55 protein-coding genes and 5 tRNA genes (2 of these 60 cut by a window edge) are annotated in these 57,671 nt (G+C 53.5%); 16 read left to right on the top strand and 44 right to left on the bottom strand.

Annotated elements, in window-relative coordinates; translation table 11 throughout:
- On the top strand, positions 1-1,561 hold the 3' portion of the coding sequence (locus tag K5621_RS03280; RefSeq protein WP_221050409.1) for a hypothetical protein. Its footprint begins 1,154 nt before the window's first position; 1,561 of the gene's 2,715 nt are visible here — the last part of the coding sequence; the start codon falls outside the window, past its left edge; it ends in the stop codon at positions 1,559-1,561.
- A 249-nt stretch (positions 1,562-1,810) separates the two neighbouring features.
- On the opposite strand, the gene K5621_RS03275 is transcribed toward K5621_RS03280, so the two are convergent.
- The 21 genes from K5621_RS03275 to orn all read right to left on the bottom strand — a co-directional run bounded on the left by K5621_RS03275 (position 1,811) and on the right by orn (position 18,353).
- The gene (locus K5621_RS03275) at positions 1,811-2,263 is read right to left on the bottom strand and encodes a ClpXP protease specificity-enhancing factor (RefSeq protein WP_100143125.1); all 453 of its coding nucleotides are present in this window, start codon (positions 2,261-2,263) and stop codon (positions 1,811-1,813) included.
- Entirely contained in the window at positions 2,263-2,892 is a 630-nt protein-coding gene (gene sspA, locus K5621_RS03270) for a stringent starvation protein SspA (protein ID WP_100143124.1), read from the bottom strand. Before sspA ends, K5621_RS03275 begins: the two co-directional genes overlap by 1 nt.
- 95 nt (positions 2,893-2,987) lie before the next feature.
- Positions 2,988-3,689 carry a cytochrome c1 gene (locus tag K5621_RS03265; RefSeq protein ID WP_221050408.1) on the bottom strand — a complete coding sequence of 234 codons (702 nt, stop codon included), beginning with the start codon at positions 3,687-3,689 and terminating at the stop codon, positions 2,988-2,990.
- Positions 3,686-4,903, bottom strand: a complete 1,218-nt coding sequence (locus tag K5621_RS03260) for a cytochrome b (RefSeq protein WP_100143122.1) — start codon at positions 4,901-4,903, stop codon at positions 3,686-3,688. Before K5621_RS03260 ends, K5621_RS03265 begins: the two co-directional genes overlap by 4 nt.
- Complete coding sequence (gene petA / locus K5621_RS03255; protein ID WP_100143121.1) at positions 4,903-5,493, bottom strand: ubiquinol-cytochrome c reductase iron-sulfur subunit; 591 nt, start codon at positions 5,491-5,493, stop codon at positions 4,903-4,905. Before petA ends, K5621_RS03260 begins: the two co-directional genes overlap by 1 nt.
- Positions 5,494-5,871: 378 nt before the next feature.
- Positions 5,872-6,795 carry a protease modulator HflC gene (gene hflC / locus K5621_RS03250; RefSeq protein WP_100143120.1) on the bottom strand — a complete coding sequence of 308 codons (924 nt, stop codon included), beginning with the start codon at positions 6,793-6,795 and terminating at the stop codon, positions 5,872-5,874.
- A 3-nt stretch (positions 6,796-6,798) separates the two neighbouring features.
- Positions 6,799-7,938: an FtsH protease activity modulator HflK gene (hflK, locus tag K5621_RS03245; protein ID WP_100143119.1), complete on the bottom strand. Its 1,140-nt coding sequence runs from the start codon at positions 7,936-7,938 to the stop codon at positions 6,799-6,801.
- Positions 7,939-7,973: 35 nt separating this feature from the next.
- Positions 7,974-9,281, bottom strand: coding sequence for a ribosome rescue GTPase HflX (gene hflX, locus K5621_RS03240; protein ID WP_100143118.1), 1,308 nt, complete (start codon positions 9,279-9,281; stop codon positions 7,974-7,976).
- 21 nt (positions 9,282-9,302) lie between these two features.
- Complete coding sequence (hfq, locus tag K5621_RS03235; RefSeq protein ID WP_100143117.1) at positions 9,303-9,578, bottom strand: RNA chaperone Hfq; 276 nt, start codon at positions 9,576-9,578, stop codon at positions 9,303-9,305.
- Positions 9,579-9,665: 87 nt separating this feature from the next.
- Positions 9,666-10,592 (bottom strand): tRNA (adenosine(37)-N6)-dimethylallyltransferase MiaA, encoded by a 927-nt coding sequence (miaA, locus tag K5621_RS03230; protein ID WP_100143116.1) that lies wholly within the window; start codon positions 10,590-10,592, stop codon positions 9,666-9,668.
- Positions 10,585-12,447 (bottom strand): DNA mismatch repair endonuclease MutL, encoded by a 1,863-nt coding sequence (mutL, locus tag K5621_RS03225; RefSeq protein ID WP_221050407.1) that lies wholly within the window; start codon positions 12,445-12,447, stop codon positions 10,585-10,587. The genes miaA and mutL overlap by 8 nt, the downstream gene beginning before the upstream one ends.
- Positions 12,448-12,454: 7 nt before the next feature.
- Complete coding sequence (locus K5621_RS03220) at positions 12,455-13,780, bottom strand: N-acetylmuramoyl-L-alanine amidase (protein ID WP_100143114.1); 1,326 nt, start codon at positions 13,778-13,780, stop codon at positions 12,455-12,457.
- Entirely contained in the window at positions 13,764-14,249 is a 486-nt protein-coding gene (tsaE, locus tag K5621_RS03215; RefSeq protein ID WP_221050406.1) for a tRNA (adenosine(37)-N6)-threonylcarbamoyltransferase complex ATPase subunit type 1 TsaE, read from the bottom strand. The genes K5621_RS03220 and tsaE overlap by 17 nt, the downstream gene beginning before the upstream one ends.
- Positions 14,250-14,287: 38 nt before the next feature.
- Positions 14,288-15,769 (bottom strand): NAD(P)H-hydrate dehydratase, encoded by a 1,482-nt coding sequence (locus K5621_RS03210; protein WP_221050405.1) that lies wholly within the window; start codon positions 15,767-15,769, stop codon positions 14,288-14,290.
- Positions 15,770-16,083: 314 nt separating this feature from the next.
- Complete coding sequence (locus tag K5621_RS03205; RefSeq protein ID WP_100143111.1) at positions 16,084-16,539, bottom strand: ferritin family protein; 456 nt, start codon at positions 16,537-16,539, stop codon at positions 16,084-16,086.
- A 204-nt stretch (positions 16,540-16,743) separates the two neighbouring features.
- Positions 16,744-16,819 (bottom strand) — tRNA-Gly (locus K5621_RS03200).
- A 202-nt stretch (positions 16,820-17,021) separates the two neighbouring features.
- A tRNA-Gly gene (locus K5621_RS03195) sits at positions 17,022-17,097 on the bottom strand.
- Positions 17,098-17,219: 122 nt separating this feature from the next.
- Positions 17,220-17,295, bottom strand: a tRNA-Gly gene (locus K5621_RS03190).
- 122 nt (positions 17,296-17,417) lie between these two features.
- Positions 17,418-17,493: transfer RNA gene (locus K5621_RS03185), tRNA-Gly, on the bottom strand.
- Positions 17,494-17,616: 123 nt separating this feature from the next.
- Positions 17,617-17,692 (bottom strand) — tRNA-Gly (locus tag K5621_RS03180).
- Between the two features lie 115 nt (positions 17,693-17,807).
- On the bottom strand, positions 17,808-18,353 hold the full coding sequence (gene orn, locus K5621_RS03175) for an oligoribonuclease (RefSeq protein ID WP_221050404.1): 546 nt from the start codon (positions 18,351-18,353) through the stop codon (positions 17,808-17,810).
- Between the two features lie 112 nt (positions 18,354-18,465).
- On the opposite strand from orn, the gene rsgA reads away from it, so the two are divergent.
- From rsgA to K5621_RS03150, 5 genes are all read left to right on the top strand, one after another.
- The gene (gene rsgA, locus K5621_RS03170; protein WP_221050403.1) at positions 18,466-19,530 is read left to right on the top strand and encodes a small ribosomal subunit biogenesis GTPase RsgA; all 1,065 of its coding nucleotides are present in this window, start codon (positions 18,466-18,468) and stop codon (positions 19,528-19,530) included.
- Positions 19,531-19,561: 31 nt separating this feature from the next.
- Complete coding sequence (gene asd / locus K5621_RS03165; protein ID WP_221050402.1) at positions 19,562-20,425, top strand: archaetidylserine decarboxylase; 864 nt, start codon at positions 19,562-19,564, stop codon at positions 20,423-20,425.
- Positions 20,426-20,427: 2 nt separating this feature from the next.
- The gene (locus tag K5621_RS03160; protein ID WP_373289227.1) at positions 20,428-21,318 is read left to right on the top strand and encodes a DMT family transporter; all 891 of its coding nucleotides are present in this window, start codon (positions 20,428-20,430) and stop codon (positions 21,316-21,318) included.
- A 75-nt stretch (positions 21,319-21,393) separates the two neighbouring features.
- Entirely contained in the window at positions 21,394-24,600 is a 3,207-nt protein-coding gene (locus tag K5621_RS03155) for a mechanosensitive ion channel domain-containing protein (protein ID WP_221050401.1), read from the top strand.
- Between the two features lie 6 nt (positions 24,601-24,606).
- On the top strand, positions 24,607-25,326 hold the full coding sequence (locus K5621_RS03150) for a glycerophosphodiester phosphodiesterase (RefSeq protein WP_221050400.1): 720 nt from the start codon (positions 24,607-24,609) through the stop codon (positions 25,324-25,326).
- A gap of 36 nt (positions 25,327-25,362) precedes the next feature.
- Here K5621_RS03150 and K5621_RS03145 read toward each other — a convergent pair whose 3' ends face one another.
- Entirely contained in the window at positions 25,363-25,695 is a 333-nt protein-coding gene (locus tag K5621_RS03145; RefSeq protein WP_221050399.1) for a DUF3392 domain-containing protein, read from the bottom strand.
- Positions 25,696-25,742: 47 nt separating this feature from the next.
- Between K5621_RS03145 and K5621_RS03140 the strand changes: the two genes are divergently transcribed.
- Positions 25,743-26,669 (top strand): D-2-hydroxyacid dehydrogenase, encoded by a 927-nt coding sequence (locus K5621_RS03140; RefSeq protein WP_221050398.1) that lies wholly within the window; start codon positions 25,743-25,745, stop codon positions 26,667-26,669.
- Between the two features lie 290 nt (positions 26,670-26,959).
- Positions 26,960-27,151: a bacterioferritin-associated ferredoxin gene (locus tag K5621_RS03135; protein ID WP_025009364.1), complete on the top strand. Its 192-nt coding sequence runs from the start codon at positions 26,960-26,962 to the stop codon at positions 27,149-27,151.
- A 77-nt stretch (positions 27,152-27,228) separates the two neighbouring features.
- On the opposite strand, the gene parC is transcribed toward K5621_RS03135, so the two are convergent.
- From parC to nudF, 7 genes are read right to left on the bottom strand one after another with little or no spacing between them, the layout of a single operon-like run.
- Positions 27,229-29,496, bottom strand: coding sequence for a DNA topoisomerase IV subunit A (gene parC, locus K5621_RS03130; protein WP_100143101.1), 2,268 nt, complete (start codon positions 29,494-29,496; stop codon positions 27,229-27,231).
- Positions 29,496-30,674, bottom strand: a complete 1,179-nt coding sequence (locus K5621_RS03125) for a PQQ-dependent sugar dehydrogenase (RefSeq protein WP_425332453.1) — start codon at positions 30,672-30,674, stop codon at positions 29,496-29,498. The genes parC and K5621_RS03125 overlap by 1 nt, the downstream gene beginning before the upstream one ends.
- A gap of 44 nt (positions 30,675-30,718) precedes the next feature.
- The gene (parE, locus tag K5621_RS03120; RefSeq protein WP_221050397.1) at positions 30,719-32,605 is read right to left on the bottom strand and encodes a DNA topoisomerase IV subunit B; all 1,887 of its coding nucleotides are present in this window, start codon (positions 32,603-32,605) and stop codon (positions 30,719-30,721) included.
- 53 nt (positions 32,606-32,658) lie between these two features.
- Positions 32,659-33,234, bottom strand: coding sequence for a YqiA/YcfP family alpha/beta fold hydrolase (locus K5621_RS03115; RefSeq protein WP_221050396.1), 576 nt, complete (start codon positions 33,232-33,234; stop codon positions 32,659-32,661).
- 32 nt (positions 33,235-33,266) lie between these two features.
- Entirely contained in the window at positions 33,267-34,106 is an 840-nt protein-coding gene (gene cpdA / locus K5621_RS03110; RefSeq protein WP_100143098.1) for a 3',5'-cyclic-AMP phosphodiesterase, read from the bottom strand.
- Between the two features lie 15 nt (positions 34,107-34,121).
- Positions 34,122-34,556 carry a DUF1249 domain-containing protein gene (locus tag K5621_RS03105; protein WP_100143097.1) on the bottom strand — a complete coding sequence of 145 codons (435 nt, stop codon included), beginning with the start codon at positions 34,554-34,556 and terminating at the stop codon, positions 34,122-34,124.
- On the bottom strand, positions 34,549-35,163 hold the full coding sequence (gene nudF, locus K5621_RS03100; protein WP_100143096.1) for an ADP-ribose diphosphatase: 615 nt from the start codon (positions 35,161-35,163) through the stop codon (positions 34,549-34,551). Before nudF ends, K5621_RS03105 begins: the two co-directional genes overlap by 8 nt.
- A 236-nt stretch (positions 35,164-35,399) precedes the next feature.
- Between nudF and tolC the strand changes: the two genes are divergently transcribed.
- Positions 35,400-36,716: an outer membrane channel protein TolC gene (gene tolC / locus K5621_RS03095; RefSeq protein WP_221050395.1), complete on the top strand. Its 1,317-nt coding sequence runs from the start codon at positions 35,400-35,402 to the stop codon at positions 36,714-36,716.
- A gap of 66 nt (positions 36,717-36,782) precedes the next feature.
- On the opposite strand, the gene K5621_RS03090 is transcribed toward tolC, so the two are convergent.
- From K5621_RS03090 to K5621_RS03080, 3 genes are read right to left on the bottom strand one after another with little or no spacing between them, the layout of a single operon-like run.
- Entirely contained in the window at positions 36,783-37,520 is a 738-nt protein-coding gene (locus K5621_RS03090) for a TIGR04219 family outer membrane beta-barrel protein (RefSeq protein WP_100143094.1), read from the bottom strand.
- Between the two features lie 3 nt (positions 37,521-37,523).
- A complete protein-coding gene (locus K5621_RS03085) occupies positions 37,524-38,495 on the bottom strand; it encodes a DUF2333 family protein (protein ID WP_100143093.1) in 972 nt (323 codons plus the stop codon).
- A 12-nt stretch (positions 38,496-38,507) separates the two neighbouring features.
- On the bottom strand, positions 38,508-38,972 hold the full coding sequence (locus K5621_RS03080) for a copper chaperone PCu(A)C (protein ID WP_167387654.1): 465 nt from the start codon (positions 38,970-38,972) through the stop codon (positions 38,508-38,510).
- A 52-nt stretch (positions 38,973-39,024) separates the two neighbouring features.
- Here K5621_RS03080 and K5621_RS03075 point away from each other — a divergent pair, with 52 nt between their 5' ends.
- Positions 39,025-39,765, top strand: a complete 741-nt coding sequence (locus tag K5621_RS03075) for an enoyl-CoA hydratase (RefSeq protein WP_025886877.1) — start codon at positions 39,025-39,027, stop codon at positions 39,763-39,765.
- A gap of 65 nt (positions 39,766-39,830) precedes the next feature.
- On the opposite strand, the gene K5621_RS03070 is transcribed toward K5621_RS03075, so the two are convergent.
- The 6 genes from K5621_RS03070 to K5621_RS03045 all read right to left on the bottom strand — a co-directional run bounded on the left by K5621_RS03070 (position 39,831) and on the right by K5621_RS03045 (position 44,665).
- Positions 39,831-40,205 carry a hypothetical protein gene (locus K5621_RS03070; RefSeq protein WP_157929050.1) on the bottom strand — a complete coding sequence of 125 codons (375 nt, stop codon included), beginning with the start codon at positions 40,203-40,205 and terminating at the stop codon, positions 39,831-39,833.
- Positions 40,202-40,396, bottom strand: coding sequence for a PspC domain-containing protein (locus tag K5621_RS03065; RefSeq protein ID WP_100143091.1), 195 nt, complete (start codon positions 40,394-40,396; stop codon positions 40,202-40,204). The genes K5621_RS03070 and K5621_RS03065 overlap by 4 nt, the downstream gene beginning before the upstream one ends.
- A gap of 127 nt (positions 40,397-40,523) precedes the next feature.
- Complete coding sequence (locus K5621_RS03060; protein WP_100143090.1) at positions 40,524-40,823, bottom strand: hypothetical protein; 300 nt, start codon at positions 40,821-40,823, stop codon at positions 40,524-40,526.
- Between the two features lie 243 nt (positions 40,824-41,066).
- Positions 41,067-42,050, bottom strand: a complete 984-nt coding sequence (gene dusA / locus K5621_RS03055) for a tRNA dihydrouridine(20/20a) synthase DusA (RefSeq protein ID WP_221050394.1) — start codon at positions 42,048-42,050, stop codon at positions 41,067-41,069.
- 132 nt (positions 42,051-42,182) lie between these two features.
- Positions 42,183-42,827, bottom strand: a complete 645-nt coding sequence (locus K5621_RS03050; RefSeq protein WP_052248120.1) for a response regulator transcription factor — start codon at positions 42,825-42,827, stop codon at positions 42,183-42,185.
- A 26-nt stretch (positions 42,828-42,853) separates the two neighbouring features.
- Positions 42,854-44,665 (bottom strand): sensor histidine kinase, encoded by a 1,812-nt coding sequence (locus tag K5621_RS03045; RefSeq protein ID WP_221050393.1) that lies wholly within the window; start codon positions 44,663-44,665, stop codon positions 42,854-42,856.
- Between the two features lie 214 nt (positions 44,666-44,879).
- Here K5621_RS03045 and dsrO point away from each other — a divergent pair, with 214 nt between their 5' ends.
- From dsrO to K5621_RS03025, 4 genes are all read left to right on the top strand, one after another.
- Positions 44,880-45,623, top strand: a complete 744-nt coding sequence (gene dsrO / locus K5621_RS03040) for a sulfate reduction electron transfer complex DsrMKJOP subunit DsrO (RefSeq protein ID WP_221050392.1) — start codon at positions 44,880-44,882, stop codon at positions 45,621-45,623.
- Positions 45,613-46,686: an NrfD/PsrC family molybdoenzyme membrane anchor subunit gene (gene nrfD / locus K5621_RS03035; RefSeq protein ID WP_221050391.1), complete on the top strand. Its 1,074-nt coding sequence runs from the start codon at positions 45,613-45,615 to the stop codon at positions 46,684-46,686. The genes dsrO and nrfD overlap by 11 nt, the downstream gene beginning before the upstream one ends.
- Positions 46,686-49,796, top strand: coding sequence for a tetrathionate reductase subunit A (locus K5621_RS03030; RefSeq protein WP_221050390.1), 3,111 nt, complete (start codon positions 46,686-46,688; stop codon positions 49,794-49,796). Before nrfD ends, K5621_RS03030 begins: the two co-directional genes overlap by 1 nt.
- A gap of 181 nt (positions 49,797-49,977) precedes the next feature.
- Complete coding sequence (locus tag K5621_RS03025; RefSeq protein ID WP_062793554.1) at positions 49,978-50,445, top strand: chemotaxis protein CheX; 468 nt, start codon at positions 49,978-49,980, stop codon at positions 50,443-50,445.
- A 56-nt stretch (positions 50,446-50,501) separates the two neighbouring features.
- On the opposite strand, the gene alr is transcribed toward K5621_RS03025, so the two are convergent.
- Together alr and dnaB are read right to left on the bottom strand one after the other, a co-directional pair.
- Positions 50,502-51,578: an alanine racemase gene (gene alr, locus K5621_RS03020; RefSeq protein ID WP_025009347.1), complete on the bottom strand. Its 1,077-nt coding sequence runs from the start codon at positions 51,576-51,578 to the stop codon at positions 50,502-50,504.
- 68 nt (positions 51,579-51,646) lie between these two features.
- Positions 51,647-53,053, bottom strand: coding sequence for a replicative DNA helicase (gene dnaB, locus K5621_RS03015; protein ID WP_025009346.1), 1,407 nt, complete (start codon positions 53,051-53,053; stop codon positions 51,647-51,649).
- Positions 53,054-53,183: 130 nt separating this feature from the next.
- On the opposite strand from dnaB, the gene K5621_RS03010 reads away from it, so the two are divergent.
- Positions 53,184-55,385, top strand: coding sequence for a S46 family peptidase (locus K5621_RS03010; protein WP_221050389.1), 2,202 nt, complete (start codon positions 53,184-53,186; stop codon positions 55,383-55,385).
- 298 nt (positions 55,386-55,683) lie between these two features.
- Here the strand turns inward: K5621_RS03010 and rplI are convergent, their stop codons facing one another.
- From rplI to rpsF, 4 genes are read right to left on the bottom strand one after another with little or no spacing between them, the layout of a single operon-like run.
- On the bottom strand, positions 55,684-56,136 hold the full coding sequence (rplI, locus tag K5621_RS03005; RefSeq protein WP_025009345.1) for a 50S ribosomal protein L9: 453 nt from the start codon (positions 56,134-56,136) through the stop codon (positions 55,684-55,686).
- Positions 56,137-56,166: 30 nt separating this feature from the next.
- Positions 56,167-56,394, bottom strand: a complete 228-nt coding sequence (gene rpsR / locus K5621_RS03000; RefSeq protein ID WP_025009344.1) for a 30S ribosomal protein S18 — start codon at positions 56,392-56,394, stop codon at positions 56,167-56,169.
- 11 nt (positions 56,395-56,405) lie between these two features.
- Positions 56,406-56,711, bottom strand: coding sequence for a primosomal replication protein N (priB, locus tag K5621_RS02995; protein ID WP_028779665.1), 306 nt, complete (start codon positions 56,709-56,711; stop codon positions 56,406-56,408).
- A gap of 8 nt (positions 56,712-56,719) precedes the next feature.
- On the bottom strand, positions 56,720-57,121 hold the full coding sequence (gene rpsF / locus K5621_RS02990; RefSeq protein ID WP_025009342.1) for a 30S ribosomal protein S6: 402 nt from the start codon (positions 57,119-57,121) through the stop codon (positions 56,720-56,722).
- A 205-nt stretch (positions 57,122-57,326) separates the two neighbouring features.
- Between rpsF and K5621_RS02985 the strand changes: the two genes are divergently transcribed.
- Positions 57,327-57,671: the beginning of a DUF481 domain-containing protein gene (locus K5621_RS02985; RefSeq protein ID WP_100143083.1), read on the top strand. It continues 399 nt past the right edge of the window; the window shows 345 of its 744 coding nt (coding positions 1-345); its start codon is at positions 57,327-57,329; its stop codon lies off the right edge, out of view.

Genomic DNA, 57,671 nt, shown 5'->3' with positions numbered 1-57,671 from the left:
GGCACTGGACAAGTTGCCGACCCACTTGGGGGGCGTCGCCTATGCCGCCTATCGGCTCGGCCGCCCCGAGTGCACAGCGGCAGAAACCCAGGCGCTGCTTGGCTGGCTGGAGCAGCATTTCCTCACTGCCTATATGCGTGTCTTCAATCGGCATGGTGGCCGCTTCAATAGCGATAATCCGCAGCATTTGATACTCAAGGCCTGGCTCACTGAGGCCAAGGAGCAGCAGGATGCTGACACTATGGCCACCGTTGCCGAATCGCTACTTGGCAAGGATGGGGGAAAACGCGGAAGCCAGATAAGCCAGCATCAAGCGGCCTACTGGTTGTTTTTCCCGGACGATGGTTTCCAGCGCGGCTTGCTCAGCCTGTTTTTCCTGTTAAATAGCCAACTGCCACAGGCTCACACCGAACTGCAGATCCTGGCCCAGCGCCACTGGCAACTGCTTTTGAAACTGGCGCCTATGGTGCTTATCAGCCGCATCAGTCAGTTTTACGCAAACTATGAGGGATATGCCGCCATAGATGATCCGCAGACAGAGCTGAGCCTACATCAAAAGCTGCTGGCACTGGGAGTCAGCGAGGCGCAGCTGGATGCCCATACTTTGCTGCAAGACAGGCGCATCGCGCGCTATGCCCCGGCCAACGAGCGCTTCTGGCAACGTTACCTGGAGCGATTGGCAAGCTTTGCCGAAGGCGATCCCGAAGATAACAGCATGATAGGCCGCAGCCATTGGCTGGCTCAGCAAAAGCTGCTGGATGCCCTAAACTATTGCGATGAAACGGCCATGCTGGGATTTATTGCCGATCTCAAGGCCTGTTTCCCGGAGCGCCCCTTACCGCAGCAAGCCTTTGAGCTATTTAACCTCAGCCTGCAACGCGGCCTGGAGCAAAGACTCAAACCGGCAGCGGCGAAGACTGTCTATGACAAGTTACAGGCCTATTTGCAAAGCGGCGAAGGCCTGGAAAACCTGACACCACAAGCCTTGAAGCTGCCGGTTCTGCAAGGCTGGGATCCCTACAGCGATTATCGCGGCAAGGTTGGCGTGGCAGACTTTGTCTGGCTGTTGCCAACCGAGATGGGAGAGCGGCTGGCACTGTTTCTCAGCGGTCTTGGGAAGCGAGGGCTGCACTGGTTGGGCTGCCCCAGTGTCAGGGAAGCCTATGTCAACCATTTGGTTGCCGAAGGCCATCTGAATATGGCCGAGCGTTGGCAGGATGAAGCGCTTGGGCACTCAAGCATAGGCGATGTCGATGTGAGCCTGCAACTTGAAGCCGACAAGGAATTCTGGGCGCTACTCTGGTTGGATAGGATAGGTGTGACGCCACAGGCCACTGTGTATTTTGCCATGCACGAAGGGCGGCAACCTGAGTCTTTCATTATTCACTTGGCCAGCCAGCAGCGGCTGCCGGATATGTCCAGGCTGCTGACCGCAGATGAGCGCAAACGCCTGCTGGAAATCATCGCCAAGTTTGATTGTCTGACCGAAGAAAATACAGAGCCATTCAAGCAAGACGAGTCGAGCGTCATCAAACGCATGCTAGGCAAGTTGTTTAATTGAACAAGCCTCCAGTAGACAAAGAGGCGCTGTCAGCTAATGCGGCAACGCCTCTTTGAAGCTAAGGCTTAAACGGCCTTGATGACCATTGCGAATGGTGCTGAAATCAACTGATACATTCCGCCATAGCGTGCACAGCGTCGAGGCGATTCAATGCCATATCAGCGAAAGTGAACAATCCCTGGAATATTGAGCTAAACAAAAGCCAGTCATCAGGACTGGCTTTTGATAAAGGTAATAGGACCTTAAAACTTATTTGACCAGAGTCAGATGAGCTCGGCGTTTAGGTTTGTCCTCAGAGGCTTGAGAAACCACCTGTTCTTGAGGTTGCTCATCTTCTTCGACAACATTCAACAACGCCTCTTCACCCTCTTCGAGCAGATAGGCATCTTCCATCTCAAATACTGTACCAGCACCGTTTTCACGGGCGTAGATGGCAACGATAGACGCCATAGGCAACAGCACTTGCTGTGGTACACCACCGAAGCGGGCATTGAACTCGACAAACTCGTTGCCAAGCTGCAATCCACCGACAGCACTGCCGGCGACATTCAGTACTATTTGACCATCCTTAACATACTGCAGCGGTACCTTAATATCTGGCACAGTGGCATCCACTACCAGATGTGGAGTCAGCTGATTATCCATCAGCCATTCATAGTAAGCTCTAAGCAGATATGGACGACTTGGGGTCAAATCTTTCATCAGATACCCATGCGCATTTCGCGCTCGGCTTCAGTCAAAGATGCCTTAAAGGATTCACGCTCAAAAATGCGGTTCATATAGGCTTTGATGTCTTTACCCGCGCGGTTATCCAGTTCGATACCCAATACCGGCAAACGCCACAGTAAGGGGCCAAGATAACAATCGACCAAACCAAACTCTTCACTCATGAAGTAAGGCATTTCGGCAAACACAGGTGCAATAGAAAGCAGGCTTTCCAGTAACTCTTTGCGAGCCGCATCGGCACGATCACCCTTACGGATACGATCGACCAAAGCATACCAATCGGTATCGATACGGTGCATCATCAGACGACTTTGGCCACGGGAAACTGGATAAACAGGCATCAGCGGCGGATGCGGGAAGCGTTCGTCCAGATACTCCATAATGATACGGCTTTCGTACAGCACCAACTCACGGTCTACCAGAGTAGGGACTGAGTTGTAGGGGTTGAGCTCCAGCAAATCCTCTGGCATATCATTGGGATCCACCTGCAACACATCAACAGTTACCCCTTTTTCAGCCAATACGATGCGAACCTGATGGCTATAGAGATCATCGGCACCTGAGAACAGGGTCATGATAGAGCGTTTATTGGCAGCAACAGCCATTGATACCCTCCGGAATCTAAAAAAACAAATGTAAACGAGGGGCTATGCCCCCCGTTTACACTATGCGGATAATATATTCTACCCCTTTCTAAGGGTTAGTGTACATCCTTCCAATATTCTTTCTTGAGGAAGTAGGCGATCACAAAGAATATAAACAGGAAGCCGAGCACCCATTTACCCAGGTTTTCGCGCTCCAATTTAACCGGTTCAGCCGAGTAGACCAGGAAGCCGGTAAGGTCACGAACCACCTTATCGTACTCTTCTGCAGACAGGCTGCCACCGCTAACCGTGATGCTGCCATCTTCCTGCTTGACCGGCATTCCCTGCAGTTCTTCAAGCACATGCGGCATACCAACTGACGGGAACACAGTGTTGTTTACGCCGAATGGACGACTTGGATCCTTATAAAATCCCTTGAGGTAGGAATAGACCCAGTCATCACCACGAACACGAGCTACCAGAGTCAGATCTGGAGGCGCGGCACCAAACCACTTGGCCGCATCTTTAGTCTCTATCGCGTTTTCCATCAGCTCGCCAACCTTGGCATCTGTGTGGATCAGCTTGCGCATCTCGTCAACAGGGATATCCAGATCTTCAGCAACACGCTGATAGCGCTGATACTGAGTGCTGTGACAACCGGCACAATAGTTTTGGAACAACTCTGCACCGCGACGCAGCGACTCTTTGTCTTGCAACTGTTCAGTCCAATCGATTCCGCTAGGCTCAATCTTTGGACCACTGGCGGCCAGGACTCCGAGGGGCAACAAGGCAACCAAAGCAATCAATAACTTTTTCATTTGAATGTCACCCTTTCTGGTACTGGCTTGGTCTTTTCACTCTTGCTGTAGATGAACAGCAGCAGGAAGAAACCGAAGTAAGTGATGGTAAAGATCCGGGCAACAATGGTCAGTGTTGGTGTCGCAGGTACCGCACCCAGGTAACCCAGAACGATAAAGGACACGGCAAACTGAGCAATGTTCAGCTTGTGAATCATGCTACGGTAGCGAACCGACTTAACCTTACAGCGATCCAGCCATGGCAGCACGAAGAGTACCGCGATTGCCAGCCCCATCAGGACGACACCACCCAACTTGTCCGGTACGGCACGCAAGATGGCGTAGAACGGGGTGAAGTACCATACAGGAGCAATATGCTCAGGTGTCTTCATTGGGTTAGCCGCTTCGAAGTTAGGCTTCTCGAGGAAGTAACCGCCACCTTCAGGCATAAAGAACAGCACATAGCAGAAGACAATCAGGAAGCCGGCAACACCCATGATATCTTTTACTGTGTAGTAAGGATGGAATGGAATGCCGTCGACAGGCCAGCCATTTTCATCTTTGTTCTTCTTGATCTCGATACCGTCAGGGTTGTTGGAACCCACTTCGTGTAGAGCAATCAGGTGCAGGAATACCAGTACCACAAGTACCAGAGGCAGCGCGATCACGTGCAGGGCGAAGAAGCGGTTCAGGGTTGCACCTGAAATCACATAGTCACCGCGGATCCACAGAGTCAAATCGTCGCCGATGACTGGGATAGCACCGAACAGTGAGATAATTACCTGAGCGCCCCAGTAGGACATTTGCCCCCATGGCAGCAGATAACCCATAAAGGCTTCGGCCATCAGTACCAGGAAGATCAACATACCGAACAGCCACAGTAGTTCACGAGGCTTTTGGTAAGAGCCATAAATCAAGCCGCGGAACATATGCAGGTAAACCACCACGAAGAAGGCCGATGCCCCGGTGGAATGCATATAGCGCAGCAACCAACCGTATTCCACATCACGCATGATGTATTCGATGGAGGCAAATGCTCCCTCGGCGGTGGGTACATAGTTCATGGTCAGCCAGATACCGGTCAGCAGCTGGTTCACCAGAACCAACAGCGCCAGAGAGCCGAAGAAATACCAGAAGTTAAAATTCTTGGGGGTAGCGTACTGACCGACATGACGGTTATAGGTCGCAGTCATAGGAATACGCGCATCGATCCAGTCAATAATGTTCTTAACCATTATGCAGCTCCCTGATCTACACCGATGAGCACGTTACCCTCATCAATGTATTGATGAGGTGGTATCACCAGGTTCAGTGGAGCGGGTACGCCCTGGAAGACGCGACCGGCCATATCGAACTTGGAACCGTGACATGGACAGAAGAAACCCGAAGTCACACCTTCAACCTGCTCTGCGAAAGAATCCGGCAGATAAGTAGGTGAACAACCCAGGTGAGTACAGATACCTACGGCAATAAAGTACTCAGGCTTAATCGAACGTACGCCATTTTGGGCGTAATCAGGCTGCTGTAATTCTTCAGAAGCCGGGTCCCGCAGTCTGTCATCGTGGGTTGGGAGCTCATTAAGAACTTCCTCGGTACGACGGACAATCCATACTGGTTTGCCACGCCATTCCACACGGATCAGCTGACCTGGTTCTAGCTTACTGATATTTACTTCTACCGGCGCGCCTGCAGCTTTCGCTTTGGCGCTCGGATTCCATGACTTTATAAAGGGAACCGCTACAGCGACGGCACCAGCACCGCCCACTACGGCGGTTGCAGCTGTCAGGAATCTGCGACGTCCGGTATCGACTGGCGCATTGCTCATCCACTTATCTCCCAGAGGGTGTTGGAATTTTTGTTTTTCAAGACCTTAGGCTTATTAGCTATCACTATAAGTAAAAGTCAAACTTTGAGGCGGGGCTCATTATAGCGAAAAATTAGAAGCAGATCATAGTCAAAAGACACAATTTGGTTAGATTGATTACAGATTTTTAGCAGTTTCGGGTTAAAAAAACAGCAAGAACCTAGTAAAAAAGCCTGTAACCCGGGAGTAGTTTAATTAAAGCTAAAGCATAACCATTTGACTAATAATAAAATTTATCCCCTTTACACATTAATACCTGTCATTCTGTGATTTTAATCTTAAGCCGAGAAAAAGATAAAAAAAGACCCGGAACCAGTCCGGGCCTTTCGAGCAATACTGTTACTTGCCTTTTTGCTTCATGTATTTGAAGAATTCGCTGTCCGGCTCCAACACCATGACGTCAGATTTACCGGCGAAGCTGGCCTTATAGGCTTCCAGACTACGCAGGAAACTGAAGAATTCTGGATCCTTGGTGTAAGCATCGGCGTAGATCTTGGCGGCAATGGCATCGCCTTCACCGCGGATATTTTCCGCTTCGCGACGGGCATTGGCCAGAGTCACCACCACGTTGGCATCGGTCATGGCGCGGATTTTCTCGGCCGCTTCTTTACCTTCTGCCCTGTGTTTCTTGGCTACCGCCTGACGCTCGGCACGCATCCGCTGGAAGATGCTGTGGCTGACGTTGGATGGCAGGTTGATCTGCTTCACCCTGACATCGACCACTTCTATACCCAGACCTTCAGCGCTCTTGGCGGCATTTTCCAGGGTAATACGCATCAGATCATCACGACTGCTGCTCTCAGCCAAGTTTGTGCTACCTTCGCTGGTACCGGAAACAATCTGCTTGATGGTCAGCTTACCGAACTCGGTACGCAGGTCACTGTTGATCTTACGCTGCAACAGTGACTCAGCCTTGGACTTGTTGCCACCTTCTGTTGCCAGATAGTATTTTTCAAAGTCCTTAATTCGCCATTTAACATAAGAGTCGACCATAAGGTCTTTCTTCTCTGAGGTCACAAAGCGGTCGGCAGCGCCGTCCAGAGTCTGGATACGGGCATCCATATAACGGACTTTGTCGATCAGCGGGATCTTGACGTTGAGACCCGGGCCATAGACTCGAGGCACCATCTTGCCGTCAACATTATCTTTCAGTACTTCGCCAAAGCGGGAAACAATGGCGCGCTCGCCTTCGTTGACAACCATCAGCGAAGACACTCCAACAACTGCCAGCAGGGCAATAATAATGAGTACGAATCTGCTCATGGTTTACTCCCTCCCCTGACGCATACGCTCTTCGCGGGACAAGCGCCCGTTGAAACTGCTGTTATCACTGTTTCTTTGGTTGTTAACAGCATCCACATGTTGCTCAGGTTCCGGCGCAGCCTTAGGTTTAGCCTTGTTGTCCTGAGACATCAGCTTATCCAGTGGTAGATACATCAGATTGCCATTATTCTTGGCATCTATCAGCACCTTATTGGTATCGCTGAACACCTGCTGCATCGCATCAATATAGAGGCGTTCACGGGTCACTTCAGGAGCCTGCTTATATTCAGGCAACAACTTGTTGAACTTAGCCACAGCACCTTCAGCATCCTGAATGACACGCTCTTTATATGCGCGGGCATCCTGACTGATACGTTCCACCTGACCACGGGCCTTGGGCTCGATTTCCAACTGATAAGCTTCGGCCTGACGGATATAGGTGTGCTCGTCTTCCTGTGCTGAAATCGCATCATCGAAGGCGTCTTTCACTTCCTCAGGCGGTCTGGCCGGCAGGAAGTTAACGTCTTCAATCTGCAGCCCCAAATTGTAAGGTGCTATGATGCGTTCAATTTCGGCACGGGTGTCGTCACGTACCTTGGCACGCCCTGTGGTCAAGATGTCATTCATCTTTGAATGACCAATGACATAGCGCAGCGCACTGTCGGTGGCTTCACGCAGGCTCGAGTTAGCATCAACGGCACTGAACAGATACTGGTAGGCATCTTTCACCTTGTACTGCACATCGAGCTCGACCACGACCATATTTTCATCCGCGGTCAGCATGCTGCCGGACGCCGGAATAGAGCGCACCGATGCGACATCTACCGGTAAAACCGTATCGATAAAGGTGGCTTTCCAGTGTAGGCCAGGACCAACTTCGCCGACATGTTCACCGAAACGCAGCACAACGCCCTGCTCCGCTTCTTTGATAGTGTAGAAACCGGAAAAACCCCATACCGCCAGGGCAATACCTGCAACTATGGCCAGAGTCCCCATGCTGAAACCCGAGCCACCGTTACCCTTGCCGCCAAAGCGTTTGGCCAAATTGCGAAATACATCGTCCAGATCTGGTGGCCCTTTGTCATTGCCACCTTTGTTTCCCCAAGGATCATTACCCTTGTTACCGGGCTCGTTCCAAGCCATTTAACTCTCCATAAGTGGATGAATAAACGAGATTATTAACAAACTACTTTATCAATCTCGGGTTCGAGGATAAAGGTTTCCAACTCACCTTGACTCTGCTTAACCAGCCGGTGCCAGTCCGGCTGTGGTAAACGAACAGACAAGATACAGTTCCCCAGGTCGTCATACTCTTTCTGCTGTATCGCATCCAGTCGATAAAACTGGCCAAGATAATGCCCGGCTGTTGCCGGTATTCTCAAGCTAAGCTCAACTATGGTAGCAGCAGTCAGCTGATCCACCGCTTGCTTGAGAAGATCCAGTCCCAACCCTTGCTGCGCCGAGATCCATACTCTGTATGGTCGGCCCTCAGGATCGAAATCTATTTTGGGGCCTATCTCTTCCAACAGATCTATCTTGTTACAGACCAGAAGCTGTGGAATTTCATCGGCCTCAATCTCTTTGAGCACTTCTTGTACCTGCTCAAAGTTATCATTCATATTGTCGTCGGCGCAGTCCACCACGTGCAGCAAGAGATCGGCCTGCCGGGTTTCCTGTAAAGTCGCCTTAAACGCCGCCACCAATTCATGGGGCAAATGGCGAATAAAACCTACTGTGTCGGCTAAAAATACCGCACCATTGTCCAACTCCAGCTTACGCAGCGTCGGATCCAGGGTCGCAAACAACTGATCGGCGGCATACACCTCAGATGTTGTTAACGCATTGAATAGAGTGGACTTACCTGCGTTGGTATAACCCACTAATGACACAGTAGCCAAGTCACTTCGCTGCCTTGCCCTACGGCTTTGTTCCCGCTGCTTATCCACTTTTTCCAAACGGCGATTGATGGACTTGATCCGCCCCCGCAGTAATCGTCGGTCAGTTTCCAGCTGGGTTTCACCCGGGCCACGCAAACCTATCCCACCCTTCTGGCGTTCAAGGTGAGTCCAGCCCCGCACCAGGCGAGTCGACATGTGGCGCAACTGCGCTAGCTCCACCTGCAACTTGCCTTCATGGGTACGGGCCCGTTGAGCGAAAATATCAAGGATAAGTGTGGTTCTGTCCAACACCCTGCATTGGCACAGGATTTCAAGGTTTCTTTCCTGTGCGGGACTCAATGCGTGGTTGAAAATCACCACATTTGCCTCGGTCGCAGCTACCAAAGCTGCCAGTTCTTCCGCCTTACCCGTCCCCAAGAAAAACTTGCGGTCAGGAGCACGGCGGCTTCCTGTTATCACCCCTACCGAACGCGCCCCGGCCGATTCAACCAAGAGTTGCAACTCGAGAAGGTCTTCCCGACTGTCTTCGTCGGAAAAGTCGATATGAACAAGTACGGCAGTTTCTCCCGCTTCATAGCGATCAAACAAGAAGTGAACTCCTTAACTTAATTACTGTTCGCTGCTATCGTCGTGCTGCGAGTTGTAGTTTTGCTGACCGCCACTTTGATGATTGCTCACATTGAAGGGACGAGAAGGCACTACAGTCGAAATGGCGTGCTTGTAAACCATCTGGCTAACCGTGTTTTTCAGCAAGATCACGAACTGGTCAAAAGACTCCACCTGTCCCTGCAACTTGATACCGTTGACCAGGTAGATGGAAACAGGAACGCGCTCACGGCGAAGTGCGTTCAGAAATGGGTCTTGTAAAGATTGCCCCTTAGCCATGTTTTTATTTCCTTTTTTTAATTTATATAGTATCTAACAAAAAGCTTTCTTGTTCGGTTTGAGTATTATACAGCAAGGGCCATTAAGCTAGCGGCAGTGGCGTATAAGCTGAACTAAATTCCCTTGCGCCCCGCTCTCCAGCCAATTCAACTCAGGCCATCCTCGCAACCATGTTAATTGACGCTTCGCCAATTGCCTAGTAGCAGCGACGGCTTTTTCGACCATAGTATCATGGTCAAATTCACCCTCCAGATATTGCCAGCACTGGCGATATCCAACACAGCGCATTGAGGGCATATCCAGATACAGATCGCCTCTTTGCTTTAACCTGGCCACCTCGTCGGTAAACCCGGCCTGCAACATCTGCATAAATCTCACTTTAATCAATTCATGCAGTGTCTTACGCTCCTGGGGCGCAATGGCAAATTGCACCACATCATAGGGCAGCTCAGGTGTTTTTGACTGAGTCAGCTCGGTCAAACTCTTGCCACTGATACGGTAAACCTCTAATGCCCGCCCCAAACGTTGCGGGTCATTAGGGTGAATGCGCGCAGCCGCAACCGGGTCAATTCGCGCTAACTCCTGATGCAAAGCTTGCCAACCCAGTTGTTCGGCTTCCTGCTGTATCTGAGCTCTTATCGCCTCATCGGCGCTGGGAAGTGGCGACAACCCTTCCAATAATGCTTTAAAATACAACATGGTACCACCTACTAACAACGGCGTTTTTCCCATGTTGACGATCTGCTCGATTTCCTGCAAACAATCGCTGCGAAAATCGGCAGCCGAATAGCTTTCACTAGGATCGCGGATATCTATCAGCCTGTGTGGCCCTCGTGCCAGTTCTTCCGCGCTGGGCTTAGCCGTGCCTATATCCATTCCCCGATAGATAAGTGCCGAATCTACCGAGATGATCTCGCAGTTGTGATGCTCGGCGAGTTCCAACGCCAACGCTGTTTTTCCTGAGGCGGTCGGCCCCATCAATGTCAGCACTCTTGGCTGTTTCGCCTTACTCACTATGTTCGTCTTCCAACCATTGCCGCCATGGCAGTGCCTTGGCCAGCTGTAAAATTTCTTGCCGAGCCGACTCATCCAGAGCCGAGATCCCCTGCCATATCAATGGTGCCGAAACAAAGCTACTCAAGCTGCTCTGCGCCAGCCAATTTGCCAAGGCCGCTTCTTGGGGTTGCTCGAATCTGAGCCACTGCAGCAGCTCAGGGATCAAACTCGCCAGCTGCGTGTCCCTCAGATATGGGGGCACTTTTTTAATTATCAACTGCGAATGACGAATACTGAGATCCAACCCCAACTGCCGCAGCAGAGTCGCCCTTTCCTCCAGTAACACCGGCCATTCCGAATCGGCATCTACAGCGACCGGCATCAACAGTGGCTGGCCAGTCAAACCTGTGGGGAGACGGGCAACAATCTCCATATACCTCAATCGCTTGGCTGCGACTTTCACCTTGAGCAGTTTAAGTTGCTCATCTTCGACCAATACCCAATACTCGCCATCGAGCAAAGCTGGCATAGGGTTCAGATCTGCTGCAGAACTCGCTTCATTGACCACACCTGGCGTCGTCAACAAGGCGCCATAACTGCTGATGGCCGACTTGGAGGGAGCCGCGGCTCCCTGACGGGGATTGCCCCCTGAATATGCACCCGATACTTTGCCGTCTAAAGAAGCGCTGTCGCTATATCGGCTTTGATATCCAGCATTACCGCCGCTTGACTCAGGCTCTCGAAAACATGGCTCGGCGCGGCGGCTATCTGTCACTCCCGTTGGCAGGATACTTGGTTCAGCGGCATTTGGCCGGGTTTTAATCGGCGCAGCATAATCTGTTTGGCTTAAATACGGATTAACGTCATCGACCGGCAGTTGCTGTGCTTGCTGCAGGGCAGAGCTCAAGGCCTGCAGAATATAATCGTGCACATATCTGGCCTGATGGAAACGGACCTCATGCTTGGCGGGGTGAACATTGACATCTACTTGATGGGGATCCAGCTCCAGCATCAGCACATAGCCGGGCTGTTCCAACTCGGCCAAACCGGCAAAGGCCTGCCTGACCGCATGATTCACCAAACGGTCTCTAACCAAACGGCCATTGACATAAAAATAGTGAGTATCACAAGGCTCGACTTGCCAAGGAGACTGCAGGTAGCCACTGAGGCGCATGTCGTCGTGCTGACATTCCACCCTCAAAGCCTGCTCGGCAAAAGGACGGCCACAGACCTGAGCCAGACGCTGCAGATATTGGGCTTCATTGTCCGCCGGACGATAGTTGCGCACCTGTTTGCCATTGTGTTTCAACGTCAGGTGAATTTCTGGCCGGGCCAAAGCAATTCTTTTTAGCCACTCATCGATATGAGTAAACTCTGTCTTGTCACTCTTGAGAAAACGTCTGCGCGCCGGAGTATTGAAGAAGAGATCGACCACTTCAATACTGGTACCCACTGGATGGGCCGCCGGCAGTATCTTGACCCCCATATCCGTGCCTTCAGCATAGGCGAGCCAGGCCTCGGATTGCTCGGCCGTGCGGGATGTCAGGGTCAAGCGGGAAACCGAGCTGATACTGGCCAGCGCCTCGCCTCGAAAACCAAAGCTGAGAATGGCTTCAAGATCGTCCAGCGTATGCACCTTAGAGGTCGCATGACGAGACAGCGCCAGTGCCAGCTCTTCCTTGGCGATACCGGCGCCATTGTCCTGGATCCGGATAAGCTTGGCGCCGCCCTTATCGATTTCGATATCGACCCGGGTTGCACCAGCATCCAGGCTATTCTCCACCAACTCCTTCACTACAGAGGCTGGTCTCTCAACCACTTCGCCTGCCGCAATCTGGTTGGCCAATTGCGGTGGTAATATCTGAATTGCCATGTTTTCCTCAGGCTCTAGGGATAACCAGTTGCTGACCTATGCGCACTACATCCGACTTCAGGTTGTTGGCTTGCTTGATATCGGCCACCGACACCGCATAACGATTGGCGATCACCGACAGAGACTCACCTCTGGCAACCTTGTGTTTAATCACGCCCTTCTTGGCCAACATGGTTCCGGCCGGCGGATTGGCTTCAAAATACTTGAGCACACCTTTATGTATCGCCTTAGCCAGCTTGTCCTGATGGTTGGCATTACTGAGCAATCTCTCTTCCTGTGGGTTGGAGATAAAACCGGTTTCCACCAGAATGGAGGGGATATCAGGCGACTTGAGCACCGCCAGGCTCGCCGACTCGGGCTTATGTTTGTGTAATTTGGTCACCTTACCCAAACCGGAGAGAATGTCGCTGGCCACTGTGTGACTCATCGCCATGGACCTATCCATCGACATATCCAGCAAGGTCATCGCCAGATACTGTTCATTATCGGTATTTTGAATAATCTCACCGGCACCGCCGAGCAGCTCGGAATGTTTCTCTTTCTGCTCCAGCCAGCGGCCGATTTCGTTATTGGCCCGCCGCATGGAGAGCACCCATACTGAGGCACCTCTGGGCTGAGGTGAAGTGAAGGCATCGGCGTGAATTGAGATCAGTAGATCGGCCTTACTCTGACGCGCTAATTCCGAGCGACGATTCAAATTCACAAAGTAGTCACCGGTGCGGATCATCACGGCTTTGAACCCGGGAGTCGCGTTGATTTTCTTTTCCACTCGCTTGGCAATCGCCAGTGAGACCTTCTTCTCGTACAAACCGGAAGGGCCGATAGAGCCGGGGTCGTCACCACCATGACCGGCATCGATGGCGATAATCACATTCCGCATTGCCTCTGTGGCTGTCGGAGCGACCCTGGCTTTTGCCGAAGTGCTCTTGTCATCAAGATCCACCACCAAACGGTTGCCATAGGGTGCGGTTGGCGGCAGGGAAAACAGATTGGCCTTCGCAGCCCGCTTGAGATCTATGACCACCCGTAGCGTGCCTTTTTCCGGCGATTGGCTCAAACGCACCCTTTTGACCAGAGGGCTATTATTTTCAACTTTTTCCAGCTTGACGCCATTGCTGCTCTTTTTCAGATCCACCACCAATCTGTCAGGGTTGCTGAGCGTGAAATAGCTGTAGTCTGGCGCCTGGCTTAAATCAAAAACCACCCGGGTAGATTCGGGCGCCGCCCAAATACGCACACCGTCGAGTTTATTGGCCGCCCAAATTGGCGCCGCCATTACCCAACAGGCAATAAAAAAAGTCAGTTTAAATAAGATGTTATTCGTCTTTACCATCGTTTGTTATTTTTCTTAATAGCACCTTTCCTTTGTCGGAACCGGCTTGCAGCGACACTTCACGACCAGTATTAGCATACTTGATATGCAGATGTATATCGGCAGCAGGCAAGCACCCCATACCTCTATCGGGCCACTCTATAATACAAAGGCTACGCTCGTTGAAGTAATCCCGGATCCCCATAAACTCCAGCTCTTCAGGATCGCTGAGTCGATAAAGGTCGAAATGATATACTTCGATTCCTTCAAGCTCATAAGGTTCCACGAGTGTATAGGTCGGACTCTTAACCGCACCTTGATGACCCAAGGCCTGGATCAGACCACGGCTGAAAGTCGTTTTGCCGGCGCCAAGCTCACCGGTCAGATAAATGGTCAGCGGCGCGCTGATCATGGCCGCCAGTTGCCGCCCTAAGGCGACAGTTTGAGTCTCATCTGCCAATTGCAGAGTCAAGCTGTGTTCAATAGTCATTTAAGTGTGGATCCACGCCTTACATTGGCCCGTTAAGCTTAGTCAGTGTTTACCAGATGGCGGATCCAGGGCATAAGATCGCTGGCAAGCATGCCTCTCTCCCCGTCACGGGCAGCAAGGTCAGCGGCGCCGCCATGAACTACCACGCCTGCCACAGTCGCGCGGGTGTTGTCCAGTCCCTGAGCCATCAGCGCGCCGATTATACCAGATAACACATCGCCGCACCCACCGCTGGCGAGCCCAGGGTTCCCCACAGGGGCAACAAACAGCTGTTTGCCGTCATAGATGAGGGTGCCGGCGCCCTTGAGTAGTACCACTCCACCATATTGAGCCTGCAGCTTTCTAACCGCTGCAAACCTGTCGGCTTCGACATCAGCAATATCCGTTGCCAGCAACCTGGCGGCTTCCCCCGGATGAGGGGTCAGAACCCTGTTGTCTTGGGCTCGTTTTTCCTGGCTCAAGAGATTGAGCGCATCGGCATCCAGCACGCAGGGCTTATCGCTCAGACTGACCGCCTTGAACAGATTGTATCCCCAGTCGGCGCGGCCTAGCCCTGGCCCCAACACCAGTACCTGTGCCCAGCCAAGGCGCAGATAAACTTCCATATCCACCAGTTCACAGCCCCAGAACATCAGTTCCGGCCTGTTGGCATTGACCGTGAGTTGATGCTCAGGTCGGCTCACCACAGTGACCAAACCAGCGCCGGCCCTGAGACAGGCTTCACCCGCCAGTCTGACGGCCCCTCCCATGCCATAATCGCCGCCTATGACGGTAACCTTGCCCGATTTGCCCTTGTGACTATCTCTGGGGCGGGCATCGAAAAGCCCCTTGAGGTACTCAGCGCCGACCCTAATCACATCCGATGGTGGCAGGAAGTCACTCAGCCCCAAGTCAGCAAAATGCAACTCGCCGCAACAATGCCTGGCCCTGCCGGTCAGTAGCCCTTGCTTAAGGGCCGCAAAGCAGAGTGTCTGCTCGGCTTCGACTGACGCCCCTAGAGCTGCGCCGGTATCGGCATCTATACCGGAAGGCAAATCCAGGCTAAACACCTTGGACCTTGTCGCATTTATCTGAGCTATCATGTCGGCGGCTTCAGGCCGCACATCGCCCTTAAGGCCGGTCCCCAACAGCCCATCCACTATCCAGTGATATTCGGTTGAGTTTATTTCTGAGACCTGCGCGACTTCTGGCACAGATTGCTGCAACTGCTCCCACGCCTGCTCCCATTCAGTACTGGGCTGACTGGCGGGGAAGACAAACAGGTTAGCGTTGAAACCCGAGTTCAATAACCAGCGTAAACAAACCAAGGCATCGGCGCCGTTATTTCCCTGCCCGGCAATGACCAGCACCCGGCACTCTGAAGTCAGCTTGGGCGCCAACGCCTCATAGGCGGCTTTCCCGGCCCGCTCGACCAACTCATAGAGGCTGCCCTGTCCGGCTGCGACCCAGTCCAGTTCAGCCTGGCGCACAGCCTTGGCACTGTATAGTTTTTGAGGCATATCTGACAAATCCTGGGCCATATCGATTCTCCTATCTCTTGACTGACAGATACTGATGACTTGTTAACGCGAAAATCTCACTCGTTCACTGAACTTGTACAATCGCAGAAACGCTCAGAGATAATACGGATGCCCGACACTGAGTCCATCCAAGCATACTCCTGACGCTATGATTACCTGCGCATAAAAACAGCGATGACCGATACCACACTAGCAGCAAAGTCAGTGAACATTTATGACTTGAGTCAGAACAAGTTGATAAAAATGAAAAAGCCCGGTCTGGGCCGGGCAGAACTAACGGCAGACCCAAGCAGATCCGCCACATTTGGGAGACGTCAAATGTCGTCCATACGTATGGTACTGTGAACCAGTCGCTGCTGCTGGATCTTCTCGACCCGCACTAAGTCTTCCAAAGCCCCCTTAACCTCGGCCGAAACCGATGAACCGGCTGCCTTTTCCAATAGAGCGATCAAGCGGTTTTCCAGATCCAGGTGCAGATTCAGCACTTCATCTTCTGTCATATTGGCCGCCAGCATGGTGTCACGGCAGCGTTTGCCAAAGTCCTCAAACACAATGTCTTTGTACCAGGTATCGAGGATCTTGTTTGGCGCCTCATCGATATAATCTTCGAGGGTTTCAGCGATATGCTTTTGATGTTGTTCAAAATACTCCAACATCAATTTGACCCTGGATGAGTCAGCCTGAGTATGCAATCTGTGATAGAGCTGGGCCATATCAAGACGGCATTTAGCTACAAATTCAAGGAGCTCACGCAACTGTTGTATACGCATCTACCTATCTCCATTTCTGCTGCCGTCAACGGCACAATTCAAATTAGTACAAGGACATTATGTAAGCAAAAATAGTGAGAATATTTGAACAAGGTCATAAATCAGTGTTTGCGGATATCACTACATTAGACAAAACGCAAGAAACCTGCGACAGATCACGAAAAGGCACTTTTAAAGATTTTTTTTGGGGGGGGAGATAGAGATTGGAGCGACATATCGGGTTCGAACCGATGACCTGTACCTTGGCAAGGTACCGCTCTACCAACTGAGCTAATGTCGCATCGCTTATTTGCTTCATCATCCGAGCTGATAATCAACAAAGGTACCGACCTTCTATTTTATCAACTGAGCTAATGTCGCATCGCTTATTTGCTTCATCATCCGAGCTGACAATCAACAAAGGTACCAACCTTTTGTTTTATCAACTGAGCTAATGTCGCATCGCTTAAGTCCACATTTAAAGACAGTGGGCGTCTGGATTTTGGAGCGACATATCGGGTTCGAACCGATGACCTGTACCTTGGCAAGGTACCGCTCTACCAACTGAGCTAATGTCGCATCACTTATCTGCTTCATCATCCGAGTCAATAATCGACAAAGGTACCGACCTTCTGTCTTATCAACTGAGCTAATGTCACATCATTTAAGTCCACATTTAAAGACCGTGGGCGTCTGGAATTTGGAGCGACATATCGGGTTCGAACCGATGACCTGTACCTTGGCAAGGTACCGCTCTACCAACTGAGCTAATGTCGCATCGCCTGTTTGCTTCATCATCCGAGTCAATAATCGACAAAGGTACCGACCTTCTGTTTTATCAACTGAGCTAATGTCGCATCACTTAAGTCCACATTTAAAGACCGTGGGCGTCTGGAATTTGGAGCGACATATCGGGTTCGAACCGATGACCTGTACCTTGGCAAGGTACCGCTCTACCAACTGAGCTAATGTCGCATCGCTTGTTCGCTTCATCATCCGCGCTAATAAATCAACAAAGGTACCAACCTTCTGTTTTATCAACTGAGCTAATGTCGCATAACTTAAGTCCACATTTAAAGACAGTGGGTGTCTGGAATTTGGAGCGACATATCGGGTTCGAACCGATGACCTGTACCTTGGCAAGGTACCGCTCTACCAACTGAGCTAATGTCGCATTTCCACTTACTTTAACCGTTCACACTGGTTACCACCAGCGGAAAGGTGAGGCCGCATTATATGGAAATTTCCATCTGCTGCAACCCCCTGAAACAGATTTATCGTCCGATCGCTCAAATTTTAAATACTCGCTCACGGTAGAACTTCAGTTCGGCGATCGACTCCTGAATATCCATCAATGCCTGATGAGTATTTTGCTTTTTGAAATCCTTCATGATTTCAGGCCGCCAACGCTTAGTCAGTTCCTTCACCGTACTGACATCGATATTGCGGTAATGGAAGTACTCTTCCAGTTCACGCATATACTTGTTCAGAAAGCGTCTGTCCTGACCGACACTGTTGCCGCACATGGGAGACACACCTTTAGGCACGTACTGGCTCAAAAAAGCTATGGTCTCGGCTATGGCGTCAGCCTCTGTGTGTTTGGAGGCCTTCACCCGCTCAATTAGCCCGGAAGCGCCGTGATGCTGTTGATTCCAATCATCCATGGCAGCCAACACTTCATCGCTCTGATGAATGGCTATCACTGGCCCTTCACCGATAATGTTCAGCTCCTTGTCTGTAACCAAGGTGGCTATTTCCAATACCCTATCGGTTTCAGGCTCCAGCCCGGACATCTCGAGATCGATCCAAATCAGGTTATTTTCATCCGCAACCATAGCTCAGCCCACCGTTCCAGTTCGCCTAAATTCAGGCTTTTTTATTTAAGACCGTGTATCATACTGCTTTTTGCCAAGACACAAAATCACCTTATACTGCGAAGAGCTGCCTGTGAGTAAAAAGAAACCATTGAGCCATGGCCAACTGCGCCGTATGAAAGCCAATCATCAGAAGCGTCTGCAACGTGGGGAAAACGCTGCTGAGACTGCCCCTGAAATACAGAATAGCTCACTCGGCCCCGAGCTGGAGGCCACGGTTATCTCCCGTTTCGGCCAGCATGCCGATATTGAAACCCATGATGGCCAACTGGTTCGTTGTAATCTTCGCCGCACCATAGGCAGCCTAGTTACCGGCGATAAAGTAGTAGTACGTCTAGCGACCGACCCACAAACTACCGTCGCCGGTGTGGTTGAAGCCGTTCACCCGCGCAGCTCGTCACTGACCCGACCCGACCTCTATGATGGCGTTAAAGTCATTGCCGCCAATATAGATCAAATTTTTATAGTGTCATCTGTGCTGCCGAGCTTTACCACCCAGATTATTGACCGCTATCTGGTGGCGGCTGAAGACACTGAGATCCCGCCGGTGATCATTCTCAACAAGGTCGACTTGTTGGACGAGACTCAGGCCATTGAAGTGGAAACCGCCCTGGCCCGTTACCGTGCTATCGGCTACTCCGTCTATAAAGTCAGCAGTAAAACTGCTGAAGGGCTAGAGCAACTGAAAACCCTGTTGCAAGGCAAAACCAGTGTATTTGCCGGACAATCCGGAGTAGGTAAATCTTCAATTATCAATGCCCTGCTGCCACAGGCGCAGTTGCAAACCGGAGAAGTCTCGGAAAACTCAGGCCTGGGTCAACACACCACCACCACGGCCAAACTGGTTCACCTGCCTAGCGGCGGCGATCTGATTGATTCTCCCGGGGTTCGTGAATTTGCCCTCTGGCACTTGCCTGCCGACCGTGTCGGCTGGTGCTTCGTGGAGTTCAGGGATTTTCTCGGCGGCTGTAAATTCCGCGACTGCAAACATCTGGACGATCCCGGCTGCGCATTGCGTAAAGCGGTAGAGGAAGGCAAAATTGCTGAAGACAGATTCAACAATTATCACAGAATTATCACCAGTCTGGATGAACAGCGTCACGCCCGCCACTTCCGCGCCGGCATGGACGACATTTAAGCTGGCAAAGCCCATTTGAAGGAAGCAAAAATTGGATAAAGTGAAGATTGCACTGCAGTACATGCTGCCCAAACACCTGTTGTCCCGCCTGGTCGGGAAACTGGCAGCGGCCGAAGCCGGCAAGCTGACCACCTGGGCTATTCGCTGGTTTATCAAACAGTACAAGATAGATATGTCAGAAGCGGCCCAAAGCGAGCCTGAAGCCTACAAGAGCTTCAACGCTTTTTTCACCCGCGCCCTGAAAGACGGCGCACGCCCTCTGTATCAAGATCCTGAATATATAGTGCACCCGGTCGATGGCGCCGTGAGTCAGTGTGGCCCCATTGAAGACGGCCGCATTTTTCAGGCCAAAGGCCATCACTATTCGGCTCTGACCCTGCTGGGTAATCAGGCCAAAGATGCCGAACGCTTCGAAGACGGCGACTTTGCCACCATTTATTTGGCGCCCAAGGACTATCACAGAATCCATATGCCCATCAAAGGCACACTGTCGAAAATGACCTATGTGCCCGGCGAACTCTTCTCTGTCAACCCGTTGACCGCCCGCAATGTACCCGGGCTGTTTGCCCGTAACGAGCGAGTGGTTGCCATATTCGAAACCGAAATTGGTCCCCTGGCCATGGTATTGGTTGGCGCCACCATAGTGGCCAGCATAGAAACCGTTTGGGCCGGCACTGTCACGCCGCCGACAGGCAAGCGCGTGTTTACCTGGGAATACCCCACCACAGGGCCGGATGCCATCACATTGGAGAAAGGTGCCGAGATGGGCCGCTTCAAATTGGGCAGTACCGTGGTCATGCTATTTGCCAAGGACGCCCTGGATGAATTTGCCGATGGTGTTGAGCCAGGTGCCGTGACCCGTATGGGTGCACCTTTTGCCAAAATAGAGGACTGAACTTGTCTGCCAAGGGGCAAGCACGTACAGGCCTGACAGAACTTCATCTGGCGGTACTCCTTTTCGGAGGTACCGCCCTGTTCTCCCGGCTTATCCCCTTGAGCGCCCTCGATATCACTCTGCTGCGCTGCATTATCGCCGCCATCGTTCTGGCGCTGCTGGTTAAACTTAGCCGTCAACGCCTGCGCTTGCTGCGCGGCAAAGATTACCTTGTTGCCCTGTTGCTTGGGGTGATTGTCAGCCTCCATTGGGTAACCTACTTTGCGGCGATGCAACTCTCCTCTGTCGCCATCGGCATGATAGCCTTTTTCACCTATCCCGTGATGACAGTGCTGGTCGAACCCTGGTTTACCGGCAGTCGCTTACACCTTAGAGATCTTGTCAGCGGTTTGGCAGTGCTGCTAGGAGTGATTCTGCTGATCCCCGAGCCGTCATTGGGCAACGACGTTACCCTTGGGATCCTGGTCGGCGTTGTTTCCGCCATCTTGTTCACCGCCCGCAACCTGTTGCACAAACGCCACTTCACCGCCTACAGCGGCCAGCAGGCGATGTTTTACCAAACCGCGGTGGCGGTGCTGGTGTTGGCCCCTTGGCACAGTCTTGATGCCGGAGACATTAGCAACCAAACCTGGGGATTGCTGCTGCTTTTGGGAGTCGTCTTTACCGCGGCGCCCCATGCCTTGTTTACCTCGGCACTCAGATACTTGAGCGCCAAAACTGTCGGTTTAGTCTCCTGCTTACAACCCTTCTATGGCGCCATGCTCGCCTGGTTACTGCTGGATGAGTCGCTGACGCTAACAACCGCTATCGGCGGTACTCTGGTGGTGGCAACCGCCTTGTTTGAAACATCACAGAGTCACAAATCACAAGCCCCGAAAAAGAACCTTGGCTGACATATCAAAACCCGCTTAACTTAGCTAATATGAGCTGTCGATTCACTCTTTGTATTTAACTCTTTGAATTTAACTATGGTTCGAGCCTGCATCCTGCTGTTTTGTCTCTTTTTTGTCGCCTCCGCCCAGGCCAACTCGCCACTGGGGTTGGATAAACGCCTGGGAATTAATCAACAAAACACGGAAGCCCTGTCGCAGGAGCAACAACTGGCGCAGCTGGAAAAAAGCATTCAGCAGCTGGCCGACACAACCCGCAGCTATCAGGAACTGCAACTCAATTTCGAGAATCGGCGCCAACATCTTTATGATCTGCTGCAAGAAGCCGCCGCGCCACTTAAACCCGAACGCCATCAGGATCTGGATCAGCAGGCCTCCATGGCCTATCTGCGCCTTTCCGAACTGAAAGAGAGTGAAACCAGCCTCAGCCAGGCCAACAGCGCCATGCTCAAGCGCCACAGCGAGTTACCTGCCGAAATAGTCAAAATCAGACAGGCGCTGCTGCAACAGCAAAAAACTCAGGCAGTGGCCACTGACAATACCAGCAAAGCACTGCAACAGGCGCAGTTGTTATTGCTGGAGCAACAGCTCACCACGCTGGAAAGCGAGTTGGCAGTCAGCCAACAAAAGCGCGAACTGCATCAGTTACAACTGCAACTGGTACGCAAGCAGTTGCAGCAACAAGAACTGCTTATCGAGCAGCTTAACCGCGCCATTACCGATGCCAGGCAGCAGCAAGTCAACGCCACACTGGCCGAAACCCTCAATTCTGAGGCCGGTACTCACGATAGTCTGACCACAGAGCTAAGCCAGGCCAATCAAAAGTATGGTCAGCAGTTGCAGCAATTGACTGAGCAGACGGCGCAGACCATAGCCCTTCAGGAACAAGCGGAGAAGCAGGATCAGTCCCACAGCAAGCAACTGGACAACATCAAAGAGCAGATCAGCTGGGTCAAGATGAACCCGGTTTTCGGTGAGCGCTTTTTGCAGATCCTGCAGTCACTGCCAAAGCCCCCGAACCAAGAACACCTGCAAACCCAGATAGCCGATGCCAGACTCAATCGCTATCAGATTGAGCAGCAGTTTGCCGCCAATGAGCAACTGCTAACGACCCAGGCCTATAGCAATGAATCTCAGTTACGACTGCTTGAATCACAACAGGCCTTGCTGAATCAGTTATTGAAAGGCTATGACACTTATCTCAGTGAACTGGCCAAGCTCAAGAGCAAGTATGAGCTGCTCACCGACAGTTATCAGAGACTCAAGTCCACCCTCAATGAACACCTGTTCTGGGTACCCAATGCCTACAGCATCAGCAAGCTGTGGCTAACGGATCTGCAGCGCTCCAGTCTCTGGCTCTGGCAACAAACCGACCTGCCTGAGATAAAGCAGGGGCTGACCGAACTGAGTCCATACTGGTCCTGGTGGATCATCCTGGCGGTGTTGTGTCTGGTGGCCCAGGATATTCTCACCCCCAGATTCAAGACCATGATGCGCGAATGTGAGGCGCCGGTCGGCAAGGTGACCCAGGATAAATTTATCTACACCATCCAGACATTAGTTATCAGCGCCGGTTACAGCTTGTTCAAACCCTTTCCCATAGTGGCGGCCGGCTTGATTATGCTGCAGTCCAACAGTAATCCCATTCAGGCCATAGGCATGGGCGTACTGGCTATAGGCAGCCTGTACCAGCTCTATCGCTTCATCTATCTGCTGGCACTGGACAAGGGCCTGCTCATAGGCCATTTCAAACGGCCACAAGAGGTGATCCGTCAAGGGCAACAGCGTTTTCGCCGCTTTGTCATCATGGCCATGCCTCTGGTGGGCGTCATGGGCTTTACCGAAATTCTCGACTCCTCTCTGGTGCGCAACAGCATAGGCCGCGGTGCCTTTATTCTGTTCTGTATCATGCTATTTATGCTCTATCGGGACGTACTGACTCTGTCCCGTCGCTATCGTGAAAGCCATCTGGACGACAAGAATAAGCGTCTGCTGCAAAAGCTGCTGTGGCTACTGCTGTTGCTGGTACCACCGCTGAGCGCCGTGTTGGCATTCAGGGGCTATTATTTCACCGCCTTCCAGATGCTGTTGCAGCTGCAGCTTTCTTTACTGCTGGGACTCGGCTTTCTGTTGCTGTACCAGTTGCTGAAACGCTGGATGTTGATTGAAAGGCGCCGCATCGCCTTCGATCGCGCCAAGGCCCGCCGGGCCGAGCGTCTGGCGCAGCGGGAAAAAGGTGATACCTCATCGAGCAACAACGATCATCAGGACACCTATGAAGAGCCGGTAGTCGATTTGGAAACCATGTCCAGCCAATCACTGGGTTTGGTGAGATCCCTGCTGCTGCTGGCGTTTCTGGCCTGCCTGGTCGGCCTGTGGACCCAAACCCACACCGCCCTATTCAGCTTCCTCGATGGCATTACTCTTTGGACGACAACGACTACCGGAATAGGCGGAGTCGAGCAGCCGCTGCCCATCACCATGAAATCACTGGTATTTGGCGCTATCGTGGTCGGCTTTTCCATGATGATAGCCACCAACCTTCCCGGCTTGTTGGAGCTGACTATACTGCAAAAACTGGATCTCTCCCCGGGAACCGGCTTTGCCATCACCACTGTGACCCGTTACCTGGTGGTCTTTATCGGTATTGTCATCGGCTTTGCCACCCTGGGGATGGAGTGGTCCAAGCTGCAATGGTTAATTGCAGCGCTGACTCTGGGTCTTGGTTTTGGTCTGCAGGAGATCTTCGCCAACTTTATCTCGGGCCTTATCATACTGTTTGAAAAGCCGGTGCGGATCGGCGATACCGTCACTATTCGCGACCTTACAGGTACGGTATCCAAGATCAAAATCCGCGCGACCACCATCATAGATTGGGACAGAAAAGAGATTATCATCCCCAACAAGGCCTTTATCACAGAGCAGCTAATTAACTGGTCGCTGTCGGATCCCATTACCCGGGTGATCATCTATGTTTCGGTCGCCAGGGATTCAGATCCTGCCCGGGTGGAGGCCGCGCTCTATCAGGCAGTGAAAGAGTGTGAAAACGCACTGGAGACCCCAGAACCGGAAGTCTGGTTTGCCGGTTTCGGCAAGCACACTCAGGACTATGAAGTCAGGGCTTACGCCAAAGATATGTCTTCCCGCTGGCCGCTGCGCCACGATCTGCACAAGCGGATCAGCAAGAAGCTCAAGGAAAACCAGTTGGAGTTGGCCTACCCTCAGCTCGAAGTGCATATCAGCAACACGCACAACAAAGACACCAGCGGTATTATCAGAGGTTAATCGCAGATGTTGATTTTCGCGCACCGTGGCGCCAGTGGTTATGCGCCGGAAAACACCCTTAAGGCGATGGCGCTGGCACTAGAGCTTGGCTGTGAGGCAGTTGAGCTGGATGTACACCATGCCGATGGTGAGCTCTGGGTCTTCCATGACCGCCGCCTGAGCCCCAAGAGCGACGGCAAAGGGCTGCTCGCGCAGCAAAGCAGTCGCTATCTACGGCAACTTAGGGTCGAGGGAGAACCTATCCCTACCCTACGCCAGGTACTTGAGCTTATCGAGGGGCGCATGACGGTCAACATAGAGCTCAAGGGAGTGGGTTGCGTCGAGCCTTTTATCCAGCAATACCCGCAGCTACTGCAACTCGGATACCAGCCAGAGCAGCTGCTGGTGTCTTCATTCAATCACCTCTGGCTCAAACAGGTAAAACAGCAGTTGCCCGACGTACCCGTAGCGCCACTGCTCGAGGGGATAGCGCTCAACCAAGCCGCCGTGGTCAGTGAGCTCAAGGCCTGGTCACTGCATCTGGATATCAGCTTTATCAACCGAGAACTGGTAGCCGATGCTCATCAGCGCGGCGCCAAAGTGTATGTCTATACCGTAGATGATGCCGATGATATCAGGGCACTGGCGGCGCTGGGGGTAGATGGAATTTTTGCCAACTATCCAGACAGAGCCGCCGCCGCATTGACTCAGGAGTCACAAACCGACTACCGCCACTGGTTTGAGTGAATGATCATTCGTTTGAATGCTCTCTCATTAGCGTGTTCAACTCTGGTTATTGCGCTGGGCCCAGCCGCCGACAAAGATAAAAGTTGCGCTGACCAAGAGTAAAGTCCACAGCGCCGGTAGGTGCGCCAACTGCCTGGCGAGCCAGGGACTGAGCGCCACTATCAGCATGCCGTAACCAAAGGCGTTGACCAGAATAAAGATCAGCGTACGCAGTACAAAATTGCGTGCCCCGAGCTTACGGCGCAGAAAACGGTTGAAGTCGGCACCGAACACCAAAATGACGCAGGCAACCATGGCGGTGGCTATCTCATTGAGCCAGGGATAGAGCTGGCTACCCATCTGGGTCAGCAGTTGCGTAACGGAATCCATTAAAATATAAAATCCATAAAATAACGAAAACAACAAGGACAGATACTATGGCATACAAGCTGCTGTTACTCACCCGGGAAAATGCTGAATATCGACAGTTGTTGTCAGAAAAATCACTTCCTGGCCTTACTATTCTGGGCGATGACCCGGCCAATATCGCCAGTGCCGATATCTGGCTGGCCGAGCCGGCTCTGGCACAACCGCTGCTGAGTCACGGCAAGAATCTCAGTTGGTTGCAATCAACCTTCGCCGGTGTCGATAAACTGCTTGGCGCTAAAACCAGGAAAGACTACCTGCTGACCAATGTGAAGGGGATCTTCGGCCCCTTGATGAGTGAATATGTGTTCGGTTATCTGCTCGCCGAAGTTCGTCAACATGCGCTGTATCATCACCAGCAGCAGGAGAAATACTGGCACCCTGGCTCCCTGGCAACCCTGCAGGGGATGAAGATGCTGATCCTGGGCACGGGTTCCATCGGTGAGCACCTGGCCGCCAACGCCAAACACTTCAAGATGCAGGTCTGGGGTATGAACCGCAGCCAAAGAGCCGTCGCGGGCTTTGATTGCATCATCGGCCCGGCCCAGCTCGATGAGCTTTTGCCCCAGGCCGATGTGGTTGTCAACACTCTGCCGAGCACTCAGGAGAGCCGAGGCTTGCTGAGCAAAGAGAGACTGGCACAACTCAAAGACAGCGCGATACTGTTCAACATAGGCCGCGGTGACGCCCTAGATCTCGATGCCCTGGTGGTCGAACTCGGCCGCAGAAACCGGCTCAAAGCCGTGCTGGATGTGTTTGCCCAGGAGCCGCTGTCACCGCTGCACCCCATCTGGGATTGCCCCAATGCGGTAATCACTCCCCATATTTCGGCGCCCAGCTTCCCGTCTCAGGTGGTCGATATTTTCGCCCGGAACTATCACCACTACCTCAATGCCGAATCACTGGAGAACCTGGTGTACTTCGACAGAGGCTACTAATCCTTCCTCTAGCGCCCATTCCTCCGGGCGCGGTGCTATTTGCTGACTAAAGACCTAAGGAAGTTCTTGCAAAGGACTAGGGCCATTTGCTGCAAACCACGCCTTGCATCCAAGTCCGTAAGCCGATGCAGAGCACACATGGGACTTATTCGCACCTTCCCTAATAACCAACTAAAGGGTGATCTGCCCTAAAATATACCCAAGCGTTATTAGTATTGATAACGGTTTTCATTTAGAATTGCGTATTGAAAAATAACGTCCACTTACCAGCAGTAACCGGAGCCCGATAAATGTACGTTTGTCTGTGTCATGCGATTACGGATACCCAGATAAAGCAGGCAGTCAGCCAGGGAGATGTTAGCCTCAGCGAGGTGAAAAAACGCCTCGGTGTGGGTGATCAATGCGGTAAGTGTGTACGGATGGCGACGCAAATCATCCAGAATCAGCTGGATCTCGAGCCCAACTATTACGAAGTCGCCTGATATATTGGGTAAAAAAACAAAAGCCGCATCATGATGCGGCTTTTGTGGTTTTTGGGCCGGGCTACTTTTGGGCCGGGCTACAGCGCCGGCTCCTCCAAACTGACTTCGACACTGTCGACCCTTTGCAGCCCTCTTGGCAGCTTGGCGCCGCGACGGCCCCGCTCACCACGGTAATGCTCCAGATCGCTGCTCTTCAATGTCAGCTTACGCTTGCCGGCCCAGAGGGTGACATTGGCACCTTCCGGCACCAGGTATAGATGGGTCACCAACTCTTCGCGGTTTTTTGCTCGCTCCGACGGGATGCCGATGATCTTGTTGCCCTTACCCTTGGCCAACTGCGGCAGCGCCTCCATGGAGAACATCAGCATCCGCCCTTCATTGGTAATGGCCAGAATCGAACTGGGTCTGGACTTGTCTAGTTTACGCGGCGTTAAAGCCTTGGCATTGGCTGGCAGCGTCAGCAAAGCCTTACCCGCCTTGTTACGCGACACCATATCCTTAAAGGCGCAGATAAAGCCGTAACCGGCATCACTCGCCAGCAGGAAGCAGTTATCATCATCCCCGAGCAATACGTGCTCCATGCTCTCCCCTGGGGCCAGATTGAATCTGGTGGTAATAGGTTCCCCTTGGCTACGGGCCGAAGGCAGAGTATGGGTATCCGTGGCGAAGGCGCGCCCGGCGCTGTCAATAAACACAGATTGCTGGTTGCTGCGTCCGGCTGCGGCGCAGAGGAAACTGTCACCTGCCTTGTAGGACAACCCGGCGGCATCGATATCATGACCCTTGGCACAGCGTACCCAGCCCTTTTCAGATAGCACCACAGTCACGGGCTCGGTTGGCACCAACTCCTGCTCCGACAACGCTCTGGATTCGCTTCTCACCACCAGTGGCGAGCGGCGGTCATCACCATAGGTTTCCGCATCTGCCTGCAGTTCTTTCTTGATCAAGGTCTTCAGGCGACGTTCCGAACTGAGCAGTTGCTGCAGCTTTTCCCGCTCGGCTTCGAGCTCATCCTGCTCACCACGGATCTTCATCTCTTCCAGCTTGGCCAGATGGCGCAGCTTGAGTTCCAGAATCGCTTCGGCTTGCTTGTCTGTCAGCCCGAAGCGGCGCATCAGTTCGGCCTTGGGTTCATCATGGAAGCGGATGATCTCTATCACTTCATCGATATTGAGGAAGGCAATCATCAAGGCTTCAAGAATATGCAACCTGGCCAGGACTTTATCCAGACGGAATTCCAGACGGCGGCGCACTGTATGAATTCGAAACTCCAGCCACTCACTCAAGAGTTGCTTGAGGCCCTTAACCTGGGGCCGACCATCGAGACCGAGCACATTGAGGTTGACCCTATAGCTCTTTTCCAGATCTGTGGTGGCAAACAGGTGCGCCATCATCTGTTCGATATCGACCCGGTTGGATCTCGGCACTATCACCAAGCGAACCGGACTTTCATGGTCCGACTCATCGCGCAAGTCTGTCACCATAGGCAGCTTCTTGGCTTGCATCTGCGCCGCCAACTGCTCGAGGATCTTGCTGGAGCTGGCCTGGTGCGGCAAAGCTGTTATCACCACTTCACCGTTTTCCACAGTGTAAACCGCACGGGCCTTGATTGAGCCACGGCCCGATTCATAGACCTTGGCGATTTCGGCGCTCGGGGTAATGATTTCGGCCGCAGTCGGATAATCGGGCCCGGGAACCAATTCCATCAGCCGTGGCAAATCGGCCTTGGGATTATCCAGCAGCTCGATACAGGCGCTGGCCAGCTCGCGGGCGTTATGGGGCGGAATATCCGTGGCCATACCCACTGCGATACCGGTAATACCGTTGAGCAGAATATGCGGCAGTCTGGCAGGCAGTACCAAGGGCTCTTTCAGGGTTCCATCAAAGTTGACGCCCCAGTCCACTGTGCCTTGACCGAGTTCGCTTAGCAGCACCTCAGAAAACTTGGATAGTCTGGCTTCGGTATAACGCATGGCCGCAAACGACTTGGGGTCGTCCGGAGCACCCCAGTTACCCTGACCATCCACCAAGGGATAGCGATAGGTGAAGGGCTGCGCCATCAGCACCATGGCTTCGTAACAGGCGCTGTCGCCGTGCGGATGATACTTACCCAGCACGTCACCGACGGTACGGGCCGACTTCTTGTATTTGGCCGCGGCCGATAATCCCAGCTCGCTCATGGCGTAAACGATTCGCCGTTGCACCGGTTTGAGGCCATCGCCAATATGAGGCAAGGCCCGATCCATGATCACATACATGGAATAGTTGAGATATGCCTCTTCGGTGAAGCGCCTGAGCGGCATCTGCTCCACGCCATCCAGGCTCAAGGCTATCGCATCACTCATTATTCATTTTCCTGTTCAGGTGCCGGCGCATAGTCCGACTCAGATTCAGCATCTTCTGCATCAGTGTCTTTGTAGTACAGGCGGTAGATGTTTCCCTTCAGATCATCCGAAATATAGACGGCGCCATCCGGGGCCATCGCCAGTGAATGGGGTCTGGCCACCGGAAACTCACCATCGAGAAAACTCACCAGGGTGCGGCGATTGCTCACCTGGCGACCATCGGTTTCCAGCACCACTATCTGGTAACCCACCTTACTGGAACGGTTCCAAGAACCATTTTCAGCCAATAAAATCTGGTTATGATATTCAGCGGGAAACTGACTTCCCCGATAAAACAGCATCCCCATCGGGGATACATGCGCCGGCAGTTCATAGACTGGCTTGGTAATATTCAGGCTCTTGGGCTCTTCATAGGCGGGTTCCTGCACCGCTTTGCCATGCACATAAGGGAATCCATAATGCGCCCCGGCCACATCGACCCGATTTAACTCATCCGGCGGCAGATTATCCCCCATCCAGTCGCGACTCATATCGGCAAACCAGAGGCGGTTATCCAGTGGTGACCAGTCAAAACCTATGACATTGCGTATTCCGAGCGCTATCTGCTGACTACTGCCCGAGTTCACATCCACGGCAATGATACTGCCAAAAGGGGCACTGGGTTCACACACATTGCAGGGAGCGCTGATGGCGATATAGAGCCTGTCATCCGGGCCAAAGCGCATGGCTCTGGCGCTTTTCTTGCCATTGCCCGGCAGTTGGTCATAGACTTCCCGTGCCCGCGGAGGGCGCCTGAGCCTAGGTTCGATATCCCGGTACACCACCACTCTATCTTCCAGAGCGACATAGAGATCGCCCTTGTGAAAAGCCAACGCCTCCGGGTAATCCAGGCCCTTGGCTATCAGATAGCGTTTATCGACCCGGCCATCATGGTTACTGTCAACCAAAGCGTGGATCGTGCCGCTCTTGTGAGAACCAACAAACAGAGTGCCTTCATCTCCTACGGCCATCTGCTTGGCATCACCAACGTCTGTAGCATAGAGAGAAACACCAAAGCCTTTGGTCACGGTAATGATCATCGACTGAGATGCATTGACCGCAGAGCTAAGCCACGCGGCTCCCAATAAAAGCAGGCCCCTGCCAGCCGCGATACCGACTCTGTTCTTCTGGCTCATCATATCCTTGCCTTTAAGTTTTATAGTTATTGGCACATCAAGGGCGATTACAGTTGAGCAAGATCTCCCTTGGTTTCCAACCATGACTTACGATCGCCTGAGCGCTTCTTGGCCAGCAACATGTCCATCAATGCCACAGTCTCATCGACATCGTCTATGGTCAGCTGTACCAATCTACGGGTATTGGGATCCATGGTCGTTTCCCTCAGTTGCAGTGGGTTCATCTCACCCAGACCTTTAAAGCGGGTAACCTGCACCTTTCCTTTCTTATTGTCTGCGGCAATCCTGTCAAGAATGCCTTGCTTTTCAGACTCATCCAAAGCGTAAAACACTTCTTTGCCGATATCGATACGGAACAGTGGCGGCATCGCAATATACACATGCCCCTTTTCAACCAAGGTGCGATAGTGCTTCAAAAACAGCGCGCACAGCAAAGTTGCTATGTGCAAACCATCCGAGTCGGCATCGGCGAGAATACAGATCTTGCCGTATCTGAGTTCGGAGATATCGTCGCTATCGGGATCGCAGCCTATGGCCACTGAGATATCGTGCACTTCCTGGGAGGCCAGCACTTGGCTCGCTTCCACTTCCCAGGTGTTGAGAATTTTGCCCCGCAGCGGCATGATCGCCTGAAACTCTCTGTCCCTGGCCTGTTTGGCACTGCCACCGGCCGAGTCCCCTTCCACCAGAAACAGCTCGGAACGCGCCGGATCCTGACCTGTGCAGTCGGTCAGTTTACCGGGCAGCGCCGGGCCTGAAGTGACCTTCTTGCGGGCGACTTTCTTCGCCGCCTTGAGGCGCTTCTGGGCGTTGTTGATGCACATCTCGGCCAGCAGTTCGGCTTGATCTGTGTTGCTGTTGAGCCAAAGGCTGAAGGCATCACGCACCACACCCGACACAAACGCAGAACACTGGCGGCTGGAGAGTTTCTCCTTGGTCTGGCCGGCAAATTGCGGATCTTGCATCTTCACCGACAGAATAAAACTGGCCTTGTCCCAGATATCTTCCGGGCTGAGCTTAATCCCCCTTGGGATCAGGTTGCGAAACTCACAGAACTCACGCATCGACTCGAGCAGTCCCTGACGGAAACCGTTCACATGGGTACCACCAAGCGGCGTTGGGATCAGGTTGACATAGCTTTCGCTGATACTGTCGCCGCCCTCGGGCAACCAGGTAATGGCCCAGTCGGCGGCTTCCAGATTGGTTTTGATACTGCCGACAAAAGGCTCCTGTGGCAGCGCCGGGGCTTCTTTGAGGGAGTCTTTCAGATAATCGGTCAGGCCCTCTTCATAAAACCACTCATGAACCTCACCGTTTTGTTTGTTGGCGAAACGAATTCTAAGCCCAGGACAGAGTACCGCTTTGGCCCGCAACAGATAAGTCAGCTTAGTGACCGAAAAGTTGGGTGAGTCAAAATAGCTGGGGTCGGGCCAAAACTGCACCCGGGTGCCGGTATTGCGGCGCCCGCAGGTACCTGTTTCCCTGAGGCTCTCGGCCTTGTCGCCATGCTCAAAGGCCATTTCATACACTTTGGCATCGCGGCGAACCGTGATCTCAACCCTTTTGGAGAGGGCGTTGACCACAGAGATCCCCACCCCATGCAAACCACCGGAAAACTGATAGTTTTTGTTGGAAAACTTACCACCGGCATGCAGTTTGGTCAGGATCAGCTCGACCCCGGGGATCCCCTCCTCCGGGTGAATATCCACCGGCATACCACGGCCATCGTCTGTAACTTCCAGCGAGTTGTCTGTGTGTAACACCACATCGATTCGGGTTGCAAACCCGGCCAAGGCCTCATCGACACTGTTATCTATGACTTCCTGACCCAGGTGGTTGGGTCGGGTGGTATCGGTATACATGCCGGGACGGCGTTTTACCGGATCCAGTCCGTTCAGTACTTCAATGGCATCGGAGGTGTATTGATTGGTCATAGCGCACACTGTCTTTTATGTTCAGGCCATGGTGGGCCGCGAGGATCTGATTGTCAAGATAAGTGTAAAAAACGGCAGACTGAGTCCAGCTTGTCGCCGTAACCCACAAAACTATGGTTTCCACCGCTTTCAAGCAGCATCTCACAGCAGTGATATTTGCCCAGGGCCTGGCGATAATCCAGCACCTCATCGGCAGTCTGTAATAATACAAAAAAACGATCCGGATTGAGAATGACTGGCGTATCAAATTCAATCAGTTGTAGCTGATGTTCCGGCAATAATTGGTAGTGCTCATCGGTATAGGGATTGTACTGTGCTCCCAAATAATCGCTGAATAACTCAAAGGGGCGCACCGCCGGGTTAACCAGTACCGCCTTGCCGCCATAACGCTCCACTAGCCAAGAGGCAAAATACCCGCCGAGGGATGATCCGATAAACGCCAGAGGCTCACCCTTGGCCTTGGCAGCTTCGGTCAACTGAATCAACAGTTCCATTGCCGCCTTGGGCGAACTGGGTAACTGCGGCTGCTCCAGTCGCACACCGGGAAAATGTCGTTCAATATGGGTGCGGGTAAGCACGGCCTTGTCGGACAAGGGAGAACTGTTGAAACCGTGAATATAGAGCAGCATAGTTCCTCACTAGGCAGCTGCTCCGATAAAACTCAGTAGCCGCTGGCCTCAGCATCCGGTGCGAAGCGTTCGCCCGGGATCCGATAAACATTGGTGAGCATGCTACCATCGGGCTTAAGCTCCAGCAAACGGTAGCCAGGCTGCAGAGCATCCAGCGCAAAGTAGGAAGACAAGGGTTTAAATTGAATACAGGTCGATGGGGTCGCCATCAAAGATAGCCTGTGATTTTCACCCTGGTATTCAGTATCCAGCTGCTGATGAACATGGCCCCAGAGCATGCCCTTTACCTGAGGGTAACGCCCCATCTCTTTGAGAAACTGGGCGCCATTGTCCATACAGTGTTGATCCAACCACGCACAGTCCACCAACACTGGATTATGGTGCATCACCAACAACACATGTCTGTCTGGTTCGGCAGCAATCGCGCTACGAATGACCTCAAGTTCACTTTCAGCCATATGGCCACCCGGTTTTCCCCGCACAGTGGAGTCCAGCAGGATAATCTGCCAATTCCCCGCCAAGACCCGCCTATGACCGTAGACTCGCTCACCCTGCATATGCAGATACATGATCCTGGGGTCGTCGTGATTACCTGGAATATAGTGGCAGGGAAGGTTTAACGGCTTGACCGCTTCAACAAAGTTACGGTAAGACTCACCGGAGTAATCCTGACTGATATCGCCACTGGCTAGCAGCATGTCGGCAGGATACTTGACCGCCTGAATGGTATTGATAACGGCATTGAGACTGTTGGCGGTATTGACGCCAAGAAGCTGCCCTTCGGGATCGGCAAACAGATGAGGATCTGTGATCTGCACCAAACGAACACTCTTGTCCTCAGGAATACTGTATGTGATTGCCTCTTTCAGCACTTTGATTACCCAATCTCAGGACTGACAAACGAGGCGCGCCTGACAGTCTATTTTCAATAACTCCTCCAGGAAGGCGTTTACCTGGTACTTTTCGTCGCGATGATACATGCGTAAGTTCGGATAATCATACACCGGCCGCAATTGGTAAATCTGTCGGCTGCTTAACACTTCTGCTAATTTAGCATCATGATAAATCCGTACAGTGACTTTGGGAGCAGGCACCAAGCCGCCCTTTCCCACATGGCGGGAAATACTGATCAGCTGGGTATAGCGGGTATTTTCCAGCAACTCGACATCCAGGCAACCGAAGTCTCCTTCCACCTGCCAGCTTTCGCCCACTTCCCCCTCATCCGGTAACCAGCGCTGAATATGGCCATAATTGCGACCACACAGGGCTAAAAAGCGGCTGACATCCGGCTGATATTTCTTGTCACTGTCTCTCTTATTCATTGGCCTGCAATAAAGTTTGATAATTGAGCTGCAACCATTGCAGTCCGAGCACGGTTGAAGCATTGTCGATTTCGCCACTGAGCACCTTGGCATAAGCATCACTGCGGGACAGCACATGCAGCCTAATGTCCTCATGCTCTTCGGCCAAGCCATGCAATCCGTTTGCCTTTGATGAGTCGACTTCAGCCCAATAGAAGAAGAAGCGTTCACTGCAACCTCCGGGGCTGGAAAGATAGCTGCTTACGGCCGAAATTGCACTGGAGTGGAGTCCAGTTTCTTCCAAAAGTTCCCGTTTGGCCACCTCCTCGGCCACTTCACCGGGGGCAATCATACCCGCCACCAACTCCAACAGCCAAGGAGATTCACTAGTTTCCAATGCCGGAAATCGCACCTGCTCTATCAGCACCACTTTGTCTTCTTGCGGATCGTAGGGCAAAACCACCACGGCATGACCGCGTTCAAATACTTCGCGAGTCACTTCATCGCTCCAGCCCCCGGCAAACAACCGATGACGGAAACGATATTCCTCCATCCGGAAAAATCCCCGGTACAGCGTGCGCTGCCCCAGCACCTGAATATCCTTTTTGGTGAATTTTTCTGCTGCCATTTTCACTCCGCTTTAGCTATAAAAGGTGCAATTTCGAACCACCCGGCACCATTTGCCAATAAAATCTGTTACACTTCCGAATTGACTTGAAAACGGTTGATTTTTTAGTATCAAAACCATTAAGTTTTGCTGTATCGGGAAGCGTCGGGAAGCGCAAACCGCCTTTATCAAAGGCATTAACAGTCTAACGAAGTTGAAACCACCCGTCACAGGGTGTTTGTCTATAAGGACAGCCAATGAAATTCAAGATCCGCACTTTATGCGCGGCGTTAACGCTCGCAGTTTCTGCCCCGGCCGTTCAAGCCGACGATTTACTTCAGATATATCAGCAGGCATTAACCAATGATCCCGTAGTGCTCCAAGCCAAGGCACAAAGAGATCAACTATATGAAAAAGTTGAAGAAAACCGCGCCCCACTGCTACCAAGCATCAGTGCCAATGTCGGTTACAATAAAGCCTGGAACGATCCTTCTGAAGATAGCAGCGGCCTGACAGGTGCCATCCAACTCAACCAAGTCATCTATAACCATGCCGCTTGGGTAGGTTTGAGCCTGGCAGAGAAAGCCGCATCACAGGCCGATGCCGTCTACGCCTCAGCCCTGCAGACATTGATCACCCGGGTAACCACCGCTTACTTTGACGTGTTGGCGGCCAAGGACAACTACGAATTCAAAGGTGCCGAGAAGCGTGCCATCGAGCGTCAGCTGGAACAAACCAAGCAACGCTTTGCTGTTGGTCTGACAGCCATTACCGATGTCCATGAAGCACAGGCTCAGTATGACCTGGCGACCGCTGCCGAAATTCTGGCCGAGAATGAACTGATCAACAGCTATGAAGCCCTGCGGGAAATCACCGGCATAGATCACAAGAGCATCGATATCCTGGACACCAACCGCTTCTCTGCAGCCAGCCCAACCCCGGCGATGCCAAGCGATTGGCTAAAGATGGCCGAGACCAACAGTGTCGACTTGCTGACCCAGCGTATCGGTAAAGATATCGCCCAGGAAACCATCAGCCTCTATAAGGCCGGCCATATGCCATCTCTGAGCCTGAGTGCCGGTTATACCAAAGGCCTGGAGCAGGAAGTGGGCAGCCAGAGCCAACCCGACTTCGATAACGGTACTGTAGGCGTTAACCTGAGCGTGCCTATCTTTGAAGGTTTCAAGGTCAGCTCTCAGGTGAAACAAGCGCAATACGCCTATGTTGAAGCTAGCCAGAGACTGGAGCAGACCTACCGCCAAGTAGTCAAAAATGTTCGCAACAACTTCAACAACGTTGGCGCTTCTATCAGCTCCATCAAGGCCTATGAGCAGTCAGTGCTCTCTTCCGAAAGTGCATTGAAAGCCACTCAAGCCGGTTTTGAAGTGGGTACCCGTACCATAGTTGACGTGCTGAACCGTACCCGGGATCTGTATGATTCCAAGCGTCAGCTGTCCAACGCCCGTTACGGCTATATCAAGTCGATATTGGCACTGAAACAGGCCACAGGCACCCTGAATGAAGATGATGTCATCTCCATCAACAACGGCCTGACAACTCCTGCACAGCAGTAAGGGAGTTTAACCAATAAAAAAACCGCCAGCTGGCGGTTTTTTTGTGACTAATCGACTGAAACGGAATTAGAACACCAGTTCTACGCCGGCAAAGAAGCCGTCAAACTGCATATTACTGCTCATGCCGTTGAAGCCGTTCACGTCAAATTTAAACTCGCGATAACCGGCACGCACCCGGGTATCCAGCGCCACGCCATCAAACTCCCAGCCCAGACCCACTTGGTAGTCATAGACATTGGACTCATTGATACCGGCCAACACATCGGCAAAGGCGTACAGGCCGAAGAAAGGCAGGCCAACCTCGGCATTGGCATAACCCATGACCACACCGCTGTCGATATCACGCTGTTCAGGATGCCCCTTGTCTGCCACCCGGAAAGAACCATCCATCAACTTATAGGCACCACCCACATCCAGAGCAACCAGATCATTGTCCAGCAGCTCATAGTAGAGGATAAAGTCTGTGTTGCTCAGGTCAGCCGTGGCGTAAACATCACCGCTGAAGCTGTGGCCGTTGAAATTGAAGTTGGCATTGCTCATCGCGCCATCTTCTTTCAGGCGGTTTTCGCGGATCTTCAGGTTGGGCAGCAATGGCACAGGGTGCTCAACGCTGAACCAAAGGCTGTACTGGGCGGAAGAGTCATAGTTGAACTCCTGCTGCGGCTGGCCTTTCTCGGCGAAAGTACCGCTGGCATCTCCTTTCCAGTAATCGGCGCCTACCTTAAAGCCTACGACTGTTGCTGCCTGGGCGGAGGTCGCCATCAAAGAAGCCAGCAAGGCTGTCGCCAATAAAGTCTTTTTCATAAATTAACCCTGTGAAAGCAAGTTGGTTAAATCAATCACCGCGGCATTGGCGCGGGACACATAGTTGGCCATCACCAAGGAATGGTTGGCCACCAAACCGAATCCGGAACCGTTGAGGATCATTGGGCTCCAGACTGTTTGCTGAGTCGCTTCCAGTTCACGGATGATCTGTTTGAGACTCACTTCGGCATTCTTTTTCTTCAGTACGTCAGCAAAATCGACTTCTACTGCCTTCATGAAATTCAGCAAGGCCCAGGCAGAGCCTCTGGATTCATAGAAGACATCGTCTATTTGCCACCAGCTGGTCTTAATCTGCTGACTCGCCAGGTTGGGGGTCGACTGACGGGCGGCACTGTCGCCGGCCAGATCGGTATTCAGCCTCTCCTGACCCACACTGGCCGCCAGACGTTGCGACATGCTGCCCAAGCGCTTCTGCACCTCTTTCAACCACTCATTGAGGTTATCGGCACGGGCATAAAACTGGGCATCCGGGTTATTGGGATCCATCATCCGCGCCCGGTAAACCTTCAATAGCTTGATGGCATCACGATATTCGCTCTCGGCACTGGGCACCAGCCAACTGGTATGCTCAATATTCAGCTTGGAGTGCGCTTCCAGCAGATCTTTGTCGGCGGTGGACTGAGACTGGGAGCGGCTGAACTCTTTGCGCATGATCAAGGCGAGATCCCGCACCTGTTCCAGGGCACCGAATTCAAACGCCGGCATGTTGTCCATCATCACAGAAGGCGGCATCATGTCGTTGGACAACCAGCCTCCTTGCTTATCCAGCAAGGTCTCCATGGTATTGATCAGCGCACTGGTAGTGGCATAACCTGTGATTTTCTCGCCTTTTTCCGATGTCATCACCTGGGGGGGCAGTACTTCGGGTTCAATACTCCACCACACACTGATGCCGTATGCGATAACGAACACTATGGCCGCAGCACCGACACCTTTTTTCCATGTCATTTGCATCCCGGGTTCTCCTTAATGATGGTGATGATGCTCTTGAGCTGCAGGAGCATCATGAGGGGATTTTACTTCGAGTTCGATATTGAGGGTTTCACCATTGGCAAAACTCAGTGTCATAGGCACTTTTTGCCCCAGCTCTAACGGTGCCTTGAGGCCCATGATCATGATGTGATCGCCGCTGCTTTGCAGCGTCAACTGGCCATGCTCAGGCAGCGGGAAAGCCGCAACATGGCGCATTTTAACCAGGCCGTCTTCTTCAATCAGGGTATGCAGCATGGTTTCACGGGCCACAGGGGTGCTGGCAGAAACCAGCTCAGTCGCCGCGCCATGGTTGCTGAGTGTCAGATACGCCGCCGTATTGGGAACTGAAGCGGGCATGGCCCGGATATATCCTTGTTCGAGCATTATGTTCGAGGCGAAGGCGCTGGCACTGATGCCGGCCAGCAAGATAACTTTAAACAGTTGTTTGAATATCGCCATCTATGTCTTAAACTCCATGTAAAACCCATTTCGTCAGCAAAGGAAACAACGAATGAGCACGATTCAGGTTCAGGATGAGCAGGGTGTACGCATCATACGTTTTAACCGTCCGGATAAACGTAACGCCCTCGATCTCGATATGTATAAGCAGCTTACAGAATACCTGATCCAGGGGGAAGCGGACAACGAGATCCGTGCCTTTCTGCTGACAGGCAGTGAAAACTGCTTCACTTCAGGCAATGATGTGGCGGATTTTCTCAAGCAGCCGGATCTGGGCCCCAACCATCCTGCAGTGCGATTTCTCTTTTGCCTGCTGGAGCTGAAAAAGCCCTTGGTCGCCGCGGTCAGCGGAGCCGCTGTCGGGATCGGTACCACGCTGTTGCTGCATTGTGACCTGGTCTATGCCGATAACACAGCCCAGTTCCGTTTGCCCTTTATCGACCTGGCACTGGTGCCTGAAGCCGGCTCCAGCCTGCTACTGCCTGAGTTGGTCGGTTACCAAAAGGCCTCTGAGCTATTGTTGCTGGGCGAGAGTTTCGATGCCGAAACGGCGCTGGATCTCAAACTCATCAACCGCATGTTGAGTCCGGTGGAGCTCTTCCCTTATGCGCTGGAAAAGGCCAAGGCCCTGGCTTCCAAGCCACCTCAGGCGCTGCAACTCACCAGACAACTTATGCGGCCACACAAGAGCCGGGTACAACACCAGATGCACCAGGAGTTGGAACTCTTCGGCCAGCGTCTGCAGAGCGATGAAGCCAAAGCGGTTTTCCGCCAGTTTCTCAACAAAGGTTAAATCATCGAGGCTGAATCCAATGTTGCTGCGGCTGGGCTGACACCAAGCCAGTCGCAGCAACACTACTACTCCTGCCATTGACTGGACTTGCCTATTCCCCATACTGCCAATGCCAATATCAGAACGGGCCAAATCATTGCAAAGCCGCTGATAAACATCAGTAATGCCGCAGCAACACAAAGTACGCACACCACAGCCAACACACTGAAAGTCATTGCGGCCCAGACCAATGCCAGCATCGCGGTTATCAGGGTCAACACCCAGCTCCAGTTCTCGGCATCCAACCATAAAAACGGACTACCCCAAATCCCCACTGACATAAACTCGCGGCTGAGCAGAGAGACCATAAGGATCAGCGCGCCGACAATGCTCCATACCAGTAACTGAGACAGCAACCTATATCTTCTGTGCTTGTTTCGACTCTTGTTATACATACTCATTTCACCCACTTGGGCCACAGCAGTGCCAGGGCAAAGTAAGCCGTCAATCCGAGCAATGGGTGCATCAGAGTGATGATTGCGGCAACAATTCGGGTCCAGAATACCGACCAGCCAAAACGCTCGGCCATATCGCGGCATAGGCCACAGACGATGGAAGAATTTCCCTTGAGTGTACGTTCCAAATCAAACATAACTGACTCCGATTATCTCGTTAACTGTATCTGCCGGGCACCGCAGGCTAACAACGCCACCAGAGTGTAGCCAAGCAACGGCAGAAACATCAGTAGTGCCAAAGTGCTATTTATCCACATAGGCACCTCAATCGTTGGCTTGGGTCAGAACACTGGTCTCCACGGGTAATTCGGTGATCTGACTCAGGGTTTCTTGAGTCATCTCCTCGCTCAGTTGGGCCACGCTACGCTCCAGTTCCTGTTGCAGGGAGGCCAGCATTTCACGCTTGGCACTAAGCAACATGGTCTGGGCCTGTTGGCTCAGGTTCTGTTCAACAGCACTGAGGATAGGTTGAGTAGGCAGTACATCGGCCTGGGCTGAAACACTGGCTGAGGCCAAAACAACGCCAAGAAGCAAAGATTGAATAGTCAGGTTGGAAGTTTTCATGCTTGTCATCCCTTTCTGGTTAAGCTGAACGGGTCAGCGGTCAAGATGACTAATTCAAAGGGCGTGCCAACTGGGAAAAGTTTCGATTAAGGATATGATATTAAATGAAATAAAAAATAAAAACGGCCAATCATTAACCCAGAATGACTGACCGTAGCAGCACAAAAATACAGCAATTTCCTATCCGTTGGTAAAAAGCACTATCACCATAGCGATTTTCACCACTCGGGTATTACAGCAAGGTCAAACTCCGCTGTGCATCATTTCACGGGCCTGCAGTAACACTTCTATGCCGGCCCCCGGCTTGTGGGCATTCTCGCTCAGATGACGGCGCCAACTACGAGAGCCGGGGATCCCCTGATACAAGCCTGTCATGTGTCTGCTGATATGATTCAAGCGGCCACCCGACTGTAGATGAGCTTCCACATAGGGCAACATGGCATCCACCACCTGATCGCGACTCATAACCTGGCTATCGAGGCCAAAGATCTTCTGATCCACCTCGGCCAGCAGATAGGGATTTTGGTAGGCTTCGCGCCCCACCATCACCCCATCCAGCTGGGCCAGATGAGCATGCATCTCTTCAAAGCTCTTGATACCACCATTGATGCTGATATGCAGGCCGGGAAAATCCTGCTTCAATTGATAAACCCTGGGATAATCCAATGGCGGGATCTCACGGTTTTCCTTGGGACTAAGCCCCTGCAACCAGGCCTTGCGGGCATGAACGATAAAAGTATCGCAGCCGGCAGCACTCACCTTGGTAATGAAGTCACAAAGAAATTCGTAGGAATCTTTGTCGTCTATGCCGATGCGGGTCTTGACCGTCACCGGGATATCCACCTTCTGGCGCATGGCATCGACGCAATGGGCCACCAGCTCGGGATCTTCCATCAAACAAGCGCCAAAGCGGCCGTTCTGAACTCTATCCGAAGGGCATCCCACATTGAGGTTTACTTCGTCATACCCCCTTTGCTGGGCGATTTCGGCGCAGCGGGCCAGATCCTCAACATTGGAGCCGCCCAGTTGCAATGCCAGCGGGTGCTCTTCTTGGTTATAAGCCAGATAATCGCCCTTGCCATGCAGTATCGCGCCTGTGGTCACCATCTCAGTGTAGAGCAGCGTCTGACTCGACATCAGCCGGGCAAAGTAACGATAATGGCGATCCGTCCAATCCAGCATGGGGGCAATGGAAAAACGGCGGTTGGCATCGATAGAGCTTGGCATTCACAGATCCGGTACGCAAAAATGGGCCGCTATTTTACCCTCTGTGGCCATAAAACGACAGCCGCAGATAAATCCCGCTCATAAACCCGAATCAAAGGTCATTCTATTGCCGCCGAAGACTTTTGATCCGAGTTACTCAAACTCTGTCTCTATCCCGGCATAAATCAACAACATTTCAGCCAGCGAGCTCACCTGCATGCCCTTCATCAGGTTGGATCTGTGGATCTCCACTGTGCGCATGGCGATGCAGAGTTCGTCGGCTATCTGCTGGTTCTTATAGCCCTTGGCGATGAGATGCAATATCTCTTTCTCCCTCGGAGTCAGCGCCTGGTAGATGCCTTGCAGCTTTCGGCGCTTGGCGATTTCGGCAGAGTGACTCAGCGCCTTGGTGACCGCCTCGGCCAGGCGAGCGCCATCGGCGGGTTTTTGAAAAAAGTCCACCGCGCCGGATTTAAGTGCATCCACCGCCAGCGGCACATCGCCATGGCCGGTGAGAAAGATCACCGCCAGCGGGCTATTACGCTCGTTGAGCAGTTGCTGCAGCTGCGCCCCACTGAGCCCTGGCATACGCATATCGAGGATCAGGCAGCCGGGCAGATCCAACAGCTGCGCCTTGAGAAAATGCTCGGCATCTTCAAAGGCCTGCACCTCAAAACCATAGCCTTCCAGCATAAACCCCAACGAGCGCCGCACCGAATCATCGTCATCCACCAGATAGACTGACTGACGCTTGTCATCGGTCGGTGAACTGTTTTGAGCAGCAAATTGTCCCGGCATTTTTCTTTCTCCTTGGCAAAACGGGTTTAAGCCAGCAACACTGTGACCAGACAACCGCCCTCAGGCGGCTGCAGCAGGCTAATGCTGCCGCCATGGCTCTCGGCGATTTCGCGGCAGATCACCAGCCCCAGCCCCAGGCCATCTGTCTTGGTACTGGTAAAGGCCTGCATCAGGCTCTTGCCATCCTGTTTAAGTCCAGGGCCATTGTCCTGCACTTCCAGCAAGAGCTTGCCGGGCTGAGATTGATAATCCAGCCGCAGCGCAATAAGGCGCTCGACCTTAGGCTCTTCAGCCAAGGCTTCGATGGCATTTTTAAGCAGATTCAACAAGAGTTGCTGCATGGCGACCGTATCCAGTTGCATGGGGCTTTCTTCGCCGACAATCTGCCAATCGACGCGGATCGATTGTTTCTCCAATTCATGCCCCAGCAGAATAAGCGTCTCGCTCAGCAAGGGGCTGAACGGCTGCAACTGTTTTTGCGGCGGGCGCTTTTTCAAAAGCCCCCTGAGCCTTTGAATGATACCGTGGGCGCGGCCCACTTCCGACTGTATCTGTTCCAGTGCCAGCGGCAACTTGTCAAGTTGCCCCTGTTGCAGCCTGACACTGGCGCCGTGGCAATAGTTGCCTATGGCCGCCAAAGGTTGGTTCAACTCATGGGCCAGACTGGCCCCCAGTTCACCGGCCACCGCCGCCCGCTGGGCATGTTCCAGCAAACTGAGGTTTTCACTCAGTTGCCGCTGGGCCTTGGCCAGTTCCCGGCCGCGGCGGCTGAAACTGTATTCGAGCCAGAAGTGATAACCGTTGAGCAGCACCAGCAGCGCCAGCAAGCTCCAGCCCCAATGACTGTGAGCCTTGAGCCACTGCAGCGCCCTTTGCCACCAAGGCGCCTGCAATGGGTGCAGGTCCAGATCCTTGAGCAGCTTATCAATGGCCAGTTGACTGACCGCCGTGGTCCACCCCAGCGAGCCGGACATTTTGGCCGCCTCACTGTCTTCCGGCAGTGCCAATAGGGCCAGGGTCAACTGCTTGGCCAGCCCTTGACTGGCACGACTGGTCTTGGCCATGGACCAGTTGGGATAGAGGCGGGTCGACACCTCGCAGGCAAACCCTGCCGGTGCCTGATTGTCCAGCACCCGATAGTGCCCGGCATCGATAAGCCCCTCCGCCGCCATCTGCTCCAACTGGCAGACTGGCACCACAGCGGCGTCTATGCTGCCATCGCGCAGGCGATAGAGCAGATTATCCAGCGGGAATCCCAAAGATTGGATCTCGGCCACATAGCTTGGCAGGTCTATCTGCTTGAGCCGCGCTTCATACACCAAGGTCAGGTAGCCGCCGAAGGCCTGGGTCGAGACTATCCCCAGGCGCTTGTTCCTGAGATCTTGCAGATGTTGCAGGCTGGACTCGCTTCTTACCACCAGCGCCGAACCCACCTGCATCGGCTCACCGGCATTGAGGCGGCTCTTGAGGGTTGCCAGCCAGCTTAAGGAATACTGCCGCGCCAACAGCACAGATTGGCCCGGATTGGTGATCACAAAGTCCAGCTCCTGAGCGGCCACCGCCTGCGATAGCTGCTCCAGCGTCAAGGGGTGCAGGCGAAAGTAATATCCGGGGATCTGCTGCTCGAGCCAATTCATGGTGGGTTGCCAACGGTTGATGCTGTCGCTGTAGCCCCGGGTAGCCAACACACCTATATCCACCACGGCCTTATCAGTCAGCGCTCCAGTTGTCATGGCTGGGCCTGATAGCGGCAAAGGCTCAGTCGCTGCCGCAGCTGACGACCAATGGCCGAGCAGTACAGCCGCAAACAGATAACACAGCAGATACAGGATTCTCATCTCTTGGTTTTAGCTCCGGTTAGGAAATGTTGCGGCCACAAGCGGCAGGGGCAACATCAGTCTGCCCGCCATTCTAGCCTCAATTTCTTGCGCTGGATCAATAGCAGCCCCGATATGTGGAAAACCACTATAGAGACCAGGGGCGCCAGTTGCCGAGAATACAGGCAACAGGAGCCCGGTGGGTTTCCAATCACCGCAAGACTCAGGAGTCTGTATGGACAAGAGTAAACGTCAACTACTGGGGCAAATCGCCGCCATCAGCGCCGGAGCTGCGTTTTTGCCCGTCGCCCAGGCATCGACTTCCAAGCCCCAGGCAACCAGTGGCAAACGCTATGGCATGCTGATCGATCTGCGCCGCTGCGTCGGTTGCCAGGCTTGTACTGTCGCCTGCACCATAGAAAATCACCCCCCACTGGGGCAGTTTCGTACCACAGTCAACCAGTATGAAGTGACCCAAGGGCAGGAAAGCGCCTTTATGATGCTGCCCAGGCTCTGCAATCACTGCGAAAACCCACCCTGCATCCCGGTTTGCCCCACAGGCGCCACATTTCAGCGCCAAGACGGCATAGTGGTAGTCGACAGCCACTGGTGTGTCGGCTGCGGCTACTGTGTCCAGGCCTGTCCCTACGATGCGCGCTTTATCAACCATGACACCAACACCGCCGACAAGTGCACCTTCTGCGCCCATCGGCTGGAAGCGGGCTTGCTACCGGCCTGCGTCGAAACCTGTGTCGGTGAGGCCAGGATCATCGGCGATCTCAACGATCCCGGCAGCCAAATCAGTCGCATGCTGGCCGAGCACAGAAACGAGATCAAGGTACTCAAGCCCTCGGCCGAAACCTCGCCCTGCGTATTCTATCTGGGGATGACAGCCGCATTTGAAGAAAGGATCCGTGGCGAAGCGCCGGTTCGCAGCCTGATGACCGCCACTGGAGAGGAGTTGCACCATGGACATTAAAGAGATCTTGACCCCGGATATCGCCATCACCTGGTTACCCTGGGCGGTGCAATACTTCTTTATGATGGGACTGGCCTATTCCGCGGTGTGGATTGCGGCGCTAACCATTATCCGCCCCGGCGCCAAGGATAAGCGCCTGCTGACACTCTGCGGCAGCCTGATCCTCAGCACAGCCATAGTGGCACCTGTGGCACTCTTGGCCGATCTGCACCAACCCGCCCGCGCCTGGCACTTCTATATGCAGCTCAGGCTGGATTCCTGGATGTGGTATGGCGCCTGGTTACTGCCGCTATTTATGGCAGCGGCGCTGGCCTTTGCCTACCTCTTGCTGCGCCCTTCCCTTCCGACTCAGCCCAAAGATGGCTGGAGCCGCCTGGGATACTGGTTACGCCTGGGGAACTGGCAAGGCGAGCCCTGGCTCAAGCCTCTAGCCTGGGTTGCCCTGCTCAGCGGCCTGAGTATCGCCCTCTACACCGGCATGGAAACCATGGCCATCAAGGCCAGGCCGCTGTGGCACAGTTACTGGCTGCCGCCCCTGTTTGCGGCCAGCGCCCTGGCCGCCGGCAGCGGTATGCTGATTTGGCTCAACCGCCTGTTCAATGGCCATAAGCAGGAGACCGACAAACAGCTGCTGCTCTGGCTGCGTGGCTCCTTCGCCCTGTTTGCCCTGTTGCTTATCGGCTGGGCCCTCAGTGGCGGCAACAGCGCCAATGAAGCCAGATTACTGCTCGGCGACAGCCCCAGTTGGCAACTGGCCGCTATCTGGGTGCTGGCAACCCTGGCCTTGTTGGCGCTGCTGCTGGCCTTCAGAAATCTACCCCGCTGGGCCTTGCTGTTTGGCAGCTTTGCCGCCATCCACCTGGCTTGGGGCTTTCGCTGGCTGGTGCTTATCCAGGCGCAGACGGATCCCAAGTATGGCGCCGGCACCTACTTCTATGAACTGCCCTGGGGCCCACAGGGGCTACTAGGGATCCTGGGTACCTTTGGCCTATGGCTGGCCCTGATCACCCTGATTTCCGAACTGATACGTCAGTCTGCCACCGGACTGAAAGGAGCCGCATAATGGACAAGAGTAAACGCCGTTTTATCAAAGGGGCTGCCATCACAGGTGGTACCGGACTATTTGTTGCAGGCTACAGCCACACCCTAACCCAGCTGGGCAAGGGCCTGGTCAATGGCAGCTCGGGCAAAAACACCCAAGAAGCGATTCATGGCAACTCGCTGGCACCTGAGCTCAAAGTCGACCTGAATAGCGGCCAACTGAGCGCCAATGACAACCAACGTCTGGCCAATACCATGTGTTTCGGTTGCTGGACCAAATGCGGGGTGCGGGCCCGTATCGATAATGAAACCGACAGCATTATCCGTATCAACGGTAATCCTTATCATCCGCTGTCGGCCCGTGAACACCTGGACTTTGACACCCCGGTGCGCGATGCCCTGGTGGCTACCAGCGCCTGGCAAGAACAGGGGCTTGCCGGGCGTTCCACCGCCTGCGCCCGCGGTAACGCCATGCTGGAGTTATTGGACAGCCCCTATCGGGTAACACGCTGCCTGAAACGAGTCGGCCCCAGAGGTTCGGGCCAGTGGCAGAGCATAGCCTTCGAGCAGTTGCTCAAGGAGGTCGTCGAAGGTGGCGATCTGTTTGGTGAAGGCCATGTGGATGGACTCAGGGCGATTCGCGATCTCAACACGCCTTTGGATCCAGCCAACCCTGAATACGGCCCCAAGGCCAATCAGCTATTGGTCAGCAACGCCTCGGATGAGGGGCGGGACACGCTGATAAAACGCTTTACCTTCAACAGCTTCGGCACCCGTAACTTTGCCAACCACGGCTCTTACTGTGGCTTCAGCTATCGGGCCGGTGCCGGCGCCTTGCTGGACGATCTGAAAAAGTACGCCCACTTGAAACCGGACTGGGATCATGCCGAGTTCTTGTTGTTCATCGGCACTTCACCGCAGCAATCCGGCAACCCCTTCAAGCGCCAAGCGCGGCAAATGGCCAATGCCAGGGTCAACAACCGCAACTTCAGCTATGTTGTGGTTTCGCCCATGCTGCCCAACACCTCCAATCTGGCGTCGGCGCCGGACAATGTCTGGTTGCCAATCCGCCCGGCCACAGACGCCTCGCTGGCGATGGCTATGCTGCGCTGGATCATAGACAATCAGCGCTACAGCGCCGAGTTTCTCAGCGCTCCCAATGTCAAGGCCGCCAAAGCCGCCGGTTTCCGCGGTTTCAGTAATGCCGGTTTCCTGGTGCATTCAGACCAGGCGCATCCGAGATACGGCCAGTATCTGCACGCCAGCGAATTGGGGTTGGCCTTCAGCGGCAAGCCCTTCGGTGATGAAGACCCCTTGCTGGTGCTGGACGCCGTCAGCGGTGAACCCATGGCCGCCGAAGCCTGCCCCAAGGCGCAGCTCGAAGTGGACCGCAGACTCACAGGCCAAAATGGCCAGAGCCTGGCCTGCAAGAGCAGTTTCAGCCTGCTGGCCGAATCGGCCCGGCTCAAGACGTTGGCGCAATACAGCGCCGAATGCGATGTGCCGGTCGATGAGATTGAAGCCCTGGCCAACAAGTTCACCAGCCATGGCAGCAAGGCCGCGGTGATCAGCCACGGCGGCACCATGAGCAGCGATGGCTTCTATACCGCCTGGGCCATCATGATGCTCAACGCCATGATAGGCAATATCAACCAAAAGGGCGGCGCGCTAGCCAAAGGCGGTACTTTCCCGGCCTTCGGCAAAGGCCCACGCTACAATCTGGCCGAGTTTGACGGCATGGTGCAGCCCAAGGGAGTATTCCTGTCGCGCTCCCGTTTCCCCTATGAAAAAAGCTCGGAATACAAGCGCAAGCAGCAGGCCGGCGAGTCGCCCTACCCGGCAAAAGAACCCTGGTTCCCGATCTCGGCGCCCATGCTGAGCGAGCATCTAACCGCGGCGGTCAACGGTTACCCCTATTCGCTCAAGGCCTGGATCAACCATATGGGCAACCCTGTCTACGGTCAGGCCGGACTCGGCGCCGCCATAGGCGATAAGCTCAAAGATCCCAAGGTGCTGCCGCTGTTTATCAGTATCGATAGCTTTATCAACGAAACCACGGCGTTATCCGACTATATAGTGCCGGATACCCTCACCTATGAGTCCTGGGGCTGGACCTCGGCCTGGCAGGGCACCATGACCAAGATAGCCACCGGCCGCTGGCCGATAGTCAAACCCAGGGTAGAACACACAGTGGATGGCGATCCCGTGTGTATGGAAAGCTTCCTTACCCGGGTTGCCATGGCGCTGGCCCTGCCCGGCTTCGGTGAAAATGCGGTGCTGGCCCATGATGGCACACGCCACCCGCTGACTCGCGCCGCCGACTTCTCTCTCTACGGCGCCGCCAACGTCGCCTGGTTGGGAGAGAAAGTCCCCGCCATCGGCAAGGAAGATCTCTATTGGTCCGGGGTTGCCAGGATCATTCCCGAACTCAAGGCCCGTCTCGGCGAAGAGGAAGCATCCAGGGTGGCTTATCTCTATGCCCGCGGTGGCCGTTTCGAATCAATGAACAAGGCCAGGGATGCCGAAGGCAACCCCACCAAGGTCTGGCCCAAGCCGATGATGTTGTGGAACCCCCAAGTGGGCAGTCGCCGTCACTCCCAGAGCGGCGAGTTTCTCAGTGGTTGTCCGCGCAGTTATGGTCAACGCCTGGTCGATGGCACAGCGCTCAGGCAAGCCTTCGACCGCCAGTCCTGGCCCATGTTGCTGTCGAGCTACAAGTCACACACCATGAGCTCCATGAGTATCGGCTCTGACAGGCTCAGGCAAGTGCACCCCAATAATCCGGTGCGGATCAATAAAGACACGGCCCAAAGATTGGGCATAGCCACAGGGGATACAGTGAAAATCAGCACCCCCAACGGCAGTGTACTAGCACTGGTGGAATGCGTCGCCGGTGTGCACCCGGAGTGCATCGCCATTGAACACGGCTTTGGTCACAAGGAGCTCGGCGCGCGGGCATTCAGCATAGATGGCAAGCAGGTTGCAGCCAATCCGCTGATCCGCGCCGGGGTTAACCTCAACGATCTCGCAGTGCTGGATCCCAGCCGTTCGGGTTCCTATCCTCTGGTGGATTGGGCCAGCGGCGCCTCGGCCCGCCAGGGGCTACCGGCGAAAATCGAAAAAGTCTCCTGAAGCTCGCGCTGTGCCCGGTTTTTATGCCGGGCACAGTTTTTCCGGGCAAGAAATCGCCACAGAGCCCAAGCCATTGTTCTAAGCTAATAAGAGTGTGATCCAGTGGGCGGGAGTGAAACCGCTTATGGATTAGCCTTACGCTATCTGCAATTCCCTAGGCAGCAAGAGGAACAAATCCGGCATGAATGTCACTTTTATCAATCCCTTTCTTCAGTCACTTCTCAATGTGGTTTCCACCATGGCCAACATGCAGTTGACCCCGGGTAAGCCCAGACTCAAGACAGACAACCTGGCCAAGGGTGATGTCTCCGGACTTATCGGTATGGTGGGGCCACAGACTAAAGGATCGCTGTCGATCACCTTTGAGCAAGGGCTGATCCTGGAGATAATGCAAAATATGCTGGGAGAAAATCCCGGCAATATCAATGAAGAAGTGACAGATCTGGTAGGGGAGATCACCAACATGGTGACCGGCGGCGCCAAGAACCTGCTGTCGGACAAAGGCTATGAGTTTGAAATGGCCACCCCTGTGGTGGTTTCCGGCATAGGCCACAAGATTTCCCATCAGGCCCAGGGCAAGAAGATCATCATGCCTTTTGTCGCTCCCAAGGGCTCGGCCTACATAGAGATCTGTTTCGAGAATCAATAATGACAAAGGGCGCCGAGGCGCCCTTTAGTGTTTGCCAACTCAATGGCATGACTCATTCAATCGAGGCAGACGGCCACTCTGGGAGTCAACTTGGTCACCAGTTCATAGGCCACGGTTTCGATATGAGCCGCTACCTCTTCCACCGGTAACGCCGGCCCCCACAAGAGGGCATCATCACCGACCGCATCCCGGGCATCCGGCCCCAGATCCACAGTCAGCATATCCATGGACACCCTGCCAACCACAGGCACCCGGCGACCATTGATCAGCACAGGCGTGCCCTCGGGGGCATTGCGAGGATAACCATCACCATAACCTATGGCCACCACGCCGAGGCGGGTATCCCTTGATGAGCGCCAAAAACTCCCGTAGCCCACGCTCTCCCCGGCCTTGTGCTCGCGCACGGCTATCAGTTGTGACACCAGACTCATGGCCGGTTGCAGGTCGTGGTTGGCGCCTCGGTCACCGACAACAGGCGACACCCCATAGAGAGCGATACCCGGGCGAATCCAGTTTTGCTGGCTGCTGGGCCAATAGAGGGCACCGGCCGAGTTGGCCAGACTGCGGTCGCCATCCAACCCGGCGGTGAGCTGGTTGAAATGCTCCAACTGCTTGCGGGTATAGTCATTGTCCGGCTCATCGGCGCAGGCGAAATGGGTCATCAGATTGATGGGCTTGGCCACTTGCGGGCAATCCAGCAGCCGCTGATACACTTCGCTAAACTCGTCGCTGCGAAAACCCAATCTGTGCATGCCGCTGTCGACCTTGAGCCACACAGTTACCGGCTTATCCAGCTTGGCTTGCTCCAGCATCTGCAACTGCGACTCATGATGCACCACAGTGTCTATGTCATGCTTAACCAGTAGAGGCAACTCAGTACTGCGAAAAAAACCTTCGAGCAACAACAGCTTGGCCGTTACACCACCGGCCCTGAGCTCCAACGCTTCTTCGAGCCGCGCCAGACCGAAGCCGTCGGCACTACTCAGGCTCTTGGCCACGTTCAATGAGCCGTGGCCATAGCCGTTGGCCTTGACGACAGCAATAACTTTGCTGGCGGGCGCGATCTCACGCAGCCTGGCCAGATTATGTTGCAGCGCCCGGCTGCTAATCTCTGCTCTGGGAAAGGGTTTCAAAGCTTACCTTCAATCTTGGATTGGATGGCGCGCTCTCTGGCCGCGCCGGGAAAACCGTCCGCAGAGGTTTAGTCCTCTTCAAATTGCGGACCGGCGTAATTGTCAAAACGGGAGAACATCCCCTGGAAAGTCAGCCTGACCCGGCCGATGGGGCCGTTACGTTGCTTACCTATGATGATCTCTGCCGTGCCTTTATCGGGCGAATCGTCGTTATACACCTCGTCACGATAAATAAACATGATAAGGTCCGCATCCTGCTCGATAGAGCCGGATTCACGCAAGTCAGAGTTTACCGGGCGTTTATCGGCCCTTTGCTCCAATGAGCGGTTCAGCTGTGACAGGGCGATCACCGGGATCTCCAGCTCCTTGGCCAGGGCCTTGAGCGAGCGGGAGATTTCAGCAATTTCCAGGGTCCGGTTATCGGCCAGCGCCGGCACCTGCATCAACTGCAGGTAGTCGACCATGATCATAGACAGACCGCCGTATTCCCGGGCGATACGCCTGGCCCTGCTGCGCACTTCGGTCGGCGTCAGGCCCGAGCTGTCATCGATATACATCTTGCCCTGCTCGAGCATGATCCCCATGGTAGAGGACACCCGCGCCCAATCATCATCATCCAACTGGCCGGTACGTATCTTGGTCTGATCTACCCGGCCAAGCGACGCCAGCATACGCATCATGATCTGTTCCGAGGGCATCTCGAGACTGAAAATAAGCACTGGCTTGTTTTCATTGAGCGCCGCGTATTCACACAGGTTCATCGCAAAGGTGGTCTTACCCATGGAAGGACGGGCCGCGACAATGATCAGGTCACCGGACTGGAAACCTGCGGTCATCTTATCCAGATCGGAGAAGCCGCTGGATACCCCGGTCACACCGTTGTGCGGGTTGTTGTACAGCTGCTCAATCTTGTCGACGGTTTTTTCGAGGATGGTCTTGATCCCCTCCGGGCCCTCGTTGGCGTTGGCGCGCTGCTCGGCTATCTTGAACACCTTGGTTTCGGCCAAGTCCAGCAAGGCGCCTGAGTCCCGCCCCTCTGGGTTGTAACCTGCGTCGGCAATCTCATGTGCTACCCGGATCATCTCCCGCACCACGGCACGCTCGCGCACGATTTCGGCGTAGGAAAGAATATTACCGGCGCTGGGGGTATTCTTGGCGATCTCACCCAGATAGGTAAAACCACCGGCATCTTCCAGCTCGTCAGTCAGTTCCAGTTGTTCTGAAACCGTAATCAAATCTATGGGTTGGCCGTTTTCTACCAGCTTTTGCATGGCACCAAAAATCAGCCTGTGGGAACGGGAGTAAAAGTCTTCTCTGACCACGGCCTCGGACACCTTGTCCCAGGCCTCTGCATCCAGCATCAGTCCCCCGAGCACGGATTGCTCCGCCTCAATGGAATGGGGAGGCAGCTTGAGCGCGTCAACCTGGACGTCTCTTCGCTTGTCTTTGGCCTTAAAGGCACCTTGCTGTTGCATAAATCTCCAACTCTCCAACAATCAGGCAAAATGTGATATAAAACCCGGTTCAATCAGAACAGGAATTTTACACCTACAATCACCTGTTTTTCATATCCAAACGGACACTAACTATAAATAAGGAATGAACATGCGCAATGCATTGGCTGCAGCCTTGGCGCTGACCTCTGGCCTCGCCATAGCCGATGAAGGGCAGTGGCAACCTTACCAAATGCCCTCTATTGCCGACAAGCTCAGTGAGCGCGGCATCGCCATCCCGGCAGAGCAACTGGCCGATCTCGGAAAGTATCCCATGAACGCCGTGGTGGGCCTCGGCTATTGTACCGCCAGTTTCGTCTCACCCCAAGGATTGGTTGTCACCAACCATCACTGTGCCTATCGGGGTATCCAATTCAACAGCACCAAAGAACACAACTATCTGGCCGATGGCTTTTTGGCCAAAGAGCAACGCCTGGAGCCTTCGGCCGGTCCCAACGAGCGCCTCTATGTCACCGAGGCGGTCACAGATGTCACAGATAAGATAACGGCCAACCTGCCGACCGAGCCACTGGCGCGTTATGAAGCCATCCAGGCCAACAGCAAGGCGCTGGTCAAAGAGTGTGAAGCCGACGACAACTACCGCTGCTCAGTACGTAGTTTCCACAATGGACTTGAATACTACCTGATCAAACAGCTGATTATTCGCGATGTGCGCCTGGTTTATGCGCCACCCGAGAGTGTTGGCGGTTTCGGTGGCGACATAGATAACTATGAATACCCTCGTCACAGCGGCGACTTTACCTTCCTTAGGGCTTATGTCGGCAAGGATGGCAAACCGGCAGCCTATGCCGAGGATAACGTGCCTTATCAGCCCAAGAGCTTCCTCAAGGTCAATGCCGATGGCGTTAAGGCCGGTGATGGCGTGTTTGTGGCCGGTTACCCGGGTTCAACCAGTCGCTACCGCCTGACCTCAGAGCTGAGATTCGCCAGCGACTGGCTCTACCCGACTCAAGCCGCCCGCTATCAGGCCAGAATCGACACCATTGAGGGCATAGGCGCTTCCGACAAGGATATCGCCATCAAGTATGCCGGTACTCTGGCCGGCATGGCCAACCGGATGAAAAAACTCAACGGCTTGTTGGATGGCTTCCACGCCACAGACATCGCCGCCATCAAGCAGGTCGAGGAAAATGCCTTCCGCGACTGGTTGGCCAAAGATAAAGACGCACAGCCGTTGATGGCGCAACTGAGCGAGCTCGAACAACTGCTGGCCGAGCAACAACACAAGTATCAGCAGAGCTACTATTTTGACAACGCTCAATCCAGTGCCCTGCTCGGCACCGCCAAGCAGCTTTATCGCCTGGCCAAAGAAAACCAAAAGCCGGATGCCGAGCGCGAAGCGGGTTATCAAGAGCGTGACATGAAGATGTTCGCCGCCCGTCTCAAGCGACTTGACTCCAGCTTCGATATCAGCGTCGACAAGACCCTATGGCAGATGGATATCGACGCCTACCTGGCGCAGGATAACCGGGTCGCCGTGATGGATCAGTTGTTGACACCCGAGCAAGGCATCAGCCTGGGCGACAAGCTCGAAGGCATGTATGCCCTGACCGAGCTGACCGCCCCAGAAAAACGCCTCGACTGGATGCAGGCCAAGCCGGAAGCCTTCGAGAGCAGCAGCGATCCCTTCATTCGTATGGCAGTAGCCCTGTACGACACCAATATGGCACAGGAAAAAGCCGACAAGGAACTGGCCGGTAAGCTGTCCATCGCCCGCCCCGCCTACATGAAGGCGATCATCGCCTATAACAAGGCCATGGGTAAGCCTGTCTATCCGGATGCCAACGGCACCTTAAGGATCAGCTATGGTATGGTCGATGGCTATCAGTCCCGTGATGCGCTCTACAAGCAACCCTTTACCAAGCTGGAAGGAATAGTCGCCAAGCACACAGGTGTCGAGCCCTACAATGCACCGCAGAAGCTGCTGGATGCCATCAAGCAGGGACGACTGGGCGAGCATAAGGTGCAGCACTTGTATCAGGATCCCCGCAGCTGGTTATGCCGCCTGTTCTCCTGCCTGGATAACCCGGCCGAGTTCAACTCTGTACCGGTTAACTTCCTCTCCAGCGTAGATACCACAGGAGGCAATTCAGGCTCCCCCGTGTTTAACGGCAAGGGCGAGCTGGTTGGTCTCAACTTTGACTCCACCTATGAAGCCATCACCAAAGATTGGTATTTCAACCCCACCATCACCCGCGCCGTACACGTGGATATCCGCTACATTCTGTGGATGATGGATGAAGTGGATCATGCCGACAACCTGCTCAAAGAGCTGGAACTGGTGCGCAACTGATAGCCACTAGTCTGCAATACCCTTGAAAACACCCGCCCCGGCGGGTGTTTTCGTCTCTGTAGTCATCGCCAATCAAGTCAGCAGCGGTTCTACCAGAGATTACAAATCTTCAATCAATGCCGCTGTAATAGCGACGTGAACAAGTGACTATATAGTAGTGAAGGTGTGCTGGTAATAGGTGCTTGATTTGGGCATTCGCAGGCAAAGAAAAAAGGGGTGAACCCCCGAGGCACTCAGCGACCAAACAGGCATAAAAAAACACCGCCCGAAGGCGGTGTTTTTCTAGTAAAAGCCGGGATTAAGCTTCAGCAACAACAGTTACTTTAACTACCGCTTTTACTTCAGTGTGCAGCTGAACTTCAACTTCGAAGTCGCCAGTAGTGCGCAGAGCACCCAGTGGCAGACGTACTTCGGCTTTGGCCAGTTCAACGCCAGCAGCAGTTACTGCATCAGCGATGTCACGGGTACCGATAGAACCGAACAGCTTGCCTTCGTCACCGGCTTTAGAAGCGATAACAACCGCTTCCAGAGCAGAGATCTGCTCTGCACGAGCAGTGGCAGCGGCCAGGTCGGCAGCCAGCTTGGCTTCCAGCTCAGCACGACGAGCTTCGAAAACTTTTACGTTCTCAGCGTTGGCAACAACAGCTTTGCCTTTTGGCAGCAGGTAGTTACGAGCATAACCGGCCTTAACTGATACCTGGTCACCCAGGTTGCCCAGGTTTGCGATTTTATCAAGCAGAATAACGTTCATTATCAATTCCTCTAGCTAGAACAGTGCCGATTACTGATGCAGATCAGTGTATGGCAGCAGTGACAGATAACGAGCACGCTTGATAGCGCGAGCCAGTTGACGCTGATACTTGGCAGAAGTACCAGTGATACGGCTTGGAACAATCTTACCGCTTTCTGTGATGTAGTTTTTCAGAGTAGCGATATCTTTGTAATCGATCTCCGTAACACCTTCAGCAGTGAAACGGCAGAACTTACGACGACGGAAATAACGTGCCATTTGACAGTCTCCTAATTTTTCAATTCGACATTTTCGGCGTGTAACACCAGTCGGCTTTGGCCATTGCGACTCTGTTGTAGAGCCAGAAAACCACTGACTTGGATATCCACACCCGCTTTCAGCTTGTCTGCTACGCTCTTGAAGCGTTCACCACTCAATATCACTTGAAGTTGGCAGTAGACGTTTCTGGGCAAATCGGCCTCGAAACGCTGCGACCTGTGTTCCAATTGAAGTACCGTGTGAGGTATTCCAGCCGGGCTATCAAAGTGTCTGGACCGAATGACGGTACCGGACAACACCAAGTGATTGGTGGTCACAGAAAAACTTACTCAGCGCTTGCTTCAGCGTTTTCTTGGGTTTCTTCAGCAGCTTTTTCGCTAACGGCGCTGCGACGTGAATCGCGCTCGTCTTTAGCTTTGGCCATTGGAGATGCTTCAGTGATGGCAGCTTTAGTGCGCATCACCAGGCTACGCAGAACGGCGTCGTTGAAACGGAAAGCAGTTTCCAGCTCTTCAACAGATTCTGCAGTGGTCTCAACGTTCATCAGAACATAGTGAGCCTTGTGCAGATCCTGGATTGGGTAAGCCAGTTGGCGACGACCCCAGTCTTCCAAACGATGGATTTGACCGCCAGCTTCGGTGATAACACCTGTGTAGCGCTCAATCATACCTGGTACTTGTTCACTCTGATCAGGGTGAACCATAAATACGATTTCGTAATGACGCATTTAGTGCTCCTTACGGTTATCTAGCCTCGTGGTTGGCTCAGTCAGACCAAATGGAGGCAAGGAACGAAAATTAATGTGACTGAATTAGGCGCGAAATAGTACATAAAGGCCGCGGTAAACTCAAGCAATAACTTTGCCTCGGCCCCATGAGCAGGTATTATGTGGCGCTAAATTTATGGCAGTCACAGCAAAAGACACAAGAATAATGACAAGATCCTCTGTATTGGCGTTATTGTTTGCGCTACCGACTTCGGCCTGGGCCCTGGTGCCGCCGGATTATCGCGAGCCTCCAAGCGACTTCACCGCTGAGATTGAGGCCGGCTTTCAGCTCAACACAGGTAACACAGACTCAAGCAGTTTCAACGGTCGTACCAAGTTGGTTTACGACACGGAAAACGCCAAACAGGAAGGAACCCTCAAGGCTTATTTCGCCTCTGACTCTGAAAAAACCACCGCCGAGAAGTACAATCTGCAACTGCAGTCCAACTACAAACTCAACGGTGGCTATATCTTTGGCCGCGGTGAATTCATCTGGGACAAGTTCGGTTCT

This window comes from Shewanella carassii, from assembly GCF_019670705.1.
Lineage (GTDB): Bacteria > Pseudomonadota > Gammaproteobacteria > Enterobacterales > Shewanellaceae > Shewanella > Shewanella carassii.
The sequence above is the reverse complement of the archived record's forward strand: the minus strand, read 5'-3'. Positions and strand labels throughout refer to the sequence as shown.

Coding starts and splice junctions, on each gene's coding strand:
- hfq (WP_100143117.1), bottom strand. CDS start 9,578: ATGGCTAAGGGGCAATCTTTACAAGACCCATTTCTGAACGCACTTCGC.
- K5621_RS03085 (WP_100143093.1), bottom strand. CDS start 38,495: ATGCAAATGACATGGAAAAAAGGTGTCGGTGCTGCGGCCATAGTGTTC.
- K5621_RS03145 (WP_221050399.1), bottom strand. CDS start 25,695: ATGGATTCCGTTACGCAACTGCTGACCCAGATGGGTAGCCAGCTCTAT.
- nudF (WP_100143096.1), bottom strand. CDS start 35,163: ATGGCAGCAGAAAAATTCACCAAAAAGGATATTCAGGTGCTGGGGCAG.
- rpsF (WP_025009342.1), bottom strand. CDS start 57,121: ATGCGTCATTACGAAATCGTATTTATGGTTCACCCTGATCAGAGTGAA.
- K5621_RS03155 (WP_221050401.1), top strand. CDS start 21,394: ATGGTTCGAGCCTGCATCCTGCTGTTTTGTCTCTTTTTTGTCGCCTCC.
- petA (WP_100143121.1), bottom strand. CDS start 5,493: ATGAGCAATGCGCCAGTCGATACCGGACGTCGCAGATTCCTGACAGCT.
- parC (WP_100143101.1), bottom strand. CDS start 29,496: ATGAGTGATGCGATAGCCTTGAGCCTGGATGGCGTGGAGCAGATGCCG.
- K5621_RS03105 (WP_100143097.1), bottom strand. CDS start 34,556: ATGAATAAGAGAGACAGTGACAAGAAATATCAGCCGGATGTCAGCCGC.
- K5621_RS03065 (WP_100143091.1), bottom strand. CDS start 40,396: ATGTTTGATTTGGAACGTACACTCAAGGGAAATTCTTCCATCGTCTGT.
- tolC (WP_221050395.1), top strand. CDS start 35,400: ATGAAATTCAAGATCCGCACTTTATGCGCGGCGTTAACGCTCGCAGTT.
- dsrO (WP_221050392.1), top strand. CDS start 44,880: ATGGACAAGAGTAAACGTCAACTACTGGGGCAAATCGCCGCCATCAGC.
- K5621_RS03205 (WP_100143111.1), bottom strand. CDS start 16,539: ATGCGTATACAACAGTTGCGTGAGCTCCTTGAATTTGTAGCTAAATGC.
- dnaB (WP_025009346.1), bottom strand. CDS start 53,053: ATGCAACAGCAAGGTGCCTTTAAGGCCAAAGACAAGCGAAGAGACGTC.
- mutL (WP_221050407.1), bottom strand. CDS start 12,447: ATGGCAATTCAGATATTACCACCGCAATTGGCCAACCAGATTGCGGCA.
- sspA (WP_100143124.1), bottom strand. CDS start 2,892: ATGGCTGTTGCTGCCAATAAACGCTCTATCATGACCCTGTTCTCAGGT.
- K5621_RS03045 (WP_221050393.1), bottom strand. CDS start 44,665: ATGAGAATCCTGTATCTGCTGTGTTATCTGTTTGCGGCTGTACTGCTC.
- K5621_RS03140 (WP_221050398.1), top strand. CDS start 25,743: ATGGCATACAAGCTGCTGTTACTCACCCGGGAAAATGCTGAATATCGA.
- K5621_RS03090 (WP_100143094.1), bottom strand. CDS start 37,520: ATGAAAAAGACTTTATTGGCGACAGCCTTGCTGGCTTCTTTGATGGCG.
- K5621_RS03275 (WP_100143125.1), bottom strand. CDS start 2,263: ATGAAAGATTTGACCCCAAGTCGTCCATATCTGCTTAGAGCTTACTAT.
- K5621_RS03265 (WP_221050408.1), bottom strand. CDS start 3,689: ATGAAAAAGTTATTGATTGCTTTGGTTGCCTTGTTGCCCCTCGGAGTC.
- K5621_RS03150 (WP_221050400.1), top strand. CDS start 24,607: ATGTTGATTTTCGCGCACCGTGGCGCCAGTGGTTATGCGCCGGAAAAC.
- rpsR (WP_025009344.1), bottom strand. CDS start 56,394: ATGGCACGTTATTTCCGTCGTCGTAAGTTCTGCCGTTTCACTGCTGAA.
- hflC (WP_100143120.1), bottom strand. CDS start 6,795: ATGAGCAGATTCGTACTCATTATTATTGCCCTGCTGGCAGTTGTTGGA.
- parE (WP_221050397.1), bottom strand. CDS start 32,605: ATGACCAATCAATACACCTCCGATGCCATTGAAGTACTGAACGGACTG.
- K5621_RS03075 (WP_025886877.1), top strand. CDS start 39,025: ATGAGCACGATTCAGGTTCAGGATGAGCAGGGTGTACGCATCATACGT.
- K5621_RS03220 (WP_100143114.1), bottom strand. CDS start 13,780: ATGGTAAAGACGAATAACATCTTATTTAAACTGACTTTTTTTATTGCC.
- K5621_RS03260 (WP_100143122.1), bottom strand. CDS start 4,903: ATGGTTAAGAACATTATTGACTGGATCGATGCGCGTATTCCTATGACT.
- K5621_RS03080 (WP_167387654.1), bottom strand. CDS start 38,972: ATGGCGATATTCAAACAACTGTTTAAAGTTATCTTGCTGGCCGGCATC.
- K5621_RS03060 (WP_100143090.1), bottom strand. CDS start 40,823: ATGAAAACTTCCAACCTGACTATTCAATCTTTGCTTCTTGGCGTTGTT.
- rplI (WP_025009345.1), bottom strand. CDS start 56,136: ATGAACGTTATTCTGCTTGATAAAATCGCAAACCTGGGCAACCTGGGT.
- nrfD (WP_221050391.1), top strand. CDS start 45,613: ATGGACATTAAAGAGATCTTGACCCCGGATATCGCCATCACCTGGTTA.
- tsaE (WP_221050406.1), bottom strand. CDS start 14,249: ATGACTATTGAACACAGCTTGACTCTGCAATTGGCAGATGAGACTCAA.
- dusA (WP_221050394.1), bottom strand. CDS start 42,050: ATGCCAAGCTCTATCGATGCCAACCGCCGTTTTTCCATTGCCCCCATG.
- K5621_RS03125 (WP_425332453.1), bottom strand. CDS start 30,674: ATGATGAGCCAGAAGAACAGAGTCGGTATCGCGGCTGGCAGGGGCCTG.
- K5621_RS03025 (WP_062793554.1), top strand. CDS start 49,978: ATGAATGTCACTTTTATCAATCCCTTTCTTCAGTCACTTCTCAATGTG.
- K5621_RS03210 (WP_221050405.1), bottom strand. CDS start 15,769: ATGGCCCAGGATTTGTCAGATATGCCTCAAAAACTATACAGTGCCAAG.
- hflK (WP_100143119.1), bottom strand. CDS start 7,938: ATGGCTTGGAACGAGCCCGGTAACAAGGGTAATGATCCTTGGGGAAAC.
- K5621_RS03030 (WP_221050390.1), top strand. CDS start 46,686: ATGGACAAGAGTAAACGCCGTTTTATCAAAGGGGCTGCCATCACAGGT.
- K5621_RS03050 (WP_052248120.1), bottom strand. CDS start 42,827: ATGCCGGGACAATTTGCTGCTCAAAACAGTTCACCGACCGATGACAAG.
- K5621_RS03135 (WP_025009364.1), top strand. CDS start 26,960: ATGTACGTTTGTCTGTGTCATGCGATTACGGATACCCAGATAAAGCAG.
- K5621_RS03115 (WP_221050396.1), bottom strand. CDS start 33,234: ATGCTGCTCTATATTCACGGTTTCAACAGTTCTCCCTTGTCCGACAAG.
- K5621_RS03070 (WP_157929050.1), bottom strand. CDS start 40,205: ATGAGTATGTATAACAAGAGTCGAAACAAGCACAGAAGATATAGGTTG.
- orn (WP_221050404.1), bottom strand. CDS start 18,353: ATGGTTGCGGATGAAAATAACCTGATTTGGATCGATCTCGAGATGTCC.
- K5621_RS03010 (WP_221050389.1), top strand. CDS start 53,184: ATGCGCAATGCATTGGCTGCAGCCTTGGCGCTGACCTCTGGCCTCGCC.